The organism is Sorangium sp. So ce590 (assembly GCF_051521365.1).
Classification (GTDB): domain Bacteria; phylum Myxococcota_A; class Polyangia; order Polyangiales; family Polyangiaceae; genus Sorangium.
Genome location: NZ_CP150346.1, coordinates 4,987,908 through 5,045,578 on the forward strand (window position 1 = coordinate 4,987,908; position 57,671 = coordinate 5,045,578).

A 57,671-nucleotide genomic window follows, 5' to 3' on the forward strand; every position below is an offset into this window, starting at 1 on the left:
GGCGAGCCGCGTCTCGATCCGCGCGGCGAACCACGCCGACAGGCCGAGCGCCGCCGCGAGCGCGGCCGCCGAGAGCGCGCCCGAGAGCGCGAGCGCGGCCGATGGCAGCGGCTCGGGCGAGAGCCACGTGGGCGCGATGGCGAGGACCGCGAGGTGCAGCACGCGGCTCAGGTGCAGGGCGAGCTCAGCGAGCCAGGGCACGGCGTGACCTTAGCCCAGCGCCCGGCGCGGACCAAACGGCGGCGGAGCGGCGTCGCTGCTGCGAGGCCGCGGCGGCGGCGCGCTCACGGCAGGATCATCTCGACCTCGACGGCGACGCGCGTCCCGGGCGGCGGCACGCCGATCCCGAGCGGGATCAGCCGGAGGCACTGCGCTGCGTCGGGGCGCTCCATCCCTCGCACCTCGCTGATGCCGCGGGCGATCTCCTTCCCGGACTCGTCGAAGGTCATGTTGAAGAGGTATTTGGCGCGCGCCGGCGTTGGGCTCTTGCTGAGCGAAGGCTCCCAGCACTGCTTCACGAAGAGCGGCCGCCGCGCTTCGAGGGCCCTGATGGCGTCCGCCTGGACGCGCTTGTAGAGCGCGCCCGGCTGCTCCGGCGGGGCCGCGGCCGGCGCCGGGCGAGGCCGTGAGGGAGACGGCGCGTCCGCCGCCGGTACCGGTGGCGCCCTCATGGAGGCTGCCGCAGCCTCCACGCTGGCCGGAGGGGCCCCGGCGGAGGGCGCCGGGCGCTGGAGACCCAGGTAGAGACCCACCGCGATGAAGAGGCTGCCGAGCAGGATCGCCGCGGGGGTCATCAGCTCCTTCTGCATGGTGGAAATCGCGGGGCAGGCGCCGCGCAGGCCGTGGTGCGCGAGGCTGGGCTCCCAGCCCGGACCTTACTCCATGGTGACGACAGCGGAGGTGTACGAATAATCGTTGTTGGTCCAGAAGGGGCTCTCCGAGCTCCCGCAGAGACCGACGTTGTGCTGGCCGGGGGGCAGCAAGAGCACCGCGCTCAGCCCCATGCTGATGCTGGTGTTCGCCGGGACGCGGAGCGCATAGACGCCGGTCCCGGTCCGCTGGATATCGCCGAGCGGCACGAGCTGCTGGGAACAGATCCAGAGAAAGAGCCGATCCGCAGGGGACGCCGCGGCGCCGAGCGCCTTGTTCGACACGACGAAGACGCGCTGCCCCAGGTCGGTCACGTTCACGGTGGCAGGTGCAGCCAGGAACTGAAGCGTTGACCGGGGGTCGGCGCCCACGCCGGAGACGGAGGTGCTCGAGAGCACGCCGGGAGGCCCCTGTGCGCCGGCCGCCCCGGGCTCACCGGGCGACCCCGGCTCACCGGGCGGCCCCGGCTCACCGGGCGGCCCCGGCTCACCAGGCGGCCCCACAGGCCCGATCGGACCTTGCGCGCCCTGCAGACCCACGGGATCGCCGACCCACACGCCGCTGCTGTCGATGACGAGGCGGCCGCCGACAGCGATGGAGTTCGGCGTGATGTCGCCGGCGACGTTGCTGGCCTGGAGCGCGTACGGAACGCTCGCGATCCTGGCGCGCGGGCGCATCTCGGGGTCTTCCCCCACGGTGATCCCCAGGTAGCGTGCCGTGCCGTTGAAGACCGGCTTGTCGACGGGCGCGAGATCGCCGAGGTCGGCCGAGAAGTACCCGTGGTCGAACGTGATGGAGTGGACCTCGCTCCAGATGGGCACGGTGGCGTCGAGCGCATCGTAGAAAGCGAACACCACCTCGAGCGTGTCGTCGATGGGCTGGCCTGCCGCATCGAACAGGCGCCCCTGATGGGTGATCGTGATCGGGACCGCCGCAGCGGCGGTCCCGCTCAGCGCGGTCGCCGCCGCGAGGACCAGCGGGTTGATCGTTCGTGCCTTCATCGCGAGCTCCCGTCGTTCGCCCTCGCGAGCCGGCGCCGGGGAGCGCCGGGGCGCCCATCGAATGTCGCGTGCGGAACGATCGCGGCCGAAGGCGCCGAAAATCCTCGATCGCAGCGCGATCTCTGCCCTGATCTCGCGAAGAAGCAGCGCCTTCGATGCCGGCGGTCATGCGACGGTTGCGATCGCGCTCGCGGTCGCTCCGCCTTCGTCCGAACCGGCCACCCGGCGTCGCCATCGCCTGGGCCGCGCCGCCTCGGATCGGGCGTCCGCAACGGGCGTGCGCCCGGCGCTGCGGGGGCGCGCCCGTCGCGGGTGCGCCCCAGCTCCGTGCGTCGGCGATCCCGCCTGGGATCGACGACGCTCCGCTACTCGAGGTCGTGCGGCTCGACTTTCACCTCGGTCAGCCTCGGGATGGCCGCGGCGACCGCCTCCCCGATCTCCTCGTGCGTCCCGACGACGCCGATCACGAGATCGTCCTCCGAGATCCGGCGCCGCACGGCGGCGTTCGCGTCCGCGAGCGTGACCTCCTCGACCCGCTTCAGGTAGGTCTCGTGGTACCCCGCTGGCAGGTCGTACAGGATCTCCTCGAGCCTCTGGTGCACGCGCTTCCTCGCGGTGTCGATCTCGAACGCGTGGGAGCGGACGAGGTAGCGCTTCACGAACGTGAGCTCGTCCTCGGTGATCCCGTCGCGCCGCAGCGCCTCGAGCAGCCCGAGCTGCAGGGAGAGGCACGCGGCGGCGTCCTGCGCCGCGGGCGCGGTCCACATGGTGAAGGCGTCGCGGTGCCGATCGAAGCCCGCCCGCGACGAGGCGCCGTAGGACCAGCCACGCTTCGCGCGCACCTCCTGCATCAGCCGCGACGAGAAGGTGCCCCCGAAGACGGTGTTCGCGACCAGGAGCGCCATGTGATCCGGGTCGTGGGCGTCGGTGCCGAGCCCGCCGATGACCATCTGCGTCTGCGTCCGCTCGGACTTGTCGACGAACACGAGGCACCGCCCCGGCCTTGGGCTCGGCTCCGTCACCGGATCGGCGATCGCCTCGCCCTCGGCCAGGCCGGACAGGAGGCGCTCCGCGACCCGGTGCGCCTCGCTGGGCTCGATGTCGCCCGAGATGGCCACGATCGCGTTGCGCCGGGTGTAGTGCCGCGCATAGAAGGCCGCGACGTCGTCGCGCGTGATCTCCCGCAGCGTCGGGATGGTGCCCGCGATGCGGCGGCCGTAGGGGTGCCCCGCGAACAGCGTGCGCCGGAAGGCGCGGCTGCAGAGTGAGCGATCGCTGTCGCGCGCCTCGATGAGCTCGGCCTCGGCCTCGCGCAGGAGCCGCGCGAGCTCGGGCGGCGAGAACGTCGGGCGCGCGAGGAGCGTGGCCCCGAGCTCGATGAACCGATCGAGCGAGCGCTTGATCACCTCGAAGTGGACCGTCGTCGCGCTCGTCGCCACGTCGGCGCCGAACTCCCCGCCGAGCGCGTCGATCGTCTCCTCGATCTCGTTCGCGCTGTGGCCCTCCGCCCCGCGGCGGAGCATGCGCGCCGTGATCCGGGCGAGCCCCTCGCGCCCGACCGGGTCGTGCGCCGCGCCGGAGCCGAACGCGACAACGATGCTGACGATGGGGAGCGCGTGGCTCGTCTCCACGAGCACCGCCCCGTCGCGAGGCAGAACGCGCCCGGCCGACGCTCCCCTGCCCTGTCCCTCGGCGCCCCACGCGAGGCCGCTCTTCACGCTCTGGCTCACGATGCCTCCTCGCTCTCCGCGTCCGCCTCGTCCCCGTCGTCGTCGGTGCTCGATCCGTCCGGGATCACGTGGACCACGGTCCGCGCCGAGCTCACGAGGTAGCGCCGCGCCACGCGCAGGAGGTCCCCCACGGTGGCCCGCCGGTAGGCGGCGAGCCGCTCGAACAGGGCCGCGGGATCGCCGAGCACCGTCTCGTAGAAGCCGATCTGCTCGGCCTTGCCGGCGACCGTCTCGAGCCCTTGCAGGATCGAGAGCTCGATGCGCGCCTTCGCCCGGTCGAGCTCCGCCTCGCTGACCGGGGCGCGGCTCACCGCCTCCAGGAGCGGATCGAGGGCCGCGAGCAGCGCCTCGCCGGTGTGGGCGCCGCGGGCGCAGAGATAGATGTCGTACAGCGCGGGGTCGCGGAACGAGCCGACCCAGCCGCGGATCTCGCTCGCGATCTCCTGCTCCTGCACGAGCGCGCGGTGCACGCGCGACGACCGCCCGGCGAAGAGGATCTCGTTCAGCAGCACGAGGGGCGCGTGGTCGAAGTCCCCGAGCGCCGGCGAGCGGTAGCCCATCGCGATCTTGTGCGTGGCGGTCGGCTTCGCCACCTCGGCGCGGCGCTCCGCGACCTGCGGCGGCTCGGGGCACACGTCCTCCACCGGGAGCTTCGACGGCTCCTGCGTGCCGTAGTGGTCCTGCACTACCCGCAGCGCCTGCTCGAGCGCGACGTCGCCGACGACGACCAGCGCCGCGTTGTTGGGGGCGTAGTACGTCCGGTAGAACTCGAGGCAGTCCTCGGTCGTGAAGCCCTTGATGTCCTCCATCCAGCCGATGGTCGGCCACCCGTAGGCGTGCTCGCTGAACGCCTCTTTATAGAGCAGCTCGCTCACCGCCCCGTCGACGTCGTCCTCGACCCGCTGCCGCCGCTCGTTGGCGACGACCTCTTTCTCGCTCGACACCTGGGGGTCGCGGAGGACGAGCCGCGCCATGCGCTCCGCCTCGAGGCGGAGGGTGAGCTCGAGCGCGTCCTTCGGCAGGTTCGTGTGGTAGTAGGTCCAGTCGAGGAACGTCGCCGCGTTCGTCTCGGCGCCGGCCTCCTCGAGCATCCGGTCGAACGAGCCGTGGGCGACGCTCTCCGTCTCGCCGAACATGAGGTGCTCGAACAGGTGAGCGATGCCCGTCTTGCCCACGCGCTCGTGGCGCGAGCCGACGCCGAACCAGGTCTGCAGACAGACCACGGGCGCCGTGGCGTCGGCGAGCACGAGCACCTTGAGCCCGTTGCCCAGGACGAAGCGCTCGACGCGCATCGCGGGACCGAACGCGATGGTGGCGTCATGGCGCAGCCGGGCGAGCGGCGGGCGGTCGCGGTTCAGCTCGTCGAGCATGTCGGCGAGCGGATCCAGTCGAGGGAGCGCGTTGGCGCCGGGGACCGAGTAGGCAAGCGTCTCCTGCATGGCAGACGCAGCCCATACCACGCTCAGCGCCGCGGCGCTGCGTGGCATAGGACGTCGCTCGGATCTCGTGTCGACTGGTGGCACTCCCACAGGGCGTCGTGGCAGGAGACGACGAGGACCCCCGCGTCGTACGCCTCCCTGAGAGACGAGCCTGCCCGCTGCGCGAGCAGGTTCGACGGGGTACGCTCGGTGCACCCCTTGCCCATGTCGACCTCGATCTTCCTGTTCCCCTTGGCCGGCTTCACGGGGCTCGGCGGGGTCTTGCCTTTGTCCGCGGTGCGCACCGCCGTGGCGAGCTTCGGCAGGATCCGCTCGAGGTAGGCCTTGTCCACGAGGGGATCGGTCGGCTGCGGCGACACCATGGCGAGCGTGTACTGGATCGCCATCATCTGCTGCTCGGCCGGGGCGCTCGGCTGGATCGGCCCGCTCGACCCGATCGGGACCGGCCGCGGCGGCATCTCTCGCTTCGCGGTCTCCGTGGCCGCGGGGGGCGCCGCGGCGCTCTGGGCCGGCGCGGCGCTCGGCGCGGCCGGCGGCGCGGAAGCTGAGGCGGACGCCCCCGGCGCCGGGGCGCGCGGCTCGTCGCACGCGACGACGGCGAGGCCGAGGGCAAGGGCGAGGACAGGGTGCGCCGCGCGGCGATCGCGCGGACGGACGGGGGCGGGCTGCATGGGCGGCTTATACGGGCGGGGCGCGCGCGCCGCCACGCCCGCGTGCCGCCAGCGCCCTGCCCCGCGCCTCAGTCGATCTTCAGGATGGCGAGGAACGCCTCCTGCGGGATCTCGACGCTCCCGACCATCTTCATCCGCTTCTTGCCCTCTTTCTGCTTCTCGAGGAGCTTGCGCTTCCGGCTGATGTCGCCGCCGTAGCACTTGGCGGTCACGTCCTTGCGCATCGCCTTCACGGTCGTCCGCGCGATGATCTTCGACCCGATCGCCGCCTGGATGGCGACCTCGTACTGCTGGCGCGGCACGATGTCCTTGAGCTTCACCGCGAGGTCCCGGCCCCGGGCGTAGGCCTTGTCCCGGTGCACGATGACGCTCAGGGCGTCGAGCGGGTCGCCGTTCACCATCATGTCGAGCTTGATGAGGTCGTCGGCGCGGTACCCGACGAGCTCGTAGTCCATCGACGCGTAGCCGCGCGACACGCTCTTCAGCTTGTCGTGGAAGTCGAAGAGCACCTCGCTGAGGGGCATGTCGTAGGTGATGATCACGCGGTCGGACGAGGCGTACTGGATCGACTTCTGCTCCCCGCGCCGCTCCTGGCACAGGGCGAGGACGGCGCCGACGTACGTCGACGGCACGTGGACGGTCATCCGGAAGATCGGCTCCTCGATGCGCTCGATGAGGTTCGGCGGCGGGAGCTTCGCCGGGTTCTCGATCGACTTCATCGAGCCGTCGCCCAGGAAGCAGTGATAGACGACGCTCGGCGCGGTCGTGATGAGGTCGAGGTTGTACTCGCGCTCGAGCCGCTCCTGGATGATCTCCATGTGGAGCAGGCCGAGGAAGCCGCACCGGAAGCCGAACCCGAGCGCCTCGGACGTGTCGGGCTCGAAGACGAACGCCGCGTCGTTCATGTGGAGCTTCGACAGGGCGTCGCGGAGGTCCTCGTACTGGGCCGAGTCCGTCGGGAAGATCCCGGCGAAGACCATCGGCTTGACCTCCTTGAAGCCGGGCAGCGGGACCGTCGCGGGGTGGACCGCGTCGGTCACCGTGTCGCCGATCTTTGTGTCGACGACGCTCTTGATGTTGCCGACGAGGAAGCCGACCTCCCCTGGCCCGAGCTCGGTGAGGGCGGTCGCGTGGGGCGTGAACACGCCCATCTCCGTGACCTCGTAGTCGCGGCCGGTCGCCATGAAGCGGACCTTCTGCCCCTTGCGGAGGACGCCGTCGACGACGCGCACCATGACCACCGCGCCGCGGTAGCTATCGTACCAGCTGTCGAAGATGAGGGCGCGGGGCGCCGCGTTCAGGTCGCCCTTCGGCGCGGGGACGCGCTCGACCACCGCCTCGAGGATCTCGGCGATGCCGATCCCCGTCTTGGCGCTGGCGGGGATGGCGCCGGAGCAGTCGAGGCCGATGACGTCCTCGATCTCGCGGGTCGTCCGCTCGATGTCGGCCGAGGGGAGGTCGATCTTGTTGAGGACCGGGAGGATCGCGAGGTTGTTGTCGAGGGCGAGGAAGACGTTGGCGAGGGTCTGCGCCTCGACGCCCTGGGTGGCATCGACGACGAGCAGCGCCCCCTCGCATGCCTGGAGGCTGCGCGAGACCTCGTAGTTGAAGTCGACGTGCCCGGGCGTATCGATGAGGTGGAACCGGTAGGTCTGCCCGTCCTTCGCTGCATAGTCGAGCCGGACGGTCTGGGCCTTGATCGTGATCCCCCGCTCGCGCTCGATGTCCATCTTGTCGAGGAACTGCTCCTTCTGCTCGCGGGCGGTGAGCGCCCCGGTCGCGTCGAGGATGCGGTCGGCGAGCGTGGACTTGCCGTGATCGATGTGGGCGATGATGGAGAAGTTGCGGATGAGCTTGGAGTCAACGGGCATAGCGAGCTTCAGGGCGCGGCGACCTGACCAGCGTTAGCGACCGCAGCGCGCGGCCTCGACCGAGATGCGAAGGAGCGGACCTGAGGCCCGTGCCCCTCCGGGAACCGAACCGCAGCACGCGGCGCTGCCGGCGCCGAGGGAAATGGTGGACCGCGGCGTGCCTGCTCCTAGCGCGAGCAGCGCCGCAAAGCTATCCGCCCGGACAGCGCGCGGCGTCCAGGCGCATACCCTCCCCCGGCCTCTCAAACCCGGAGGCGCTCCAGCCTGGGTCATTTCTTCGGGATCGGCGGCGGGGGGGCCGGCGTGCTCTCCAGGGACATCTGCCCTGGCAGCACGTGCTCGTAGTGCTTGAGGATCATGTCGATCCCTTCGCGGATGTAGACCGCGATCGGGACCTTGGTGCGTTCGTGCAGGATCTTCAGCCGCTCGGCCTGCTCCGGCGTGATGTAGATGGTCGTCGAGACTTTCTTCCGCGACATGTCACGCCCGGGAGGGTAAACCCGCCAGTCTCGATGGGTACGACTGACAAGACGTTACCCTAGATGCCGGTACGTATGATGTCAATCGGAATGGCGCCGTCGCTCGGCGGGGCGCGGTCATTCATCCCGCACGCGGGCATCCCGCCACGCGGGCATCCCGCACGCGGGCCGGCGGGGTCGTCTCCCGTGGGCTTCTTGATGTGCGCGCGGACGGCGGTCTAGACTGCCGCCGAAGCTGGTCCGCGTCGGGGTGGCTCGCCCGGCGCGTCGAGCTTTGTCCCGAAAGTCCCGGGCCCGCCGGAGGAATCTCTTGATGACGCGATTCCCGCTCACCTGGCCGTCGCCCAGGTGCTTGCTCGTGGCCCTGATGACCGCTGCCGTCGCCTCCTGCGCGTCCTCGACGCCGGCGCCTTCGAGCGCGAAGAGCTCCACCGGCGAGCGGGACACGGCGATCGTCCACGAGCCCTGCGACAAGGACTCCGCCTCTGCGCAGAAGGTCGATGTGAACGGCGATCGGATGCCCGACATCATCCACGTGAAGAAGGACGGCCGGGAGGTCTGCCGGGTCGTCGACCTGAACCTGGACGGCGCGATCGACGCCTTCATCTACTACGACGGCAACGGGGTCGAGCGCCGGCGCGAGTCGGACTTCGACCGCGACGGGCGCGCCGACGAGATCGCGCACTACGAGCGCGGCGCCGTCGTGCTGAAGGAGCGCGAGACAAACTTCGACGACAAGCTCGACACCTGGGACTACTACGAGGGATCGCGCCTCACGCGCCGCGAGCGCGACTCCGACGGCGATGGAATCATCGACCAGTGGTGGCAGTTCAACAACCCGAACGACCCGAGGTGCGCGGTCGTGTCCACCGATCAGAACGCCGACGGCAAGCCCGACCCGAACAGCGTGGTTGATCTCTGCGCCGAGTCGTACGGCGCGCCGAAGGCGGTCCCCCCGCCTCCGCCGGGCAGCGCGGAGACCCCGGCCGGCGCCGCCCCGGCGACGAGCGCGGCGCCCGCGGGCTCCGCGCCCGCCCCCGCCAACGCCGCGAGCCAGCCGGCCGGCAAGAAGGGACCGTGACATGAGGAGACAAGCGCTCATCGCGCTCGCCGCGCTCGGCTTGCTCGGCGCGGCGTGCGGCTCGGATCCGGGGTTCGAGGGCGCGAAGGCGCCGAAGGTGGAGGCCGCCCGCAACGCCGACGGCAGCATCGACGATCGCTCGATGTGCGACTGGAAGGGCAGAGAGGATCGCGAGGCGAGCGAGACCGCGGGGCCGGGCGCGATCCAGCCCAACGTGCGGCGCGTCTGGCAGATCGTGGGCACCGGCGAGGACCGCCACCGGACGCTCGTCTGCCGCGAGATCGACACAAACTTCGACGGGGTGAAGGACGTCGTCCGCAAGTACAACGACAAGGGCGAGAGCCTGCACGAGGAGTCCGACTCGAACTACGACGGCCGGATCGACACCTGGCTCACGTTCGCCGGCGGGAGGCTGGCCGAGGTGAGGATCGACTCCGATCGCGACGGCAACCCCGATGAGTGGAAGTACTACAGCGGCGGCAAGCTCGCGCGCATCAAGCGGGACACGAACCGCGACGGCAAGCCGGACGTCTGGGAGATCTACCGCATGGGCCGGCTCGAGCGGATGGGCGTGGACATCGACGCCGACGAGCGGGTCGATCGGTGGGACCACGACAACGAGGTGAAGCGCCGCGTCGAGGAAGACGAGCGCAAGAAGGAAGAGGAGGCCGCTGCAGCGGCCGCGAAGAAGGCCGCGGAGGATCAGTCCGCCGCGGACAAGGCGAACGAGGCCGCGGGCGGCAGCGGCAGCGCGGATCCCCCCTAAGGACAAGAAATAGCGCGCGCCTCCTCCGACCGAGTGGAGGTCGATCTCGCCCGCCCGGCCCCGCCGGCGTGCTGCTCGCCCCGGTGCTCCTGCCGCCGCAGGCGCTCGCCGCGGCGGACATGCGGGCGCGCCGGCCTCGACGTCGGCCTCGGGCCTGAGAACAGCGCGGCACCAACGTTGGTCGACGCGGCGCGAGGGGCGTGCTTATCAGAGCCGCCGGCCGGCAGCGCAGCGTCGGCATAGGTCCCGAGCACACCATGGAAGAACGTCTGCAGAAGATCATCGCGCGCGCCGGCGTGGCCTCACGCAGGTCGGCCGAGGAGCTCATCCTCGCCGGGCGGGTACGCGTGAACGGCCACGTCGTGACCGAGCTCGGCTTGAAGGCCGACCGGCAGAAGGACCGGATCGAGGTCGATGGCAAGCGCCTCGTCTCCGAGGCGCCGGTCTACGTGGCCCTGCACAAGCCGCGGAACGTCGTCTCGACCTTGCGCGATCCCGAGGGGCGCCCGACGGTCGCCGACTACGTGCGCGGCACGGGCGCGCGGCTCTACCCCGTGGGTCGGCTCGATTTCGCGACCAGCGGGATCCTGCTCATGACGAATGACGGCGACTTCGCCAACGCGCTGCTCCATCCGCGCGGCGGTGTGCCGAAGACGTACGTGCTGAAGGTCCAGGGGACCATGAGCGACGACGACCTCACGCCGTGGCGCGAGGGCATCCGCCTGGAGGACGGCGTCACGCTGCCGGCCGAAGCGCGGCTGCTCCGCCGCGAGGGCGACAAGACGTGGATCGAGGTGACGCTCCGCGAGGGCCGCAACCAGCAGATCCGGCGCATGGGCGAGGCGAGCGGTTGGCCCGTGATGCGCCTGGCCCGGACGACGTTCGCCGGCGTGACCTCGGAAGGGCTCCGGCCCGGAGAGTGGCGCGCCTTGAAGGTGGACGAGCTCATCCACATCCGCGAGTCGTTCGGCGTGCCCAAGCGCATCCGTGGCGCGATGATGGGCGCGTCGTCCGGACCGGTCGACCATCGCCGCACAGCGGGCTTGGCCCGGTCGAGCGCGAAGGCGTCGCCTCGACCTGTGCCGGAGGCCGGCGGCCCGGCCGCGCGCAGCCGCGGGCCCGCGCAGCCGCGGGCTCGCACGAGGACCAACGCCGACGTCCCGAGCGCATCCGGCCCGGCCCCCGCTGGGCCGAGGGCTCGCTCAAGGACCAGCGCCACCGCGCCGACGGCGCCCGGCCCGGGCCCCGCTGGGCCGAGGGCTCGCTCAAGGACCAGCGCCACCGCGCCGACGGCGCCCGGCCCGGGCCCCGCTGGGCCGAGGGCTCGCTCCAGGACCAGCGCCACCGCGCCGACGGCGCCCGGCCCGGGCCCCGCTGGGCCGAGGGCTCGCTCGAGGACCAGCGCCCCCGCGCCGACGGCGCCCGGCCCGGCCCCCGCTAGATCTGCGCGAAACGCCCGCTCCGAAACGAAGCCTCGAGCAGCTGAGACACGCGCGCCTCGAGCTCGCGGGCGCGGGCGTCGTTGATGCCGGCAAGCGCCTGCTTGATCTCGCCGAGCGCCTTCAGCTGACTGAACAGCTGCACGTCACCGAGCGCGGCGCCGCCCGTGAGGATCTGCCGGATGCGGTCGATCTCCGCGGCGAGCGCCTCCACCCCGACGCCGAGCGCGCCGACGCGGCGGCGATCCGGGTGCTCGCGGAAGAACGCCTCCAGCACCGGCTGCACGATGCCCTCGAGGATCGCCGCCTGATCCTGGTTGTTCCAGATGTGTTTGAGCACGAAGAAGTCGCTCGCGTCCGTGGTCGGACGGCCGTCGAGGTAGGCGCTGGCGGCGAAGAGCTTGAGCATCTTCACGACCCGGCGGTCCGAGAGCGATATCCCCTCGGCGCGGATCTGGAACACCAGCCCCTTGTAGGCCGAGAGGAACGCGTCGCCGAAGTTCATCCGCGCGCCGAACCCCCGGCCGAGCTCGGCGAGCTCGCGCGCCGCGACGAGTGGGCGGAGCGGCTCGCCGGCCATGTGCCGGATCTCCTGCTGGATGCCGCGCTGGAGCAGCTCGCTGAAGTGGTAGGCGTCGAGGTTGTCGGACTGCACGCGCAGGAGGAAGCGGTCGAAGATCGCTGTCAGCGTCTCGTCGCCCGGCACCTCGTTCGAGGCCGCAAAGACGCTGATGAGCGGGCAGCGGATCACCTGCCCGCCGCTCGAGAACTTGCGCTCGTTCAGCAGCGTGAGCAGCGCGTTCAGGATGGCGCTGTTCGACTTGAAGACCTCGTCGAGGAAGACGATCTCCGCCTCGGGGAGCATTCCCGACGTGTTCCGGCGGTAGACGCCCTCGCGGAAAGCGCCGATGTCGACCGGACCGAAGATCTCGTTCGGCTCGGTGAAGCGCGTGAGCAGGTACTCGAAGTACTGGGCCTGCATCAGCTCGGCGAGCGTGCGGATGAGCGCGCTCTTCGCGGTCCCAGGCGGGCCGAGGAGCACGCAGTGCTCCCCCGCGACGACCGCGATCATGAGCAGGCGGATGATCTCGTCCTTGCCCAGGAACTGCCGCTCGAGGCTGTGGGCAAGCAGGCGCAGGCGCTCGTGGAGCGGAGCGGACATGAGGCGAATCCTCGTATCACAGGCCCGCCGCCCGGCGCATCGTCGCCGTAGCGCCCCGTGCGTTCCCGCGGCGCCCGCGCGCCGGGCAGTGGAACAAAAACACAGAGGCCGGTGGGTCGCACCGGCCTCGCTGGCTGCTCGCTGTCGCAGAGCCTATGTCGTGGAGCGGGAGACGGGATTTGAACCCGCGACGTCAACCTTGGCAAGGTTGCACTCTACCACTGAGTTACTCCCGCAGATGTCAATCGCCTGATTCAGGAAATCATCATCTGATGGCGCTTGTCAGAGAATTCCTGATTCGCGCCGGGTCATCACCGGAGGGCGTCTCCGTCGATGCGTGGCGGATGAGTACCAATCGGCGTGACCAGAGTCAAGCTCTCAAGAACAAAACCTTAAAACTTCCGTCGCCGGCAGGTTGCACGGCCGCTCTGGTCGAGTATTGTGTGGCCATTGCGAGCGAGGGGGCTCGCCAAGCAGCACCGCGCACGGTGCCGCTCACAAAAGCCTTCGCGTTCGCGACAGCGGCACCGTGTGGCGTGCTCTTACATCATAAGGGTGCCCGCCGCTCGGCGCGCTCTTGGTTGGCCTGGGTCGACCAGGCAGGTCCTTTGGACTTGGGGGGAGCATGAACGAACAGACTGCTTTGCGAGTGGACGTTGCGGAGACGCCGGCACCGGTCCTTCAGAAGGAGTACCGGTCCGGAGTCCACGCCAAGCGACAGGACGATGATGGAGGGTGGGGGCTCGTCCTGATCGGTCTCGACGCCCCGCCGCGGATCGTGAGCCTCATGGACGGCGCCGTGATCGGCAGCGCCGCGCGCGACGGGCGCATCGAGGGGAGCGGGATCGCGCCGGAGCACGCCAAGATCAGCGTCCGCTCGGACGGTTGTTACATCGAGGACATGGATACCCACGACGGCACGTGGGTGAACGGCGTCCGCGCCCGGCGCATCGGCGTGATGCACGGCGACGTGGTGCGCCTGGGCCAGCAGCTCGCGATCTTCGTGGAGCGGCACCTCGCGCTGTACGACGGCGCGCCGTCGCGGCTCGGGCCGCTCGTGTTCGGCTCGAAGCAGCGCAAGGACTGGATCGACCCGGTGATGAAGCTGGTGCAGTCGGGCTCCAGCGTCTGCATCGAGGGCGCGCCCGGGGTCGGCAAGCGCACGCTGGCCCGCCTCGCGGCCGCGGTGCGGGAGGGCCTGGGGGAGACCCTGGTCGTCGATGGCGGCGCCGAGACCAAGCCGGTCATCCCGCCGGGCGCGCGGCCGATGACGTGGCTCGTGCTCGACGCCGATCGCCTGCCGCGCCCGCAGCAGCTGGAGATCGCGCACTCGGTCGGCCGCTCGAACGGCGTCAGCATCATCGCGACGACGGGGCAGCCGCTCGATCGGGCGGCCGGCGACGGGCGCGTGGCGCCGTGGTTCGCGTCGCTCTTCTCCGGCAAGCGGATCACGATCCCGACGCTCGAGATGCGGCGCGAGGACGTGCCGCTCATCGTGCGCGACATCGCGGAGCGCAACGCGATCGGCCTCGATCGCTTCACCCCGCAGCTCCTGGAGGCGCTCGTCCGCGCCGGCTGGCCGGGCGGCGTGCCGCAGCTCGAGTCCGCCATCGTGACGGCGGCCCAGGCCTCGCCGGACGGCCCGCTCTCCGTCACGCCGATCGCGGGCTCGCTCGCGCGCGGCCCGCGCGTGAAGCCGAACCTCCCGCCGGCGACGGATCCGTCGCTCGCGCGCGCCCGCCTCGAGGACGCGCTCGCCCGGGCCAACGGCTCCGTCGCGTCGGCTGCGCGCGCCCTGGGCATGTCGCGGCAGGCGATCTACCGCGAGGCCGACCGGCTCGGCCTCGACATCGCGCGCCGCAGGGTCCCGCGCGGCTGAGCTGATCGCCGCCCCATGCCTGGGAGCCTCGCGGCGCGCCAGCGCCGGCAGGGGCTCTCGGCGCGCCTCATGACGAAGCGCGGCGCGCGCCGGGCAGGCGCGTACCTTCAGCCGTAGAATCCGAGAGACGTGTGGCTGACGATCGATCCCTCCTCGGGGTCGATGCACTGCTCGTAGTTCAGCAGCTCTCCGCGCGACGACGGCGGGAGCGCGCGGAGCAACGTGTAGATGGGGCCGAGGCCGCAGACGCGACGGGTGCCGAGGTCCTCTGCGACGTCGGCGAAGAAGCTCGGCGGATCGACCGACGTTGCGCGCTCGATCGAGGCGAGATCGCGATCGCGCAGCGTCATCCGCTGGCGTTCGCCGAGCGGCGCGGGGTCGCCGAAGCGCGGACCGACGTGGGCGAGGTCTGCCCCTGCGATCACGAGGACGCGGCCGGGGCGCCTCGCCAGGGCGTCGCGGAGCGACGTCAGGAACGACTCGGCGCCGTCGTCCTGCGCGGGGTCGCGGCGCCGCGCCTGGCACTCCGAGAGGCCGCAGAGGATGGGCACGATCGACGCCGCGCGGTCGCCGAGGAGGTGCCGGACGAACACGGCCTGGAACTCGATCGAGTGCTCGTTCTTGTGCAGGTACTGATCCTCGTGCACGTCGAAGCGGCTCGCGGCCGCGAGCTCCGCGATCATCTCGCGATCCGGATCGAGCGGGCCGAACGGCGTCGCGAACGTCTTCTCGCAGACGGCATACGGGCGCCGCATCGGGGCGTGCGACGTCCCGAGCAGAACGAAGGTGTCGACCTGCTCCAGCTCCGGCGCCGCCAGCGCCTGTTCCAGCGCGGCGTAGGCGTGCCCGTAGCCCGCCGCGGCGCGCCAGAGGTCCATGTGCGGCGCGCAGAGCCCGACCATGCGCTTCGGCGCGCCCTGCGCCACGGCCGCGCGCGTCCGCGGCCGCGCAACCCGGAGACACTGGCGCTCGATGAAATCGGCGAGCCGCAGCCGATCACCGTGGTACGCGCCGCCCGCGTGGGCAGCCATCCGGATCGGCGACGCGTCGAACGACCGCACGACCGTCCGCCGGCGCGCGTGGAACCGCGGGCTGTCGAGCATCCACGCGCGTTCCAGCTCGTCGGCCAGCTGCGCCACGTGGGCGGCATCCACCTGCTGCCCCGTCGACCGGGAGACGTCGCGCGCGATCTCGTCGACCGAGCGCCGCCCGTCGAAGCGCGCGAGCACCGCGGAGCTCGCGGCGGGCACGACGACGGCGGACGGCGCGATGCCCTCTGTGTCGCGCAGCATCAGCGCGCGCCCGTGGCGCTCATCCTGGATGACGATGACCTCCAGAGCGCGGAGCTTCGGGCGCAGAGACGACATCCATCGCGAGGATAGCGCGTGCGCGCCCGCCGCCCAGCTGCAGCCTCGCGCGCCCTGCCGCGGCGCCGACGGCCCCCCTCGGTCGCAGGGGGCGGCTCGCTCCGGAACGGACCGCCCTGGTGCCACGCGTCAGAGCTCCCATCAGGATCGCGGATTGCCGCTTCGCGGCGGAGCCGCGTGGCACTAGGCTCGTTCCGCGGAGCCCGCCCCGCCCCCGCCTCGCGCCGGCCGCCGTCGTGCGCGTGGGCGCACGAGAGCTTGCCCTGACGACGAATGCGCCGCACCGCGACCCCTGAGCCGCACGCCCGTGAAGCCGATCTGCTCGCCGAGCTCACGGCCGTGTACCGCGAGGCGGAGGAGGTCTTCCACGGCTGGACCTGCCAGGCCTCGACCGAGTGCTGCCGGTTCGGCGTCACGGGTCGCGAGCCGTATGTGACGTCCATCGAGCTCGCCGCCGTCCGGCGCGCGATCGCGGCCCGCGGCGGCCCGCGGGCGCTGCAGGGAATCGTGCGAGCCAGCGGGGCCGGTGCGCCCGAGCAGACCTCGTCCGCCGACGAGCCGAGCCGCCGGCGCGCGCTGCCGCAAGCCTCGGAGCGGCGGTGTCCGATGCTCACCGACGCTGGCCGCTGCGCGATCTACGCCGCGAGGCCGCTCGGGTGCCGCACGTTCTTCTGCGATCGCGCCACCGCCGGATCCCCCGTGCGCCACAACGACGTGACCCGGCTCGTCCGGAAGGTGCAGGAGGTCGCGGCGCGGCACGAGCCGGGCGGCGACCTCGGCCGTCCGCTCACCCGCGCGCTCGCTGACGCCGGCCCGGGCGTCGGGGGTGGACCGCCCAGGACGAGCGGCGCGGCGCGCGCTCGCCGCGGTCGCTGACGCGCCGGCTCAGGTCCGCTCGACGGCCATCACGCCGGGGATCCGCTGCAGGTGCCGGATGACGCTCTTCAGCTGCGCGAGGTCGGAGCAGAGGAAGGTGAACGTGTTCATCGCCCGGCCATCGTCGCCCGCCCGACAGGTCGCCTCGCTGATGTTGATGCCCTGCTCGTGGAACGTATGGCCCACTGTCGCGAGGATGCCCGGCCGGTTCGCCGTCATCACCTTGATCTGCACCGGGCGGTTGATCTTCGCGCGCGAGTCCCACGAGATCTCCACGCGTCGCTCGGGGTCCGTGTCGAACGCCTTGGCGCAGTTGCGGCGGTGGACCGTGATGCCGCGGCCGCGCGTGATGAACCCGACGATCTCGTCGCCGGGGAGCGGGTTACAGCACTTCGTGTAGCGAACGAGGACATCGTCGATACCGTTCAGGCGGATGCCGTGGCTGTCGCGCCCCGTGACCTTGCGGACGAGCGACTCGATGCGCCCCTCCTTGATCGACTCGGGCGGCGACGTCGGGGTGCCCTTCTCGTTCTCCTTGGGGGTGGGCGCGAGGAACTCGCACACCGCGCGGACGCTCACCTTGCCGTAACCGACCGCGATGAACAGCTCGTCGGCCGAGGAGACGCCGAACCGCTCCATGACCTTGCGCAGCTCGGCCTCGTTCTTGGTGAGGCGGCTCAGGCTCATGCTCCGCTGGTGCATCTCCTTCTCGAGGAGCTCGCGGCCGAGCTTGAGCGACTTCTCTCGCTGCTCCGTGCGCAGGTAGTTGCGGATCTTGGAGCGCGCGCGGCTGGTCGAGACGTAGTCGAGCCAGTCCTTCGACGGGTGCTGGCTCGGGTTGGTCATCACCTCGACGACGTCGCCGTTCCGGAGCTTCGAGCGGAGCGGGACGATGGCGCCGTTGACCCGCGCCCCCGAGCAGTGATCGCCGACCTTCGTGTGGATCGCGTAGGCGAAGTCGATCGGCGTCGAGCCGCGGGGGAAGACGCGCACGTCCCCCTTCGGCGTGAAGACGTACACCTCGTCCTGGAACAGGTCGACCTTGACGCTCTCCAGGAACTCGGCCGGGTCCTTGAGCTCCTTCTGGAACTCCATCAGCTGGCGGAGCCAGCCGAACCGCGCGGCGTCCTTCGGGTCGATGCCGCCGGAGTTGTTCTCCTTGTACTTCCAGTGCGCGGCGATGCCCTGCTCCGCCACGCGGTGCATCTCGTGGGTGCGGATCTGGATCTCGATCCGCTCGCGCCCAGGTCCGATGACCGTCGTGTGCAGCGACTGGTACATGTTCGGCTTGGGCAGCGCGACGTAATCCTTGAAGCGGCCGGGGACCGGGGTCCACTGCGAGTGGATGACGCCGAGCGTCGCGTAGCAGTCGGCGACCGACTCGACGAGCACGCGGAACGCGATGACGTCGTAGACCTGATCGAAATCGCACTGCTGCGCCTGCATCTTGCGCCAGATCGAGTAGAGGTGCTTCGCGCGGCCGGTGACGTCGACCGCGAAGCCCTGCTCCGCGAGCTTGCCCGCGAGCACCTTCGAGACCTCGTGGATGTACTTGTCGCGATCCTTCGCGGTCGTCTTGACCTTCTGCGAGAGGTCCCCCCAGGCCTCCGGCTCGACGTACCTGAACGACAGGTCCTCGAGCTCGCTCTTGAAGCGCGCGATGCCGAGGCGGTTCGCGAGCGGGGCGTAGATCTCCATCGTCTCCCGGGCGATCCGGTCCTGCGCCTCGGGTTTCATGAACTCGAGGGTTCGCATGTTGTCGAGGCGGTCGCACAGCTTCACGAGGAGCACGCGAATGTCGCGCGCCATCGCCACGAGCATCTTGCGGAAGTTCTCGGCTTGCCGGTCTTCCTTGGAGGCGAAGTTGATCTTCGAGAGCTTCGTCACGCCGTCGACGAGGAACGCCACCTCCTGGCCGAAGCTGTTCTCGATGTCGGTGGTCGTCGCGAGGGTGTCCTCGACGACGTCGTGCAAGAGCCCGGCGCAGACGCTCGCCGTGTCCAGCTTGAGCTCGGTGATGATCGCGGCGACGCTCGCCGGGTGGGAGAAATACGGGTCGCCGCTCTTGCGGGTCTGCCCCCTGTGAGCGTCAGAGCTGTAGGCGTAAGCCCGGGCGATGAGATCGACGTCTGCGGCGGGCTGATAGGTCCGAACGCGATCGACAAGCTCCGTCAACGTCAGCATGAAGAGTTCGGCGGGCGCAATGCGCCCCCTCCCTTTCGCACGCTAACACCGCGATCTAGACCCCGCAATTGTGTCACCATGCGCGTGCCCGGCGCCGTGCTGCGCGCCGCCGATCCATTCTCGTTTCTCGTTCTCGTGTTGGTTGCCTCAGCCGCGTCCGTCGGCTCGGTCGCGCCGGCTGCGCCGCTCGCCTCCACCACATCGGTTGCGTCGGCTGTTCGTCGCGTCCATCACGTCCGCCACGTCCATCACGTTCGTTGCATCGATTGCATCCGTTTTCATGGATTACATGGAGCCGATCACCGCCTACGTCCACTTCCCGTGGTGCCTCAAGAAGTGTCCCTACTGCGACTTCGTCTCTTTCGCGAAAGCGCGGGAGGCGATCGACCATCGCGGCTATGCCGACGCCGTGCTGGCCGAGCTCCGGAAGCGAGCGGATGCGCTGGGCGAACGCGAGTTGCGGAGCGTGTTCTTCGGCGGCGGGACGCCGTCCCTGTGGGAGCCGGAGGAGATGGGCAGGGTGCTGTCCGCCATCACCGCGGCCGCCGGCCGGCTCTCGCCAGACATCGAGGTGACCGTCGAGTGCAATCCGACCTCGCTCGATGAGCAGCGGGCCCGAGCGTTCCGAGCGATCGGAGTCAACCGACTGAGCGTCGGCGTTCAGGGGCTCGACGTGGAGCGCCTCCGGTTCCTCGGGCGCCTGCACGACCCAGACGGCGGCCTCGGCGCGCTCTCAGCGGCGCTCCGGTCCGGGATGCCGCGCGTGAGCGGCGACCTCATCTATGGTGTCGCGGTGGGAACGGCCGACGAAGCACGAGAGCAACGCCCCGAGCACGCCGCCGCCGAGGCGCGCGCGGTGGCCTCGACGGGGGTGACCCACATCTCGGCGTACAGCCTCACCGTCGAGCCCGGCACCTCGTTCGGAGAGCTGGCGCGGCGCGGGCGCCTGCCGCTCGCCGGAGACGATGGGGTGGCGGACACGTTCTTCGCGATCGACGAGGCGCTCGAGGCAGCGGGGCTCGTCCACTACGAGATCTCGAACTACGCGAAGCCGGGCCACGAGGCGCGCCATAACCTCGGCTACTGGCAAGGCATCGATTACGTCGGGCTCGGGTGCGCCGCCTACGGGACCGTGTCGCGCCCGGATCCGCGCTGGGGCCTGCGCTCGACGGGCGCGGAGGGCAGCGGCGAGGCGCTCGCGGTCCGGTACCGGAACGTCGTGAGCCCGGACCGGTACATGGCCGTGATGGCCGAGGGCGGCGCGGCGATCCCCGTGGAGAGCGACGAACGGCTCGACCCAGAGACGCGCCTGTCCGAGCGGATCATGCTCGGGCTCAGGCTGCGCGATGGGTTCGATCTGGAGGCCGCCGCAGCGGCGCTCGGCGTGGCGGCATGGCCCACCGCGCGACGGCGGGCCGCGGAGCGGCTCGAGCGCGCCGGCCGCCTCGATGTGGCCGGCGGGCGGCTCAGCGTCCCGCGGGCCGCCTGGGTCTTCACCGACGGCATCGCGGCCGACCTGTTCTGACGCCACGCCGCGATCGCGGGCGCGCGATGCGGGATGCGCTCGCGGTGGACGTCGGGCGCAGACCGCGCTCCGATGCTCGTCCCATGAGCGCCCTGCCGACGATCGAGGACATCCGTCGCGCCGCCGCGCGCCTCGCGCCGCACGCCCACGTGACCCCCGTCATGACCAGCCGGACGATCGACGGCATCGCGGGAGCGCGCGTCTTCTTCAAGTGCGAGAACCTCCAGCGGATCGGGGCGTTCAAGTTCCGCGGGGCGTGCAACGCGGTCCTGTCCCTCCCGGACGAGGAGGCACGGCGCGGCGTCGCGACCCACTCGTCGGGCAACCACGCCGCCGCGCTCGCGCTCGCCGCCCGCATCCGCGGCATCGCCGCGCACATCGTCATGCCCTCGAGCGCGCCCGCCGTGAAGCGCGCGGCCGTGGAGGGCTACGGCGCCCGGATCGTGACCTGCGCCCCCACGCTCCGGTCGCGCGAGGAGGCGCTCGCCAGCGTGCTGTCCGAGACGGACGCCATCCTGGTTCACCCGTACAACGACGCGCGCGTCATCGCCGGCCAGGGCACGGCCGCGCTGGAGCTCGCGAGCCAGGTGGAGGACCTCGACGTCGTGGTCGCGCCCGTCGGCGGCGGCGGGCTGCTCTCGGGCACCGCCATCGCGATCAGCTCGCTGCCCCACGCGCGCACGATCGGCGCCGAGCCCGAGGCGGCGGACGACGCGGCGCGATCGCTGCGCGAGGGGACCCTCCTTCCCTCGAACGACCCGACCACGATCGCGGACGGCCTCCGCACCTCGCTCGGCGAGCTCACCTTCGCGGTCCTGCGCGAGCGCGGGGTCGAGATCGTCACCGTGGGCGAAGAGGACATCGTCAAAGCGATGCGCGTCGTCTGGGAGCGGATGAAGATCCTCATCGAGCCGAGCTCGGCGGTCCCTGTCGCGGCGGTCCTGCTGCGCAAGATCCACGGAGCGCGGATCGGCGTCATCCTGAGCGGGGGAAACGTCGACCTGAGCAGGCTCCCGTTCGTCTGAGCGCGATCGCGCACGCGGCGCCGCGCGGGCGCACCGGCGCTCCCCGGGAGCCCGCGCCGACCGGCGGCGACCCTGTCAATTCGCCCTGGACAGCGCGCCGAAGAGGCGCCGGGCGCGCTCGGCTCAGCGGAGGTTCCGCGTCACGTGGAGCTGGTGCAGGCTCACCGCCAGGTCGACCTGGCGGCGCAGATCCGAGGCGATCCAGGGCTTCGTGATGATCCGGAACATCGCGCTCTCCCGGGAGATCTTCTGGATCTGCTCCACGTCGGTCGGCGCGCAGACGAGCACCGGCACGTAGCTCAGCCCCTGCCGGCGCAGCTCGCGCAGCAGCGCGAGCCCGCTGAAATGAGGCATGCGGTAGTCCGCGACGACCACGGAGGGCGGCTCCTTCACCGCCGCTGCCAGCGCGCGGCGCGGATCGCCGAAGGTGCGGACCTGGTAGCCGGAGCGGAGCGCCCGCTCCATGAGGTCCAGGTTGCTCTCCTCGTCGTCGACGGCGTAGAGGAGAGTTCCTTGGCCCCGACCACTCGAAGGTGGCGGCATGCTGCCGGAATGCGGGGCATTGCCCATCAAGCGCGAGGGTATCAGACCTCGTCCTCCCGCACCACGCGCTCAAGCCGAAGTAATCTCGGTTGCATGAATCACCCCCAGCGCACGACGGCGAAGCACGCTGCGCCTCGGGGCGGCAGGGGTGGGCGCCTCTGAGCCCCGGTCAGGCCCCACCCTCGCTGCCGCGGCCGGCCTGAGGCCGCGCGAGCGATCAACCTGAGCCGGCAGCAGCGTTCACGATCCACTCCGGCGGCGTTCGGCTGTAAGAGATGAAGAGATGTCCGCTCGCGATGGATTGCTCGAGGTCGGCGCGCTCGTGGACGGCCGGTATCAGGTGCTCGGCCATCTCGGCAGCGGCGGTCATAGCGTCGTCTACGACGCCCGCCAGATCGTGACCACCCAGCGCGTGGCGCTCAAGCTGCTGCGGCCCGAGGCGCTGCGGCGCTCGCGCGAGTCCGGCTCGCAGGAGGCGCGCTTCGAGCGGGAGATGCAGGTCATCGCCCAGATGAGCCACCCGAACATCGTCCGGCTCCTCGACGCCGGGCGCCTGCCCGAGGGCGAGCTCTACCTGGCGCTGGAGTACGTCGACGGCGAGACGCTGACCGCGCGCTGCCAGCGCACGAAGGGGATCGAGCCGAACGAGGCGAAGCGGCTGATGCTCCAGGTGCTCGACGCCATCGGCTTCGCGCACGAGCGCGGCGTCGTGCACCGCGACCTCAAGCCGCACAACATCATGGTCGCCGGCACAGGCAAGCGGACGCTCGTCAAGGTGCTCGACTTCGGAATCGCCGCGCTCATCGGCGAGGCGCGCTCCGCCGACTACCGCGCGCTCACGCCCACCGGCGAGTTCAACGGGACCCCGGCCTACATGGCCCCGGAGCAGCTCGTGCAGGCCACCCCGACCACGGCGGCGGACATCTACGCATGGGGGCTCACCTTTCTCGAGTGCCTGATCGGCGCGCCCGTGATGCACGAGGCGACGGTCGCCGAGGTCATCTTCCGCCAGCTGAGCCCCGAGCCGGTGCCCATCCCCCGCGCGCTCCGCGGCCACCCCCTCGGCGCGCTGCTCGAGCACGCGACCGCCAAGTCGCCGGCGCACCGCTTCCGGTCCGCCCGCGACGCCTACGAGCAGCTGGAGGGCTGCGACGTGTCGACGATCCCGTGGCCGCTGCCGCGCGACAAGGAGCGCGGCGGCTCGCTGGAGCAGCGGTCGATCGCGACGCGCGCGGTGCACCCGGCCGAGGCGGACCAGGAGACGCAGCTCGTGCCCTCCGAGCCCGAGCCGCCGCCGGGCACGCAGCGCAGGTCTCCCGAGCAGCAGCGGCAGGACGAGCGGCTCGGCGCAGCGCCGACGCTCGCGATCCCGGGCCGCAGCTTCGCGCCCGCCGAGCCGCCGGCGAGGCCGATCCGCAACGCGTCGATCCAGCTCGACACCGCCGAGAGCCCGCAGACGGCTCCGAAGCTCAGTTTCCGCCCGAGCGTCCCGCCCGGGACGCGCCCGGTGACCCTCACCGGCCGCGGCGAGCGCCGCCAGCTCACCGTGCTGGTCTGCGGGCTCGCGAGCGCCGAGCGCATCGCGGACACGGTCGACAGCGAGGCGTTCCACGAGCTCGTGCAGATGTACCAGGCCGCGTGCGCGCAGGTGATCGGGGCGCAGGAGGGGGTGTTCCTCCGCTCGCCCGGCGAGGAGACGGTCGCCTACTTCGGTCATCCGGTGGCGAAGGAGGACGACGCCCTCCGCGCCGTGCAGGCCGCGCTCGATCTTGTCGAGCACATGTCGCACCTGAACGCGCGGGAGCTCGTGTCCGTGCCCCTGTCGGTGCAGGTCGGCGTGCACACCGGGATCGTCGTCGTGGCGGACAGCGACGCCGTGCCATCGCTCGCCGGCCCGACCCTGAACGCCGCGACGCAGCTGAAGGCCCACGCCGAGCCGGGCACGGTGCTCGTCAGCCGCGCCACGCAGAAGCTCATCGAGGGCTATTACTACGTGGACGCGCTCGGCGAGATCAGCCCGAAGGGCGCGCGCCAGCCGCTCGAGGTCTTCGCGGTGCACGGGCGCACCACCGCGCGGGACCGGCTCGACGCGAGGATGCACCAGGGGCTCACCCCGCTCGTCGGGCGGGACAGCGAGCTCGACGAGCTCGCCGCCCGGTGGACGCGGGCCGCAGGCGGCGCCGGGCAGGTCGTGCTGATGACGGGCGAGGCCGGCATCGGCAAATCGCGGAGCGTGCGGGCCTTCCGCGACCGGCTGGCGGGGACGCCGCACCTCTGGCTCGAGGCGCGCTGCTCGCCGCAGCTCCAGAACAGCGCGTTCTATCCGGTGATCGAGCTGCTCAACGCGCTGCTCGCGGGCGACCGCGACCGCGCGAGCACGCTGAGCGGCTCGGCCGCGGTGCCGAGCGAGCGCGGCGAGGCGCTGGAGCAGGGCGGAGGCCGACTCGCCCGGCTGGAGCAGCTGCTCGCCGAGGCGGAGGCGGGGCCGCTCGCCGTGCCGCTGCTCGCCGCGCTGCTGTCGATCCCGACCGAGGGGCGCCACGCCGCGCCGGCGCTCACCCCGCAGCGCCAGCGGCAGGAGACCATCGCCTCGCTCCTGCAGCTCTTCCTCGGGCTCGCCGATCGGCAGCCGCTCGTGCTCACGACCGAGGACCTGCACTGGGCCGATCCGTCGACCCTGGAGCTGCTCGGCCGGCTGATCGACGAAGGGAGGCCGTCGCCGCTGCTGCTGCTCCTGACCGCGCGCCCCACGTTCGCGCCGCCGTGGCCGCTGCGATCGCACTTCACCCAGATCCACCTCGCCCCGCTCAGCGCCGAGCGGATGCAGGCGCTCATCCAGCAGCTGGCCGGCGCCTACGCCACGAGCGGCGCGTCGGCCATCCAGGCCCCGCTTCCGGACGAGGTGCTCCGGACGCTCGCCGAGCGCAGCGACGGCGTCCCGCTGTTCGCCGAGGAGCTCACGCGCATGATCCTCGAGTCGGCCTCCGCCAGGGCGGCCGCAGGCGAGTCGGCCAGCACGCCGAGCGCCTCGCGCGGGTGGATGGGCACGCTCGAGATCCCGACCACCCTCCAGCACTCGCTGACGTCGCGCCTCGACCGCCTCGGCCCGGCGAAGGAGGTCGCACAGCTCGGCGCGGTGTTCGGCCGATCGTTCGGCTACGAGGCGCTCGAGCTCTGCGCGGGCGGCGCGGGCGGCGAGCCGCTCCTCGTGGCGTCGAGCCCGGCGCCGCTGCGCGAGGCGCTCGCGCAGCTCGTCGACGCCGAGCTGCTCTTCCAGCGGGGGCGCCCCCCGCGCGCGACGTACACGTTCAAGCACGCGCTGGTGCAGGACGCGGCCTACCAGTCGCTGCTCCGCAGCACCCGGCAGGTGTACCACGCGCGCATCGCCGCCGTCCTCGCCGAGCGCTTCCCCGGGACGCCGCCCGAGCTGCTCGCGCACCACTACACCGAGGCCGCGCTGCTCGGCCCCGCCATCGCCGCCTGGCAGCGCGCGGGGGAGGCCTCGCTCATCTCGTCCGCGCACGCCGAGGCGATAAGCCACCTCCGCCGCGGGCTCGAGCTCCTCAAGCAGCTGCCTGAGACGAAGGAGCGGACGCGCGACGAGATCACGCTGCAGACGACGCTCGGCGTCCCGCTGATGATCACGCGCGGCTACGCCGCCCCGGAGGTCGAGGCGGCGTACGCGCGCGCGCACGCGCTCTGCCGCGAGGCGGGCTCCTCGCCGCAGCTCTTCCCCGCGCTGTGGGGGCTCTGGATCTTCTTCCACGTCCGCGGCGATTACGCGCTGGCGGAGCAGCACGGCGAGCAGCTGCTCGCGCTCGCCGAGAGCACCGGCGACCCCGGCATCTCGCTGGGCGCTCACCAGGCGCTCGGCGCGACGCGCTTCCTCCGGGGGCACCTCCACGAGGCCCGCGAGCACTTCAACAAGGTGCTCGCGATGTACGACCCCGCGCGTCACCTGCCGCTCGCCTTCCTCTTCGGGCATGACGCCGCGGCGTTCTCGCTGTCGCACCTCGCCTGGATCACGTTCCACCTCGGCGAGCCGGAGCGGGCCAAGGCCTCGATCGACGAGGCGATCGCGCTGTGCGAGGAGCTGAACCAGCCCGTGAGCCGCGGCTTCGTCGAGCACTTCGCCGCCGTGCTGTGCTGCCTGCTCGGCGATCTCGCCGGCGCGGAGGCGCACGCGCTCGTGCTCGGCAAGCTCTCCGAGGAGGTGGGCATGCCCCACTGGGCGGCGCTCAGCCAGATCGATCTCGGCTGGGCGACGGCGGCGCGCGCCGCGCAGGGGCCGGCCGGCGAGGCGGCGCGCGCGCGCTACGCGGAGGGCGCCTCGCGCATCCGCGGCGGACTGACGATGCTGATGGGCGTCGGCAGCCGCGTGTCGCTGACCTACTGGCGATCGGCGCTCATCGAGGCGGAGCTCGGCGCGGGCAACGTCGACGAGGCGAGCGCGCTGCTCGACGACACGCTGGCCTTCGTCGACAAGAGCGACGAGCGCTACTTCGAGGCCGAGCTCTACCGGCTCGCGGGCGAGATCGCGCTCGCTCGCGGCACACCGACCGCCGCGGAGGCGCGGGCGCGCGCCGAGGCCGCCTTCCGGAAGGGGCGCGAGATCGCCGAGCGGCAGGGCGCGCTCGGCCTGGTGACCCCGATCTTCGAGCGCCGCGGAGCGCGAGCCGATGCGGCGGGAGCTCGCTGAAGGAACCGTGAAGGGCAGCGCGCGCGGGGCGGCGCGACGCGGCGGCGGGAGATCCGGCAGGAGCGCCGTCGCGCGGCGCTAGAGATCTCCGTGGCTCGGCGGCGGCACCCGCCACGCGACGATCTCGGCGTGCTGCTCGCGGCTGAAGGGCCGCTCGAGGAGCCGCGGGCAGCACTGCCGCGAGCGGAACAGCTCGAGGATGTAGCTCATGCGCTCGTTCAGGGACGCCCAGTCCTCGGCGCCGCAGCCGTCCGTCGTCTGGTCGTGGGCGTCGTACTCGCGCAGGAGCTCGTAGAGCTCGCGATCCTCGATGGTCGCGAGCTCCGCGCAATGGAGCGGCAGGCCGGGCGGCGCGGGCAGGTCGTGGCCGAGCTCGAGGACCTCGTCCGGGAAGCGCATGGTCATCATCGCCTTCGTCGCGATCAGACGCCAGACCGCCTGCAGCTTCTCGATCTTGTCGAGGACCATGGACTGCAGCGCCTCGGGCAGGTACCGACCGCGCGGGCCGACCGTGTCGATCGTGCAGCGGACGGGCGCGTTGAGCGCCCGCGCGATGTACGTCTGGAGCCGCACCTGCTCGTGCAGCCCGACGCGCGCGTTGGCGAGGAGGATGAGCTCCGCCTTCTTGTCCTGATCCTCCGTGACCATCGCCTCGTGGTAGTGCTCCATGGCGCTGCGGAGCAGCCCCTGCCCCCCCTGCGGAGACGGCCCCAGCTGCAGCCCTTCCAGCAAGGCCGCGAGCTCGGCCTTCCCGGGTCGTGGGCAACCCCGATAGAGCTGGATCATGCGGGCGAACAGCGGCCCGAGCTCCCCGAACACCTTGAGGTTGCCGGCGGCGATGTCCGAGCTCAGCTCGCCGAGGATCCGCTCCGGCAGCTCCAGGAGCCCGATCCCTTGTCCCCACCAGGGCGCGATCAGCTCGATGGCGCTGATGCGCAGCGCGCTCCCTCGCTCGGGCTCACCCAGGCCGCGCCCCCTCAGGATGCGCGGCAGGAGCGCCTCCCGCTGTTCCTCGTCCGAGAGGATCAGCCACCGGAGCACCGACGGCACCTCCTCGTTGCGGATGAACGTCCCTGCAGTCTTGGAGGCCCACGTGGCGAAGGAGCACCAGTGGGCGTTGCCCCCGCCGAGCAGCTTCACGAGCTCGGCGGAGAGCTCGTGGTAGCACTGCGTGATGAGCAGGTTGCGCAGCACCGGCTGGCCCTCCAGCGCGATGATCGCGTGCACCTGGTCGAGCAGCGAAGGCAGCTCGGACGTCTCGGCAGGCATCCCCCTCGCAGCGCCCCGTGCCGAGCGTTCCACGACGCCGCTTCGCGTCGCGCGGGGCGCCGGAAGCGGCGCCTCCGCGGCCAACGAGGCCTCCGCGGCCAACGAGAAGGAGGGCCGATAGGCGGTGTCCTGGAAATGTGCGGCATGTTCGCTCGCTGTTACCGCGGACATCAGCGGCTTTGCAGGGGTCGTCATTCTCCCGTGCTATCTCCAATTGATGCCAGGTGTCCATACCTGTCCATAAGTCCATGGTGAGAAATGCGGGCTGGCACACCGGGTGAGGTTCCAGACGCTGAGTTCGTGCTGGGGAGTTGCTGAACGCGCGGCTCCTCTCGTGCTGGGTTGCGTTGGGTCGCGCGCCGCAGCGCAGCAACGTCCCAGCGTGGTAACGGCGCGCGCGCGGCCGTCGATCACGGAGATGGAGCGGGAGGCGAGGCGGGGGCGGTCGTCGCGAGGGGGGGTGCGCCGCTTTCACCGGGGCCGCCGCGGGGCCAGGTCGTGACGCTCACGCGGCGCTCGCGGGCGAAGGTCCGCGCGACCACGGCCCGCACGTCCGCCGGCTCGACCTCCTCGAGCGCGCGCAAGAGCCGCGGCAGGCTGCCCGGATCGAGCGCGGCGCGCAGCCGCAGATCCGTGATCGGCCGCGGGGACGCAGGCGGCGGCGCGACGGCGGCGCGGCGCGCGAGCACCTTCTCCAGATCGAGCTTGAGCAGCGCCTTCGCGAGCGACAGCTCCTTCCAGGTCGGGCCGGACGTCGCGAGCGACGCGAGCTCGGCGTCGAGGCGCTGCTCCAGCTCGGCGGCGTTGCGCGACGGAGCGGGCGTGAGCTCCACCGCCGCCACGCTCGCCTGCGCGCCGAGCGACAGCCGCCCCGTCACCGCGGACGCGAGCTGCCCCTCGGTCACGAGCGCCTTCGCGAGCCGCGCGACGCGCGGGCCGGTGAGGATCTCCATCGCCACACGGAGCGACGCCTCGTCCGCGCCTCCCTCCGGCGGCGCGATCCAGCCGTAGAGCAGCCGCGGCGCCGGCACCGCGTCCTCGATGACGATCCGCTCCTCGCGGGGGTGCGGCCCGATCGGCCGCTCCGGCTCCGCGACGACGCGCTGCAGCGAACGCGCGAGCGCCTGCTCGACCGCCGCGCGCGAGACGTCGCCCGAGAGCGAGATCGTCGCCTGGGCCGCGGCGCGCTCGCGCCGGAGCGACTCGGTGAGCAGGAGCTCGCTGGCCGCGCCCACGTCGGCGCGCGCCCCGAGCAGGGTGCCCTCGAGCGGGTGACCCGCGGGGAACAGCGCCTCCCCGAGCGAGAGCCATGACGGGCCGTACGGCGTCCGCTCGAGCGCGCGCCGCGAGGCCGCGCTGGCCTGCCTCCTGAGCTCGGCCACGCGCGCCGCGCTCGCCTCGCCGAGCAGCATCCTGAGCCGCGCCGCGACCAGGTCGACGCCGACCTCGAGATCCCGAGGCGGGACGGTGATCGCGACGCGCGCCTCGCTGGCCAGCGCCGGCCCCGCCGCGCCGGCGTCGCTCGCGGATCGCGCCGGGACCGCGACGGACGCGCTGATCGAGACGAGCGGCGCCGCGGGGTCCTCCCGCAGGTCGACCGCGATGCCGCTCGGGAGGCGAAAGCGCCGCACCTGCTCCAGGCCGAGCCCCGCGAGGAGGCCTATCTGCTTCTCGATCGCCGCCTCTCGGCCCTTGAGGGCGCGGCGCGCGCCCGGGCCCTCGGCGCCGTCGAACGGCGACGCCGGGACGAAGCGGCCGCTCCGGATGCCGAGCGGGTCGTCCTCGAAGGCAGGGCGAAAGCCGACGTCGCCGCCGATCATCACGATCGGGAGCTTCGCCTCCAGCGCCTGCGGATTGCCGAGGAGCGGCATCGGCGCCGGCGCCTGGCCGGGCGGGATGAAGAGCGGGAGCCGGTTCCGGCCGAGCGACACGGGGCGGGGCGGCAGCGACGCGCCGTCCAGCGCGAGCGCGCCGCTCGCGCCGCGCGGCGGCAACGCGGCGGACACGCTCGACAGGCCATCGCCCTCCTCCTCGTCGAGCTCCTCGTGGTCGAGGTACGCCGGGAAGAGGGCCATCGCGCGCGCGACGCGATCCGCGGGGAGCGAGATCAGGTGGTCGACGCGGCCCGGCGGGACGCGGTCGCGCAGGAGCTCGGGGTTGTGCTCGCGCAGCACGGCCGTCGAGATGCCCGCGGCGCGCGCGATGGTGCGGAGCCGCGTCCCCGGCGGCACCGCGACCTCGCCGAGGTCGAGCGACGCGAGCGGCGCGACGTCGGGCAGGTCGAGCCCGAAGCGCGCGCGGTTCGCCGCGACGATCCCGAACGCCACGATCTGCGGCACGTAGTCCGCGGTCTCCTTGGGGATGGCGCCGGCCTGCGCGAGCTCGGCGACGCCGATGGGCCCGCGGGTCTCGGGATCGCGCGCCGCCGCGACCTTCGACAGCGCGCGGAGGACGCCCTCATGGCCGACGTTGTACGCCGCCAGCGCGAGATCCCAGCGGCCGAAGCGCTCGTACAGGTCGCGCAGGTGCGCGGTCGCGGCGTCGGTGGCGCGCGTGAGGCTCATGCGCGCGTCGATCCACTCGGACTGCTCCAGGCCGTAGGCCTCGCCCGTCCTCGGCATGAACTGCCAGAGCCCCGCCGCGCCGGCCGGCGAGACCGCCCGCGGATCGAAGCCGCTCTCCACCGCCGCGACCCAGAGGAGATCCTCCGGGAGGCCCGCCTCGCGGAGCGAGCGCTCGACGATCTCGCGGTACGCGCCGGCGCGCCGGAAGCGGCGCTGGAAGACGGCGCGCCCCTCGGCCGACTGGGCGAAGAAGCGGACGAACCGCATCGTGCGGCGCGTGAGGGGGACGTCCAGATCCGGCATCGCCAGCGTGGCCAGGGCCGCGCCGTCGGGGTGCTCGAGATCCTCGTCCGTCGCGGGCTGGAACTCGCGCACGAGCAGCGCCGTGACGACGGGCGGCGCGTCCCCGGCAGGCGGAGCGCACGCCAGCGCCGGCGCGACATCGGCCGGCGCCCGATCGAGCAGGCCGGGATCACGGAAGGCGCGGTACGCCGCCGAGAAGGACGCGCGCACCGAGGGCGCCTGGCCGACCGCCGCGCCAGAGAGGCAGATCAGCGCGCCGAGCCCGGTCCACAGAGCGGCTCGCCGTGCCCAGCTCATCACCGCCGATCTTGCGCCGAAACCGTCCGCGGGCGCTACGGCAAAGCGCGGAGACGGCGGCGGCGATGTGCGCTGCTCGACGGCGCGCCCCTCCCCGGGCGCGCCGCCCCTCCCCCGCCCCTCCCCCGCCCCTCCCCCGCCCCTCCCCCGCCCCTCCCCCGCCCCTCCCCCGCCCCTCCCCCGCCCCTCCCCCGCCCCTCCCCGCCCGACCCGTCGCTCCCTGCGGCGCGCCTCGCGCCCGCTCCGCGGCCGCTCATTCGCCGGCCGGCCATCCCTGCGGCAGCACTAGCCACCTGCGTCCGGGCGAGCTAGCACGCGTCGACGATGCGCTCGTCTCAAGCCGCCCGTCCTGCAGAGAAGACCTCTCGGCTGGGCGAGGTGCTCGACTTCATGAAGCTCCTGTGGGCCGTCGATCACGGCCTGCAGTCGACGTCGAAGCGCATGGAGGCGAAGATGGGCGTGACGGGTCCGCAGCGGCTCGTCATCCGCATCGTGGGACGCTACCCCGGGATCTCCGCCGGACGGCTCGCCGAGATCATGCAGCTGCACCCGAGCACCCTCACGGGCGTGCTCAAGCGGCTGCAGCAACGCGGCATCATCGAGCGCCGGGTCGATCCGAAGGACGGCCGCCGCGCGCTCCTCGGCCTCACCGCGCGCGGACGCGAGCTCGACAGCCTCCGCACCGGCACGGTGGAGTCGGCCGTGCGGCAGGCCCTCAAGACGATGCCCCGGCGCAAGCTCGAGGCCGCGCAGGATGTGCTCTCGGCCGTCGCCGAGGCGCTGCAGCCGCAGCGGGCCGACGAGTAGCGTCGCCGGCCGGATCAGCGCGCGCGGCGCGCGTTTCAGCCCGGGCAGCGCGGATCGGCGAGCGCCTGGCAGCCGCGACGCGCCGGCGCCGCGTCGCGCGGAGCGAACGGTGCTTCGCGCCGGAGAGCGCAACGCGATCAACGCGAAGCGCACGGCTCCGCCGCGACCGGCCGACCCCGCGGACATCGAACGGAGGAGCAGCGGTCGTCCCGCACGGCAACCCGCTTCCCGCCGTCCCCGAGGCGGCGGGAGGCGCCGCGCCGGACCCGCGAACCGAGGCCTTCGACGCGGCCTCCGCCCGGCGCGCGCCGCGCCGAGGGCCTCTCATCAGCACGACGAGGGAACAATGAAGCACTGGGTTCTTGGCGCGATCAGCGCGGCGGTCCTCGCCGCAGCGTGGGGCTGCGGCTCCGGCGGAGGAAACGGCGGAGCCGACGCGGGAGGCGGCGGCGCAGGGACGGGGGGCGGCGGAGCAGCGACAGGCGGCGGAGGGAGCGGGAGCCAGGCCGCGGCCTGCACGATCACGGCCCGAGGCCTGGAGGTGAGCGGCGGCCGCGGGACCACGCCATCGATCGCATGGACCGGGTCGGGCTTCGCCATCGCCTGGCAGGAGTGCGGCGCCGACGAGGGCGACATCCACCTCGCGGTGGTCGACGCGGACGGCAACAGGCTGAGAGAAGAGGTGATCGAGGCAGGTCCGGGCGTCTCCAGCCACCCGAGCGTCCTCCGCGACGGAGAGGGCTTGCTCGTCCTCTGGCAGGCCGAGGACGGCACGGGCAGCATCGTGCGCGGCCGCCGCGCGACGCTGGAGGGCGTCCCCGACGGCGCCGCCTTCGAGCTGGTCCAGAGCGGCGCGGCCGAGTCCTGGCCCATCGCCGCCGCGGGCCAGGACGGGCTCGTCCTCGCGTGGATGGATGGGAGCGGGTCGCTGCTCGGCTTCCTCGACAGGGGCGCGCTGGGCAACGCGACGCCGCTGGACCAGGCGCAGTTCCCCGCGGTCGCGACCGACGGCGACAGGACGGCCCTGGCCTGGACGCAGGGCGACACGCTCGGCTTCGCCAGGCCGGGCCGGGGGAGCGCGCCGCTCGATCGGATCGCCCACCAGGGCGTCGATGCGAAGCTGACGCGCGTCGCGCTCGGCGGGGACGACGCCTTCGTCGCCTGGGAAGACACCCGCACGGGCACCGAGCAGATCCGCGCGGTCCGGATCTCCGCGCAGAACGAGGTGTCCCCCGAGGCCCTCGTCTCGCGGACCGAAGGCAGCGCGAACTGGCCGGCCCTCGCGTGGACCGGGCGCAACCTGGCCGTCGCGTACTACCAGTTCCGCGACGGCCCCCCGGCCGTCTTCGTGGCGCTGCTGAACCGCGATCTCTCGCCCGCCGGGGTCGACGTCAAGGCGAGCGGCGACGCGCCCGCCCGGTACCCTGCGCTGGCCTGGACGGGCCAGGAGCTCGCCATCGCCTACGCGGAGCAAGACCAGGGCATCCGCCTCTCGCGCGCCAGCTGCAAATAACCGGCGCCGCGCTCGCTCGCGCGCTCCCCGCCGCGTCGCCGCCGCAGGCCGATCGCCCGCGGCGGCGCCGCGGCAGGGGCGCCCGCGGCAGCGCAGGACGGCCGCCCGCGTCGGCCCGGATCGAACCCTGCAACCGCTCCCGGGGTGGCCGTTCTCCCCTGCGCCGTTGCGATCCTAATCTGCACAGCCGTGCTCGGCGCCTACGCCGTGCGCGTCGCGCGCCACGGCCGACCCGCGATGCCGCGGCTCGGCGCGTCCCCGGGGAGCGCGCTGCTCCCGGGCCCCGTGGTCGAGGCCTTCTACTGGTCGTTCCACGCCCCCGCGCGCGCGCTCGTGCGCCTCGGCGTCTCGCCGGACACCCTCACCTACCTCTCGCTCGCCCTGTCGCTCGCCTGCGCCCCGCTGCTCGCGATCGGCCGCTTCCGGGCCGGCGCCGCGCTGCTCATCGCCGGCGCCGTCCTCGACGCGCTCGACGGCATGGTGGCGCGCGAGGGCGGCAAGGCGTCGCGGGCCGGCGCCGTGCTCGACTCGTGCCTCGACCGCGTGTCCGACGCCGCGCCGCTCATCGGCCTCGCCGTCTTCTACCGCGGGCACGCCGTCGCGCTCGCGATCCCGCTCGTCGCCATGGTCGCCTCGTCGCTCGTGAGCTACGCGCGCGCCAAGGCCGACGTCTACCGGATCGCGCTGCCCAACGGGCTGATGCGCCGGCACGAGCGGCTCGCCTACCTCGTCGCGGCGCTCGTCTTCGGCCCGGCCGTTCCGGCCACGCCGCTGACCGGCGCGCATCCCTTCCCGATCACGCTCGCCTGCCTCGCCCTGGTCGCGGGCGTCGGGCTCGCCGCCGGCCTGCGGCTCATGCAGCGGACGCGCGCCGCCCTGGCGGCCGCCGACGCGGCGGAGCTGCCCGGGCCGAGGACGACCGCGCGCCCCGAGGGGGAGCGCCGGCGCCTGCTCGACAGCGGCAAGGCCACGAGCGCGCCGCTCTGATCATGCTCAGGCACGCGCGCGCGCTCTGGGGCCCCCTCTGGTGGCTGCCGGCGCTGCCGTGGGTCGCCTACGCCGCGCTCCTCGCGCGGCGCGGCGCCGCGCGCTGGGACCACCTCGCGGTGGCCGCCCTCGTCGCGACGAGCGCCTACGCGAGCGCGCGCTCGCGGCGGTTCTTCGTGAACGCCCTGCCCTTCTTCCTGCTGTTCCTCGCGTACGACGCCATGAAGCAGCTCGGCGGCAGGCTCGTCGCGCCGGACGACATCCTCGGCTGCGAGCTGCGCTCGGCCGAGCTCGCGCTCTTCGGCGTGGAGATCGGCGGACAGCGGCTCACGCCGGGCGATCTGCTCGCCCGGCTGGAGCGCCCCGCGCTCGATCTGCTCTGCGCCGTCCCGTACGGCGGCTACGTGCTCGTGATGGTGGGGCACTGGCTCCACCTCTACCGGAGCGACGCGCTCGCGGCGCGCCGGTTCGCCTGGCTCGCGTTCACCACGCACCTCCTCGGCATCGTCACGTACCGCCTGCTGCCGGCCGCGCCGCCCTGGTACGTGCGGGCCCACGGGTGCGCGATCGATCCGGCCGCCCAGAGCTCCCCCGCCGCGCTCGTGCGCGTCGACGCGATGCTCGGGATCACCTACTTCCGCGACCTGTACAGCCGCGGCGCGACCGTCTACGGCGCGCTGCCGTCGCTCCACGTCACCTACCCGCTCTACGGGCTGCTCGTGACCTTCCGCGCGGCGAGCGCGCCGTCCCTGGTCGTCCAGCTCGCCTACGCCGTGACCATGCTGTTCGCGGCGCTCTACCTCGACCACCACTGGCTGATCGACGCGCTGCTCGGCTACGCCTACGTCGCGCTCGCGTGGGCGATCATCCTCTGGACCTTGCCCGACCGGGGCGGCCCGGATCAGGCGAGATGTGCCTTGCCGCCGCTCGCCGAGACGTCGGGCTCCCAGAGGAGCTCCGGCGTGCCGAGGAGCGCGGCCGCCCAGCGGCTCCAGACGAAGAGCGCGTCGCTCAGGCGGTTCAGGTAGCCGACCGCCAGCGGATCGGCGTTGCCCCCCTGCGCGAGGCGCACGCAGCAGCGCTCGGCCCGGCGGCACACCGTCCGCGCCACGTGGAGATCCGTGTTGAGCCGCGAGCCGCCCGGGAGGACGAACGAGCGCAGCGGCGCCAGATCGGCCTGGCAGCGGTCCATCTCGGCCTCGAGGAGCTCGATCTCCGCCTGCGTCACGCGGGGCTGCTTCGGGTGCACGTCCTCCGGGAGCGTCGCGAGGATCGAGCCGAGGTTGAAGAGCTCGTGCTGGACGCGGAGCAGCGTGCGCCCGAGGTCCTGGAGCCGCTCGGCGCTCCCGGCGGGCGCGCCCGGGAGGAGCTCGATCAGCGTCTGCCGCGAGGCCCCGATCAGCGCGTTGAGCTCGTCGACCGTGCCGTAGGTCTCGATCCGCGCGTCGTCCTTCGGGACGCGCTGCCCGCCGACGAGCCGGGTCAGCCCGCCGTCCCCCTGCCGCGTGTAGACGCGGTTGATCGTGATCTTTGGCACGCTGAAGACGCGCCCCGCCTTGTCCTCGGCCTCTGCCCGGGGGGCACCCGTCCCGCGCGGTTCGTCGTTGCTCACGGGGATTTCACGTAGAGCGTGCGCGCGCGACGGTCAAGGAACCCCGCCGGAGGGGCGGCATTGACGATCGTCCGGGTGGAGTGGAACAGTCCTTTCCCTATGCGCTCCCCCGGACCGTCGCTCCGTCGTCCGTTTTCCCTCGCCCTCGTCCTCCTCGCCGCGCTCCCCCTCGCGGCCGGCTGCGCCGCCGAGACCGCCGCGCGACCCGCGCCCCAGCCCGCCGTCACGGCGGAGATGGCGCGCATCGCGGAGAGCCAGCGGCACTACGACGAGGCGAGCCGCGCGCTGTCGGACAAGCGGTACCCCGAGGCCCGCGCGCTGCTCGACAAGGCGAGCGGCCTCGGCGTCGACTCGCACCGGTTCCAGATCGGCGAGCTGCGCGAGAAGCTCGACCGGCGCGAGGCGAAGCTCCGGGCCAGCGAGGCCGCCGAGCTGCTCGATCGGCAGGACTGCGAGGGCGCGTTCGCCAGGCTGTCGGCGCGGATCGACGAGCTGAAGAGCGAGGCGTTCACGCAGGAGGCCCGGAAGCTCGTGGCCTCGCAGGCCGTGGCGTGCGCCAGCGGGAAGGTCGACGCGGCGACGACCGCCGGCAAGTTCGCGGACGCGCGCGCGTTCGTCGCGGCGCCGCCGACCAGGACGGTCCTCGGCGACGAGGCGGCCGATCGGCTCGCGGCGGAGCTCGACGCCACGATCACCGAGGCCCTCTACGGACAGATCGAGGCCGACATCACGGCCGGGCGCTGGGCGAGCGGGGTCGAGAAGCTCGACGCCGCCGTCGGGCGGGGGGACGCCTCCGAGGAACAGGGGCGCGCGGTGCTCGCGCGCGTCCGCGCGGCCGCGGCGCCGCGGCTGACCGAGCTCGCCGGCAAGGCGGTCGGCGCGCGGGACGCGGCCGCCACGCTGGAGCAGCTCGACGCGACCCTCGCGCTCCTGCGCTGGGACGCGCTCGCGCCCGACACGACCGATCTGCAAGGGATCAGCGCGGCCGACTTGCCGGGGAGCAGCGCGCTGCCCGAGCCGCTCGCGCGGAAGCGCGCGGCCCTGGCAGCGTGGGTCGAGGCGACGCAGGTCCGGATGAAGCCGATGAAGAAGCCCTCGATGCGCTGGTCCCACGGCACGGTCGCGGTCGCGCCCGCCGCCGACATCGACGGCGAGCCGAAGCGCAGCCTCCCGCCCTCGACCCCCGTCTGGATCCTCGGCCAGACAAAGGAGCGCGCCCTGGTGACCGCGGTCGACCCCGGCACGGCCGTGCTCACGGCGGCGCTCGAGGTCGCGATCGGGTGGGTGCCGCTGCCGCGCCTCGCCCCGGAGCCGACCGACGACTGGCTGCCGCCGAACGATCAGCTGAAGGGCGAGCGCGTGTGGGGACCGCTCCGGGAGAAGCAGCCCACCTTCGAGCTCGGCGTCGTGAGCGACGTCCAGGGCGCCGACATCCTCGTCCGGCGGCTCGCGGACGACGTGGAGGTCGAGCTGTCGCGCAAGCAGCTCCGCAGCGCGCGCCTCGCCCCGGGCACGAAGGTGCTCGCCCTCTGCAAATCCGAGAACGAGATGGCGACGATCATCGACGTGCCGCCCGCCGGCCGCGTCGCGCGCATCGAGTGCGCAGGGGGCATGCAGAAGGAGGAGCCGCTCGCCTCGCTCCGGTCAAGGCCCGATCTCCTGCCCCGCAGCCGCTAGAAAATCCGCCTCCGTCCGTCCGTCGTTGACTCGTAGCGCCACGCACCTAAGTCTCCCTATCTCTGAGGAGCCACGATGCCTACGACCTATAGCGACCTCATCTCCGACGTCCGCAAGTCCATCCGCGAGCTCTCGCTGAGCGAGCTCAAGCGCCGCCTCGACGACAAGGCCCCGATCGTGCTCCTGGATGTGCGCGAGAAGGAGGAGTACCGCGCCGGCTACATCCCGGGCGCGATCTCGATCCCGCGCGGCTTCCTCGAGATGCAGGTGGAGCAGAAGCTGCCGGACAAGGCGGCGCACATCGTGGCCTATTGCGCCGGCGGCACGCGCTCGGCGCTCGCCGCGAAGACGCTCCAGGAGCTCGGCTACACCAACGTGGAGAGCGCCAACCCGGGCTTCGTCCGCTGGAAGGACCTGAGCTACCCGGTCGAGCTGCCGCCCAACCTCACGGAGGCGCAGCGCGACAGGTACTCCCGCCACCTGCTCCTGCCCGAGGTCGGCGAGGCGGGGCAGGCCAAGCTGCTCGCCGCCAAGGTCCTCCTCCTCGGCGCCGGCGGCCTCGGCAGCCCGGCCGCCCTGTACCTGGCCGCCGCCGGCGTCGGGACGATCGGCCTCGTCGACGCCGACGTTGTCGACAACTCGAACCTCCAGCGGCAGATCCTCCACGCGACCTCGCGGGTGGGCATGCCCAAGGTCGACAGCGCCGAGGCGGCGATCCGCGACCTGAACCCCGACGTGAAGGTCGTGAAGTTCCAGGAGCGCGTCGACAGCTCCAACGTCGACCGCATCTTCGACCAGTTCGACATCGTCCTCGACGGGTGCGACAACTTCCCGACCCGCTACCTCGTGAACGACGCCTCGGTCTTCAAGAAGAAGCCGGTCGTGCACGGCTCGATCTTCCGCTTCGAGGGCCAGGTGACGACGTTCCTGCCGGGCGTCGGCCCCTGCTACCGGTGCCTCTATCCCGAGCCGCCGCCCCCGCACCTCGCGCCGAGCTGCCAGGAGGCGGGCGTGCTCGGGATCCTCCCTGGGCTCGTCGGCATGATCCAGGCGACCGAGGTGGTGAAGCTGATCCTCGGCCAGGGGACGCCCCTCATCGGCCGGCTCCTCACGTACGACTCGCTGCGGATGAAGTTCGGCGAGCTCAAGCTGCGCCGCGACAAGACCTGCCCGGCGTGCGGCGAGTCGCCGACCATCACGAGCTACATCGACTACGAAGGCTTCTGCATGATCGGCTGATCGGCGCGCTCTGGGCGGCGCGGGCGGCACGACGACCGAGCGCCCCGCGCCGCCCGCGCCGCCGCGCCGTCCGGCGAGGCCCTCCGCGATGTCACGAGGGGTACTGGACCACGGTGCTCTTCTCGGGCCGCTCGATGCGCTCCACGCGGCTCGTCACGACCTGCCGCTCCTGCCCATCGGGGTCCATCTGGGTGAAGTAGATGGGGGCGCCGACGCGCGCGTTCTGCGGCTCCGGGATCACGATCCCGTTCGGGTTGATCCGGACCGCGCCCTGGAGCTTCAGGTGCAGCGCGAGGTGGGCCGACCTGAACTTCCGCGCGGCCCGATCGCGCACGGCGACGCAGATCTCGTCGCGGACGTGATACTCGGTGTTGCGGGTGATGAAGACCCGGTGCCTGCGGCGGTCGTTGCCCGTGTAGCTCATGGTCGCTCCTTCGCGCCCTTCGGCGCGACGCGCATCCTGGCAAGGCGCGACGCACGTGGCCAAATTCGTCGCCGCCGCGCGGCCCCGGCGTCCCGCACACAATCGCGTGCCGCAGCAACTTTGTGCGGATCTCCGCGCGCTTCTGGGAATGCCGAGCGCGTCGGTGCCACGATCGCGATCTCAATGCCGCACAGCGAGCGTCTCCCCGGTCCCGGTCTGGCGAAGGTCAGGCGACCGCCTCTTTTCCAGCGGCGGCGCGTCGAGCTCGTGACCTGCTCGGCGGGGCGCCTCCACGCGCTGTTCGACGACGCCGACGTGGTGAGCGAGGGGAGCACCCGGAACGAGGGGGGCGCGCTCGTGTACTACGGGTCGACCAGCGTGCTCGTCGCGCTGCCGCCGGACGTGCCGCTCGCGGCGCCGCTCGACCGGGCGCTCGCGCTCGACCCTCACCTCCGGCTGCGGGCGCTCCGTGTCGCGCAGCGCGAGGCGGCCGCGCGCGCGGGGGGCCCGCTCGGGCCGCTGCACGCCGAGATCCGCTGCGGGCTCGCGCCGCGCGCGGCGGCGGTCGTGTTCGCGTTGACCGTGGACGTCATGGCGCGCGTGCTGGTCACCACCGACAGGACGGCGCACGCGTGATCGCCATGCCAAGCAAAGCTGCCCCCCTCGCACCGCTCGCCGTCGCGCCGCCGCGGCGAGCGCTCGCGATGTCCGCTGTGTCCCCTCTTGACGCGCGTGTCCACGTGGAGAACGGGAGCACTCCGGCGCGAGGCGGGGTACGCTCCCCGCGGCGCGCTCAGCCTCTGCCGATCCTCGGCGCGGAGCCCGCGACGCTGCGATGAGCAAGAAGGACCTTTCCGCCTCCGGCGATTCCGACAAGGTGATCCACGTCGTGTTCGGCCCCGGCGGGGGGCGGGTGTCGGAGCCCCCGCCCGCCCCGCGGACCGGCGAGCCGGAGGCGCCGCAGCCTGCGCCGGGCGCGCGCGAGCCGGTCACCGACATGTTCACCGGCACGGAGGTCGGGCGGCTGCTCGGCATCTCGCCCGGGCGACTGCGCTCGCTCGATCGCGCCGGCATCGCGTCGCCGAGCGGCCGCCGGCAAGGGCGGCGCGCGTACACCTTCTCGGATCTGATCGCCCTGCGCGCCGCGCGCGATCTCATCGCCCGCAAGGTGCGCCTGCGCGACGTCGCGCGGGCGATCGGCAACATCCGCGCCGCGCTCCCCAAGGTGACGCGCCCCCTCGCCGAGCTCCGCGTCGCCTTCGACGGCAAGGCGGTCGTGGTCCGGGGCGCGTCGGGCGCGTTCGAGCCGCTCACCGGGCAGATGGTGCTCGACTTCGAGGTGAAGGAGCTGCGCGACGACGTCGTGCGCGTGCTCCGCCCGAAGGTCGGCAGGGATCGCGCGCGCACGGCCTACGATCTCTACATGCAGGCCAGCCAGCTCGACGAGGATCCGGCGACGATGGACGAGGCCGAGGCGCTCTACCGCCGCGCGCTCGAGATCGATCCCTGGCTGGCCATCGCGTACACGAACCTCGGCAACATCTGCTTCCGGCGCAACGCCGAGGAGCAGGCCGAGGCGCTCTACATGAAGGCGCTCGAGCTCGACGCGGCCCAGCCGGAGGCGCAGTACAACCTCGGCTACGTCATGCTGGAGCGCGGCCGCGCGCCCGAGGCGATCCGGTACTTCCGCGGCGCGATCGAGAGCGATCCGCGCTTCGCGGACGCCTATTACAACCTCGCGATGGCGTACGAGCAGATCGGCGATCCGACGAAGGCGCGCCCGTGCTGGCGGAGGTACCTGGAGATCGAGCCGACCGGCACGTGGGCCGAGATCGCGCGCCGGCACCTCTGAGCCGCGCGCCGCGGGTTGGACCTGGAGGCCCTCTTTTCCGGCATACTGCGGGCCTCATGGATCAGCAGGGCGCACCGCTCGGCGCGGCAAACCACCCCCCTGGCGGCTATCCGCCGGGAGGAGGCCCACCGGGCGGCCACGGCCCTCCTCCCGGCGGCCACGGTCCTCCGGGCGGCCACGGTCCCCCCGGCGGCCACGGTCCTCCGGGCGGCTACGGCCCTCCTCCCGGCGGCTACGGTGGTCCGCCTCCGCACGCGTTCGGCGCCTCTCCGGGGGGCTTCGGCGGCGCGCCGCTCAGGCCTCCGCCGAGGCGGTCGAACCTCGGGCTGATCCTCGGCATCGGCTGCGGAGCTGTCTTCCTGCTCTGCATCCTCGCCGGCGCGGTGGTCATCTATTTCTCCACGGGCGTCACCGCCCGCGAGATCGCCAGGCTGCCTGAGCCGCTGCCCACGGCCCCGACCGCCGACCGCCCCGTCGACGCGGCCGCGGAGCGAGGCGTGCACCGCGCCGAGATCCGCGATCTCCGGACCTTCGCCGCGCGCGCCGGCAAGCTCCAGCATTTCGTCGGCGAGATCCACAACACCGGGACGGTCGCCATCGGCTCCCCGAGCGCGAAGGTGACGCTCTACGACGCCGGCAACGTCGCCCTCCTGAGCGGCGACTGCGCGACCCAGGTGCGCCTCTTGCCGCCGGGCGAGAAGGTCCCGTGCGCGTTCGCGTCGCAGCGTCCCCCCGGGCTCGCCGCGTTCAAGGCCGAGATCGCCCCCGCGGCCCCGTCGTTCCGGGGGAAGCTGGCCAAGCTCAGCATCGCGGACACGAAGTTCACGCCGACGCGCGGGCAGAGCCCGTACCAGGTGGCGGGCAGGATCACGAACGAGTCCACCTTCACGGCCCGGTCCGTGCTCGCGATCGTCTCGCTTTACGGCGCCGACGGGAAGATCGTCAGCGTCGGTCAGATCGCCGTGGCGGGCGGCGATCTCGCCCCGTCGGCGAGCGGCGACTTCGCGGCGAGCATCGTGGATGTCGCCGACGCGCCCGCGACGTGGCAGGTCTTGGCGGTCGGATACAGCGAGTGAGCGCGAGCGGCTGTCGCGGCGCGCTCCAACCGATGGAGAGGTGAATGAGATGAGCGACGTGGGATCGGCCCGGCGGGCCAAGGACGAGCTCAAGGCCAAGATCGCCGGCGAGCCGTGGTGTGTTGGCGTCGGGGTAGAGCGAGAGGACGGGGTCGGCTTCATCGTCCGCGTCAGCGTCCGGTCGGGAGGGGCTGCGGCAGCGCGCGCGGCCATCCCGGAGCGGATCGGCGGCGTGCTGATCAAGGTGATCGAGAACGACCCCTGAGCACGGCCGATCCGCGCTCTCCGTATCGCCAGGCCGCGCAAAACGTGTAAGCTGCGCGCCTCGTGAACGAGCGCAATCTCTCCCGCCGACTTTCCACGAGCATCGTTGATGCGCTGAAGGCTCACGGACACATCCTGGTGGCCAGGGGCGGCGCGACCGCGCTCGCGCGCGAGCTCGAGGACAAGATGTCCGCGGACATCGCGGCTATCGCTCCCCGGCTCGATCCGTACGCCCTCGTCGACGGAGAGGTCACGACCACGTTTGGCACCGACGAGCTCGACGACCGGGTCGAGGAGCTCGTCGCGAGCCTCACGAGCACGCTGATGGAGTCCGAGCACGTCGAGGACATCTTCACCGAGGACAACGTGATCAAGCGCGACGTCTTCCGGGTGATGCGCGACGCGCTGCTCGGTCCGCGGCCCGAGCTCGGCATCGAGGACGACGGTCCGGTGCAGGTGCGGCTGGACACGCTCGGGTACGTCGCCTCGACCGTCGGCAAGCGCGCGCCGGTGGAGGTCTTGCGCGAGTCGCTGACGCGCGCGGCCCAGAGCGCCGGCGGCAAGCTGACGGCCTACGATGCCGAGCTCCGCGAGGCGACGTTCTCGCTGGAGAGCAGCGACCCCGACGCCCGGCTCGAGATCGAGGAGGCCGTGGCCGACGAGCTCTCCGATCTCGTCGAGGCGAGGGTGGTGACGCTCCCGATGATGGAGCGCCGCTTCGAGCTGCAGCGCAGGATCGACCCCGGAGCGCGCGGCGGCCTGCGCCAGCGGATCGACGCCATCGCCTCGAGGATGCTGCGCGAGGGCGGCTGCGCCGCGTCGTGGGAGCTCGCGGGCGACCGCGTCCTCAGGCTCAAGCTCACCCCGCTGTCCGAGCAGGACGCGCTCGAGGTCGACAGCCACATGACGGAGCTCACGCACGAGATCGGGGCGCTGCTCGGCGAGCCGCTCGACGAGCTCGGCGCGACGGGCCCCTCGGCCATCGCTCCGCTGCGCGGCGATGCCCCCGCCTCGCGGCGCCGCGAGCCTCCGCCGCAGCCGGCGGGCGCGGAGGACGACGACCTCGAGGACGAGGATCTCGACGACGAGGGCCTCGACGACGAGGACGAGGGCCTCGACGACGAGGACGAAGGCCTCGACGACGAGGACGTCGAGGACGAGGCGGACGACGATGACGCCCTCGAGGACGAGGATCTCGAGGGCGAGGCGGACGAGGACGAGGCGCCCTCGAAGGGGCTCGCCGCGCGCGGGAAGCCTCGCAAGCCGGCCGAGCCCGAGGTGGAGCGGCCCGCGTCGAGCAAGCCCAAGGCCGCGGCGGTCCGGGCCGCGAAGAAGGAGCCGGCCAAGAAGGCTGCCGCCGCGACGAATGGCGCCGCGACGAAGAAGGCGCCCGCCTCGGCGGAGAGGGCCGCGACGGGGAAGACCGCGGCGAGCGCCGCGAAGAAGGCGGCGAAGGCTCCGGCGAAGAAGGCCGCGCCCGCTTCCACGAAGAAGCCGGCGAAGGCTCCGGCGAAGAAGGCCGCGGCGAAGAAGCGCTGATCGCGCTCAGCGGGCCCGGTGGTTCCGGTAGACAAGGATCACCGGCACGCCATCGAGCCCGGCGACGTGATCCGGGCTCGTGGTCCCGAACGCGACCCACGCCTGGTACGCCTGCCCGAGCATGTGCTTCTCGTGGTGGTAGAGGGCGAAGTCCGCGTCCGCGACCGCCCCCACCCCGCGGATGTCCTTTCGCAGCCGCCCGTCGCGCAGCAGCATGTCCCACGCCTGGCCGGCGGTGTCGTGGATGTACACCGTCCCCCGGGGCGGGACGTGCTCGTTGAGGTAGTCCACGACCGCGCCCGTCGTGTAGCCCCAGAAGGAGCGGTTCAGCCCGAGGCTCGCCCCGCCGGGCGCGCCGCCGACCAGCGGCGTGTAGCTCGAGAGCGCCCACGGATGCGCGTGCAGCGTCTCGGCGATGGGCGCCGCGATCACCGCCGCCCCGAGCAGCGCCGGGACGAGCGGCCCGCGCGCCGCACGCGCGAGCGCGGCCCCCTGCGCCCCGCGCGCGGCGACGCCGGACGGCGCGCCGGCGCCGCGCCGGGCGAGGAGCAGCGCGCGGAGCCCGACGCGCGCGCGCCTCACCGCGGCGGAGAACGCGGCCCCGGCGAACAGGGCGATGAACGGGTAGGCCGTCATCCAGTGCTTCGTGCCGCCGAAGATCGGCGTGCTCGGGGAGAGCCACGCGCCGTAGACGGCGGCGATGGCGAGGAACCAGAGGAGCGCCGTGCCGCCGGGGTCGTGCGACGGCGGCCGGAGCCGCGCGGCGAGCGCGCGCGCCGCGGCGAGCGCGGGCCTCCCGCTGGCCGGGGCGAGCCGCGCCGCCGCGCGCGCGAGCGGGTAGAGCAGGCGCTCGCGCGCGGCCGCGCACAGCCCCGCGACGAAGAGGCAGAGCGTCACGACGGGCACCGTCGCCGCCGTCATCACGGGCGCGTAGGCCCTCGGCATCGGCGGCGTCCAGTAGTTCCGGCCGAGGAACTCCATGTTGTAGTAATCGTGGTTCAGGTGGAACGACGCGTACTCGCGCAGGCGCGGGAGCGGTTCGCGCCAGATCCACGGCCAGAGCGCGTAGAAGACGAGGGGGCCGATCGTCGCCATCGCGGCGAGCGCGGCGACCGATCGCCGGGCCCCTCGCGGTGGCTCCGGCGCCGCGGCGGGGGCGTTCGCCGGCGCGGCCTCCGCCTCCAGCGCGGCCTCCGCCCTCGACGGGTGCGCGACGATCCGCTCCCTGAGCTCCAGGGCGACGGCGTGCGTGACGCAGACGATCGGCAAAAACCACGAGTTGTGCTTCGTGTCGAGCGCGAGGCCGAAGGTGATGCCGGTGAGCACGGGCCACAGCGCGCCGCCTTCCCGCAGCGAGCGCCAGTACGCATACGCGCACAGGGCCCAGACGGTCACGATCGGCGCGTCGAAGCACGCGAGGTGCGCGTGGTAGAAGTACCGCGGCAGCATCGCGAAGAGCACGGCCGCGGACGCGCCGGCGAGCCGATCGCGCGCCTGCGTGCCCCAGAGGTACACGAGCGCGACGCCTGCGCCCGAGAGGACCATCGCGGGGAAGCGGTAGCTCGTCCCCTCCATGTCGAAGAGCCCGAGCCGCTTCTGCAGGAGCAGGTTCGACAGCGCGAAGAGCGACTTGATGAGTCCGGGGTGCTCGTGGTTCACCGACCACGCCGCGTCGACGATCGCCGGATCGAGCGCGGCGCGCGGCGCCTCGATCAGCGCCTGGAACCACGCGCCGTAGCGGCTCGCGGCGTGGAAGTAGAACCCCTCGTCGCGCGCGTAGCCGAGATCGCCCGCGGTCGCGAGCAGGAGGGCGACGTACGCCGCCGCGAACGCGAGCGCGATCAGGCCGTCGGCGGGCGCGAGGGGCGTCGTTCGCTTCATCGGGTGTCTGCCTCGAAGCAGTAGTGGCGGTGCGTGTAGTCCGCGGACCGCACGGCGAGCTCCACCTCGGCGCTGGCCGCGCCCGCGTGGGCGCCGAGCGGGAACTCGAACGCCGCCCACCCGTCGCCGTCGGCGTGCGTCGCCTCGCCCACGGTCTCGCCGTTCACGCGCACCGACAGCGTGACCGGCGCGCCGCGCCGGTCGCGCTCGATGATCCAGTACATGCCCGCGTGCCCCCGGATCACCGAGCCGAGCGGGACGTCGCGGAAGCGCGTCACGATCTCGCCGTCCCTCGGCGGGTGCGACCAGATGCACCGGCGAGGGCGGAACTCCTCGTCCGCGATCACCGTGACCCCCACGTTGAAGAACGGGCCGCCGGGGCACTCGAAGCGCTCGGCGGGGAACGTCGGGTGGCCGCCGAGGCCCCCGGCGGCCACCCGCGCGCGCGGATTCCAGCGGCACGCGGCCGGCGGATCCGTCACGCGCACGTCGGCCGACGCCGGCGCGACGTGATCGACGAAGTCGTAGACGACGCGCGCGGGCGCCGGGTTCACGAGGCGCCGGAGCACGAAGCGGCCGTGCTCCTGCCGCGCCTCCTCGCGGAAGCCCGCGAGCTCCTCGGCGCGCTGCCCGAGGACGCTGATCTCGACGGCGGCCGCGTAGCGGCTCTCGTCGGGCCGGGCCGCGTCGCGCAGCGGCATCAGCTCGTCCCCGAGCGCGCGGCGCGCCGCCGGATCCGCCCACGCGGGCGCCACGACCACGAGGTCCCCGGGCTGCTTCATCGCCGCGAGGGGCGCCTTCACCTCGCGCCACGCGTCGAACGCCGGAGCCCTCTCGCTGAAGTGGACGTGCATCGCGAGCTCGCCGAGGCCGAGCGCGGGGAGGCCGACGAGCGCGAGCAGGCCCAGGGCGCGGAGCCGCCCGCGCGCGCTCTTCGATCTGCGCGCGGGCGGGGTCGTCTGGTGCGGTTGCGCTGGGGTCATGGGGCCCTCCAGGCGAGCCGTGGGTTGCTGTCGACGGCCTTCGCCACTGGGCTACGGGCGGGGCAATCTCAGGAGTCGCTGCTCGGCGTCCAGGGCGATGACGGCGTCCCGGAAGCTCCCCTTGAGTCGCCCGAGCGCGAGGAGGAATCCGTTCCAGTCTTCCTCGGCGACGTGGGCTCCGAGCTCCATCATCGGATACATCAGCTCCTCCCGCGCCGCGTGCCAGCCGAACTCCTGGATGCACGAGAGGCGCGCATGCGCCACCTCCCACCTGGCGGCGGCCGCTCCACCGGCCTCGAGGAGGTCCGCCGCTCGAAACAGGACGTCCGTGTCGATCTCGTCCAGCAGGTCCAGTACGCGTCGCGTCCACATGCGCGCCGGGGCTCCGCTGGCGAGCACGCGGCGCACCAGGCTCGCGTACGTCATGGCCCTGCGGCCGTCCGCGGCCCCCGCGAACGTCGCGAGCGTCAAGGAGCGGCGCTGCGCGGTGGTGTCCGGCGCGCTGTCCAGCGCGTGGTAGGCGGCGACAGCCCGGGTCGCGGTATCCAGCCGCTCCGCCTCGAGCATGGCGTCGCTGTCGTATGCGCGCGGAACGAGGGACTCATGGGTCTCGAGGTCAGCCATGTACGCTACCTGAGAGAACTCCTCCTCGTGTTCCTGGACGCCACGGCGAGCGAGGAACATCGGCAAATCCTTGCGATGCAGGTATTTGCACGTCGTCTGTTCCGGCCGATCGATGATCGAGCCCCACGTGAGGCAGAAGCCGGCGCCCGGCCCCAGCGTGAGCCCCTGGGCCGGGTTGTGGATGCAGTTACGGCACGAGAACAGATCGGAGCTCATGCCTTCACAAAGTAGTGCCGCGCGTGAGGACGCGCCCACTCCGAGAGCTCTTTGCGAGCGATCCGGGAGACATCGAAGCGCCAGTGCACGAGCGCCTCCCGGCGCTTGACCGCGCGCGGGAGCGCCCGGGCCGCGAGCTCGCGGGCAGCTGGATCGGGCGCGGACCTGAGCTCCTCGCGCAGGGTGCCGACCAGGGCGTCGTGGGAGACGACGCCGTGACCGTCGTCGTAGATCTTGGGTTGAATCAACTGCCAGAGCTGAGGCCCGAAGTCGACGATGGTGGCCGGGTCGATGCTCAGGGAGGTGAACCGCGTGCGCTTGCCGCGAGCATGGACGATGTGCTCCGCGTAGGTCGACTCGTCGGCGAGGTTCGGCGGCGTGATGCCGTCGGCCTGGTCGCGGCGGTAGTAGGGCGTCACGGGCTCCTCATGTCGCGCGAGTATCCGTAGACTTTCGCTCGATCGTCAAGGGCAGGGCGATGCCGGCAGCGCTCCGCCCGGCATGGACGTCAGCGCGGAGGACGGGACGACCTGCTACATCTCGATCGCGTAGACGACGCTGCCGAGCGGCATGCGCTGCATGCGCTCCTCGATCACCCCGCGGAGCCCCTTCCAGGCCCCTTCCTGCTCGACGTAGGTGTCGCGGAGGCGCAGCGCGCCGGCCTTGTCGCCGCGCGCCTTGATGCCGAGCACCGTCCTCGCGAGCGCCTCGGCCGCGGCGGGCAGCTTGTCGGCCTGGATCGAGAAGCACCCCTTGTCCGTGCCGTTCGCCGCCACCTCGCCGCGGTGGAAGCCGAGCGCGCCCGCGTCGAGCAGGCTGCCGAGCTGGATCGCGGCGAGCTGGCCGTAGGGCCGCGGCTCGCCGCCCGCCGTGTGCATGCCCTGCCCCACCTGCCCGAGCGCCCAGATCACGTCCCTCGCCTCGGACATGCGGGCGAGCGCCGGGTCGAGGACGCCCTGCTGCACGAGCCAGCCGGTGAAGAAGAGCGCGCCTGTCTGGGCCTTGAGCTCCTCGAGCATCGACGCGAGCGGCCCGCCGTAGATCTCGCTGTCGGTCTTGCCCTTCACCTTGTAGCCCTGCGCCGGGCCCAGGTTGTGGGCCGCCTCGTGCAGCACCGTGCCGAGCGTCGCGACGGGGCGCTCGAGCGAGACGCTCTCCATCGTGGTCTTGCAGAACAGCGACGCGGTCGCCTCCCGCAGCGCGGCGCGGCTGTCGTCGTCGTGCAGGAGGTTCACCATCGCCACGGTGCGGCCGCGGCCCTCGGTGGCGACCCGCCCCCAGTTGGGCAGGCTCTGCCCCGCGGTCCCGCCGGTCGCGGCGCGCGAATCGCCGCCGTTCACCAGGACGTCGATGAAGTCGGGCAGGTGGAACGCGACCTTGCGCGCCTTGTACGGCGCGCCTGCGAGCTTCGCGAAGGCCGCCTCCATGTCGGCCTTCACCGGGTCGAGCTTCTTCTGCCAGGTGAGCGACTCCTGGTTGATGCGCGCGAAGCTCACGTGGAAGCCCGCCTTGCGGCTGCACGGCTCCCAGTACGTCTCGTCCGGCCCCACGCGCAGGTACCACGCCGAGTTCTCGGCGTTCATCTTCGCCCAGGGCTCGTCGGCGAGCTCCCAGCCGTTGTCGAGGAACGCCTGCGACGCCGCGAGCAGGTACGCCTTGAAGGCGGCCTCGCCGGGGCTCTGGATCGCCTCCGCCGCGGCCTTGAGCTCCCGGCTCACCGCCTCCATCTCGGGCTTGTAGGCCTCGCTGTACGGCACGGCCTTGAGCGCGCCGCCCTGCTCGACGACCACGGTGAAGGGGGAGAGGAGCGCCTGCTGGTCCCGCCGCGCCTCGAGCGCGGCGCAGAACGTCTTGTCCTGCTGGAGGCGCGCCGGGTAGACGCCTGTCACGCGGGGCGGCTTGCCGGGCAGCGCGCTGCAGCTCGGCTCGTTGCGGCTCCTGGGCTGCTCGCACCAGGGCCCCTGGTTGCGCCAGAAGAGCGCCCGGCTCGCCGGATCGTCGGGCGGGCTCTTGTCGGCCATGCCGGCGGAGCCGAGCTGCTTCGCGTGGATCTGCTCGATGAGCTCGGCCACCTTGAGCAGGTGGCCGACGATGGCCCGGTCCTCGGCGGACGCGCCGCGGAAGTCGGACCGGAGGAGCGAAGGGCGGCCGGCCGCGAGCTCCGCGAGGACGGCGTCGCGGCGGCGCTTCTCGGCCTCATCGAGCCCGGCGCGCGGGTGGCCTTCGGCCTTGATCCTTGTCATGGCCGCGTAGGCCGAGGTGAACTCCGGGGTGAACGCCCCGGAGGCGACCCAGGCGGGGGCCGTCGTGTGGTGCCAGAGCCCGGAGACCTCGTCCGGCTCGACCGCGCCCGAGCTGTTCCGGTCGGCGATCCAGAAGAGCGGCAGATCGAGCTCGACGGCGATGCGGTTGAAGTCGAGCCGGGGGATCTCGTCGAAGCGCGGCGCCGGGGGCGCGGCCTGGGCGGCGGTGGGCGCCGGGGCTGCCTGGGGCGGCTCTGCCGGCGGAGGGGCGTGCGGCTGCACGCACGCGGCGCCCGCGGCGAGGGCGACGAGGGCGGCGAGGCCGGCGAGCGAGGCGCGGGACGGGGTGATCGGGAGGGGGATCTTCATGGCTGGATCTCCGAGGTGGCCCTCGACCTGCGAGGCGCGCGGGAAGCCGGGAGGCCAGCGAGAGCCCGTGGGCGCGCCGCGAGAGCGACCGGCGTCCTGGTCGCGCCGCGGAAGCAGCTCCCCGCCCGCTCGGCCGCCGGACTGCCGGGGCGGGCGGAGCGTAGATCAACGGCGCGCGGCGAGGGCGTGTTTCTGCGCCGGTCAGCGGTCGTGTCCCAGGGCCGCGAGCGGCCTCATGCGGCGGGACGGAGGCTCGCCGTCCTCGACGCCCGTTGCCCGAAGATGCCGGCCAGGAGCTCCCCCCCGCCGTAGTAACAAAGGTAGCCGGCCAGGGCGAACTTGAGCAGCACCGCCGACGCGGGCAGCGAGAGCAGGACGAGGCTGGCGAGCATCGACCCAGCGCCCACGGCGAAGAGCCACCTCGACTCCACCATTCCCTTGAGCACGACCGACGCCGCGACGCGCAACGCGCCCGAGATGAACGCCCAGATGCCGACGAGGATCACGAAGACCTCGACCATATAGCCGCGACGGAGCACCACGAGGCCGAGCAGGAGGCTCGCCACGCCGCGCACGAGGGAGAGGAGACGGCGGACGGTCGGCTCGCGCGACGCGCCGAAGAGCGACAGGGCGCCATCGACGAGCGCGTACGCGGCGAAGGCCGAGACGAGCACGCGCCACCCCGCGGACGAGCCCTGACCGACCGAGATCGTCAGGACGCCGGCGCCCACCGAGATCGCGAGGACGCCTTGAGCGATGAGGACCCACCGGGAGCGCTCCGGCCGGGTCGGCTTCGGGAAGAGCGTCCTCGCCGCGGACATGGCCGCGGTCACCGGGTTCTTCGGCGCCGCGGGCGCGCGGCCGGGCCCTGCCTCCGGGAGCACGACGGGCATCTCGCGCTCGATGGCGTGACCGTCCTTCCACTCGAGATAGCGCACGTGTCCGTCCGGAGAGATGCGAAGGAACGAGTTGCGGGGGCCTGTCCATGAGCCGCTGTTGAAGTACCAGTCGCCGATGCGACCTGGCTTGTGGGTGTGCCCGAGCACCGTCACGTCGTATTCGCCCTTGTCGAGCTCTGCTCGGACCCCGACCACGTGCTCGCCGAGCCGGTCCGGGTTCTGCGCCGGCGTCAGCTCCGAGGTGGGGCGCACCTCCTTCGTTGCGCCCTGGCTACGGTGAACCGTCGCCAGGGAGCGCTTCCAGATCGTCAACATCGAGTCGCCGAACTGCTCGAGGACATCCTCGACGCTCTCGCCGCTCGTGAGGAGGGGAGAGCCGTTCTGGTCCTCGAAGACGCCGGCGAAGATGGAGAGCATGCGGCCGAAGCCCGGGTCGTCCCCGGCGTTGAACGGATCGGTCTCGTGCCCGTGGCAGAAGCGGAACCGTCTGTCCCCGAGCTCCCGGACGAAGGGCGCGCGCATGCACGCGAAGAAGGGGTGATGGAGGAAGTCCGTGTCGATGAAGTGCGCGAGGTCGATGTCGTGGTTGCCGGGCACGTAGACGAGCCTCAGCGTGGCGAGCTGATCGAGGAGCGCCCGCCGCTTCACGAGCAGGAGGCTGAGGTTCATCTGCCAGAGCTCGAAGAAGTCGCCGAGGACGAAGAGCTCGCCTCCCTCGCTGCCCACGTGGTCGAGGAATGCGCGCAGCTGCGGCGTCTTCTTGCCCGAGTCGAAGTTGTCGCGCGCGCCGCCGTCACCGATGTGCAGGTCGCTGATGACGAAGATGTCCCTGGCTGCGCCGTCCATCGCCTTGCTCCAGGGCCGAGCGATCCCGCGATGAGACAGCCGCGCCCCTGCGCCGCATGCGTCGCAAACTGCGTGCCGCGACGGTGCGCAGGAGCGCGAGCTCGGGTCGAGCAGGCGAGCAGCCGTGGGTGGGTCTCGGCAAACCGCATGCGGCCGCTCGCCGACCGTCCACCGCGCCGGGCTGCGCTCCCGAGCAAGCCGGGCTCGTGTGACCGGCTCGCCCCCCCCTCGGCGTGCGCGCGCCGGTCGCCAGGGCGGCCGGCGCATGGATCGAGAGCGACGGCACGCATGGCTGACCGCCGTAGCCCTGGCTCGCGGGAGGTGTCATCGCGGGTCTTCGTGCCTCCTTACGTCCGGGGTGTCCGCTTCGTGTGGTGTGTGGTTGGCATCGATCGATGTCCCGCGTATTCTCAGCGTCCGCTACAATCGTCCAAGCTCAGGCGCGCCATGATACAACCTGCATCGATCCGAAAATTTGCGACGTCGACTCTTCTTGCAACAGGGATCGCCGGCTGCGATGACCCGGCAATGATAATCTGCAGCCCCGGGAAAACGTTCTGGATCTGCACCTACGAAGCGCAAGTTTCGACGTGCGATTGCTTGGAGGAGGTATCGGATTTGCAGTGTTCGACCGACCCGGAGTCGGCCAATGACTTGATAGAACCGCTGATTCAAGAGAGGCCGGACATCGAAAGCTATCGGCTGATAGAGTGCGAAGATCTGGGCATATACGTTCTGTAGACCCCATCCTCGCTTGGTGCGCGCCGTCGCCGTAGATTCGCGACGCGATGCGAGAGCAAGAGCGGTCTGCGGCGAAGGGTGGCTGGGCCCAGCAGCGAGCGGAGGAAACGGCGGTCGACGCCGAGGTCGTCGCCCGCGTGCACGTCGCCCGCAGGCGCGCGGCGGCGAGGCCGCGTGCCGCCGATGCCTCCGCCGGGCCCGAGTCGTCGACAAGGCGCCGGAAGCCATGCGTCGACCGCGCGAGCGTCGACGAGGCGGCACAATCATCCCTTCCCACCTTCTCGCCTTCATGTAACATAACTCTTCGTCCGAGAGGTCACGGTCGACTTCTTCGACAAGGCATAGATAGGTACCGTCGAGGCGAAGGGGGTGCCTACGGGTCGTGAACGGTTACGTTGAGGAAAATCGGTTCGTGTTTGCTACCCTCCGCGACGGTAAAGGAAGGAGGGAGATCTGATGGCCACCCGCATGGATCGCACCGAACGCACGGCCCTCGTCGCGGGCGGTGACGAGCTCGCGCGCACCCACGACACGGACGACCTGCTGGGTGCGTGAGCTGGTCGGACCGATGGTCGATCCGGCGCAGCTCGCGGCCGAGCTCCTCGCAGAACTCCGCGCGCATGGGCGCGGGGCGCTCGCGGACACGCTCACATCGCTCCTTCGCGATGCCTCGATCGACCGCGATCCATGCGAGATCATGGCGCGCTGGCTCGAAGAGCTCGCCGGGCCGATGATCGACTCGGGGCCGCTCGCCGCCGCCCTGGTCGCGGCGCTCCGCAACGAGAAGCGCGGAGAGCTCGCGGACCGGGTGGAACCGGTGCTGAGCGCGAGACGATGATCGCCTGTCATCCGTCGCGGCGAGGGAGGGTCGACGCGTTGAGGCGACCAGCATCGCCGGCGCATAACCACGGGCCGGTGGCGAGCGTTTGCCGTGCTGCGGTGTCTTGATGGCTGCGTCGTCGATATCCCGCTCGGTCGCGGTCTCTCGACCCCTGAAGGGCGCTGCCGATCCGTTCTCGTATTTTGACAAGAGGTGATGGCCCGCGCGGGCCCTATGCCTGGCAGCAGAAGGTCGACGGCTCGGCCGGCAGGATCTCCCCGACCGGCTCACCGCCGCTCGGCGCGCACGAGCCGGGATCGACGGCGACGACCTCCGCCGACTTGCTGCCGAGGGCGACGCCGGGCGGCGTGACCCCGCAGAACGGCGTCGTCGAGCTCACGACGGCTGACACGAGCGTCTCCGTGCACGCGGCGTCGCTGAAGACCGAGGCCATGATCGTGCACGACGCGCCCTCCGGCTCCCCGCAGCCGCACTCGGAGCAGCTGCGGGGGTCGTCGGCGCCGCCGAAGAAGACGTGCCTGTCGAGATAAGGCTCCCCGCACGTGACGTCGCCCTCGTGGAAGATGCACGTCAGGAAGCCGCCGGGCGGCGGGACCCCGGGCTGCCCGGGCGACGGCATGCAGGTGCTCCGGTCGTCCGGGCACTCCGTGTAGGAGCCGGGCAGGCAGGCGAGCGCCCGGGTCTGCCACGGATCGAGGCGAGCCGGCGGCGGCGGCTCGTCCACCCGGGGCGTGCAGGCGGCGGTCACCAGCACGGTCGGCGCCTCGACCGAGAGCGACTGCACGCACGGCTGCCCGCCGCAGTCCTGGCCCGCGGGGATCGCGTTCGCGGCGGTGCAGGCGCCGTCCCAGCCGTCGGGCGCCGAGAAGGCGCTCTCGACGCTGCCGGGGACGTCCGCGGGACACGCTGCGGATGAGCGAACGACGGCGAGGCCCACAGTCTCGAGCGCTCCGCTCTGGACGCTGGCAGCCGGGGAGACGCCTACCTCTACTGCGGGAAGTCAGCCAGGGAAGCGAACCGCCAAGACGCCAAGGGCGCCAAGAAACCAGGGAAATAGGGGGGAATACCGGGACGGCCCCCTTCCCCCTCTCTTCTTGGCGGCCTTGGCGCCATGGCGGTTTTTCTGCTGATCCGGGGCAACTTCCCGCCGTAGTGCTACGGCGCTTGACGGCGATTGCGTGCCCGTTGGACACGGAGAGACAACCTCCTGCGCGAGCCCCGCACCCTTCTTCCGGGCCCGCTCCTGGCATGTGTCGCTTCGCGGGCCCCAGCAGGCGCTGGAGCCTCGATGTTGTGGAACATGGAGAGAAGCGATTTCGTTGCAAGTCAGCTCCTGGCGCGCTCCGCGCTGGGCTCTTCCGAGACCGCCGGGCGGCTCGGCGGCGCCGTCACACGGGAAGTCCGGAGGCGCCCCTCGCCGCGGCGGCTCCAGAGCTTGCAGCGCAGCGGTGCGCTTGCCGCGGGCAGCGATGGAGTGGGAAGAAAGGAACGGGTCGCACATGAAAGCCAGCAGCAAACTGCAAGCCCAGCTCCTCGCCGCGGTCCTGGCGCTCATGCCTGGTGCAAGCTCCGCGCAGAGCTCGCAGGGGTGGGATAAAGGCTTTTTCCATGAGGGTGAGCTCAACGTAGCTTGTTCGCAAGATCCACTCTACGCCCATGCCGCACAAGGTCGCGTGCTCTGGGCTGCCAAACATCATCCGGTCATGGTGGCTCAGTTTTACTCCTTTATTTCGATCGGAAGCACCGACTACAGCGCGCATTTCGGCGACCTCGAGAGCGCCGTGGCGGAGGCCGTGAGGGGATGGCTGAAATTGCCGAGCGGAGTGGACCTCCCCCGGCCACAATACATCCTCTGGGCTCATGTGAACGGGGGGGCAATATGGCGCGGACCCACGAGCCCCAGCTCACCGGCCGATAAGCCGTCGGACGTACATATCCGGGCACTTTGTAGGCCGCCCTCGTAGAACGAGACGTCGATGCGGCACCTTCGCGCTGACGGGTACCTGTCCATCGCCTAGACGTTCGCGTGACGGCGCCGAGCGTCGTCACGCTGGACGAAGACGCGACGTCCGCGCCGCCCACGCCCGCGGCCGGCGCGTTGCCCGCAACCTCCGCGTGTCCGCACGCGACGCCGCGTCGTGGCGCTCGAGACCGCGAGGTCATTCACCTGGAACGAGGTGGAGCACACCCGCCGTCAACGCCGGCATGCGGGTTGCCTGCTCGTCCACGCCGACCGCCGCTGATCCCCTCCAGCACGTCGCCGCCGAAAGGAAACCACCGATGCGCTCCGTCAGCAAGGCCGTCGTCCTAGCGGCACCTGTAACATTTCTCATCTCGCTGGGCGGCTGTGATGCTGGCGATACCGGGGCGAGCGAGCTCACCCGGGCTGAGATCCCCGGGTCGATCGCGAACCAGCTCGATCTGGGTCAGGCATACGACGCGGACCGCGCGTCGTGGGGCAACATCGCGTGCGTGAAGGGTCTGGAGCAGACCGTGACCTCGCAGCACGCCCAGCTCGAGTACACGCGCGACATCTCCTACGACAAGGCGCTGCAGACGATCGCGGGCGAGATCAGCCTCGGCGTCGGGTTTCCCACGGTGAAGGTCGAGGGCAAGGCGGAGTACGCCAACACCAACTCCGCGACCGAGTACCGCGAGACGCACACCCTGTCGTTCAAGTATCTCACCAAGCGCAAGCTCACCCTCGGCAGCCTGGAGCTCAGCGAGAGTGGACGGCGCTACTCGACAAGCGCCCAGCACCTCCTGCACGAGCGCTGCAAGAACGAGTTCGTGAACGAGATCAACGTCGGCCTCACCTTCCTGGCGACCATGAGCATCGAGTTCAAGAACAAGGAGGACAAGGAGCGGTTCGCCGGGAGCCTGAAGGTCGACGTCCTGGCCGGCACGGTGCAGGTCGAAGGCTCGCTCGCGATCGCGGACGAGAAGGAGAAGAAGAGCGTGCGCGTCACCCTCAGCGCTCTCCAGGACGGCGGTGACGCGCGCCAGCTCGCGTCGATCCTCCGCCCCGAGGTCGCAAGCTGCGACGCGAGCAACCTCGCGCCGTGCGTCGAGGGCTTCCGCCACCTCATCAGCTACGGGACGCAGCTGCCGCAGCAGATCGCGCAGATGCCGGCAACCCTGAAGATCATCTCCTATCACACGGCGAGCTACGCCGATTCCGGGCTGGACGGGCTCGTCGCGGGGAACACGCCGGAGGTCGCGGACCTGACGCTGGCGGCCCGCGAGCGCATCGAGGATCTCCTGCGTCGAGCGCGCAAGGATCATGCGCGCGCATCGAGCCTGCTCGGCTACGGCGAGCTGCTCTCACCGGAGCAGCACGCGAAGGTCGCGGAGGTGCAGCAGGCCGCCTTCGAGAACCGGCGAGAGCTCACCAAGGCGCTGATCTACTGCTTCGAGAACCCGTACATGACGAAGAACGGCAGCCAGATGACGCACCCGTGCTCGGACTACGCCAGCAACGTCGAGAGGGGTCTCAGGCCGATCGACAGGACCCTCCTGGAGATCAAGGGGGCGCCCAGCAACGCCGGCGTCCTGTGCGAGGCGGCCCGCCTGCACGCGCTGCGCACGGGCGCCCTCACGCAGCGACAGTACGACGTCTACCAGCGCATCAACTACGCGCCGGAGTACGCGGTCTCCCACGACCGCAGCTCCGAGATCATCGGATGGGGCGAATGTGAAAACCTCGTCGAGCAGCTCTGACGAAGCAACTCCGCACGGAATGATGTCATGAAACCTATCGGAAGACTCCAGCTGGCAGCTCTCTTCGGCGCGGCATCTGTCCTCCAGGCGAGCACCGGACTCGCCCAGATGCAGACAGACTGGGATGAAGTAAAGCTCTATGAGAATGAAATCGACGTGCGCTGCAGCGAGGACTCGCTCGGCGCCACGGAGGCGATTGGCCGGGTGCAGTGGTCGATCAAGTACTTCCCGGCGATGATTGCGCAATACTACTCGTTCGTGACAATGGGCACGCGTAA

General features: G+C 72.0%; 44 protein-coding genes, 1 tRNA gene and 1 pseudogene (2 of these 46 cut by a window edge). 22 read left to right on the forward strand and 24 right to left on the reverse strand.

What is annotated here, in order from left to right:
• The 8 genes from WMF28_RS18805 to WMF28_RS18840 all read right to left on the reverse strand — a co-directional run.
• Nucleotides 1-201, reverse strand: the start of a protein-coding gene (locus WMF28_RS18805) for a tetratricopeptide repeat protein (RefSeq protein WP_437603620.1). It extends 1,173 nt beyond the left edge of the window; only the first 201 of its 1,374 coding nucleotides appear in the window; its start codon is at nt 199-201; its stop codon lies beyond the left edge, outside the window.
• Nucleotides 202-284: 83 nt separating this feature from the next.
• A complete protein-coding gene (locus WMF28_RS18810; RefSeq protein ID WP_437603621.1) occupies nt 285-809 on the reverse strand; it encodes a hypothetical protein in 525 nt (174 codons plus the stop codon).
• A 66-nt stretch (nt 810-875) separates the two neighbouring features.
• Nucleotides 876-1,871, reverse strand: coding sequence for a collagen-like protein (locus WMF28_RS18815; protein ID WP_437603622.1), 996 nt, complete (start codon nt 1,869-1,871; stop codon nt 876-878).
• A 365-nt stretch (nt 1,872-2,236) separates the two neighbouring features.
• The gene (locus WMF28_RS18820) at nt 2,237-3,601 is read right to left on the reverse strand and encodes a M16 family metallopeptidase (RefSeq protein ID WP_437603623.1); all 1,365 of its coding nucleotides are present in this window, start codon (nt 3,599-3,601) and stop codon (nt 2,237-2,239) included.
• Nucleotides 3,598-5,040: a M16 family metallopeptidase gene (locus WMF28_RS18825; RefSeq protein WP_437603624.1), complete on the reverse strand. Its 1,443-nt coding sequence runs from the start codon at nt 5,038-5,040 to the stop codon at nt 3,598-3,600. Before WMF28_RS18825 ends, WMF28_RS18820 begins: the two co-directional genes overlap by 4 nt.
• 23 nt (nt 5,041-5,063) lie before the next feature.
• Entirely contained in the window at nt 5,064-5,711 is a 648-nt protein-coding gene (locus WMF28_RS18830; protein WP_437603625.1) for a hypothetical protein, read from the reverse strand.
• 68 nt (nt 5,712-5,779) lie between these two features.
• Nucleotides 5,780-7,582: a translation elongation factor 4 gene (gene lepA, locus WMF28_RS18835; RefSeq protein ID WP_437603626.1), complete on the reverse strand. Its 1,803-nt coding sequence runs from the start codon at nt 7,580-7,582 to the stop codon at nt 5,780-5,782.
• 269 nt (nt 7,583-7,851) lie between these two features.
• Entirely contained in the window at nt 7,852-8,061 is a 210-nt protein-coding gene (locus WMF28_RS18840) for a ribbon-helix-helix domain-containing protein (protein ID WP_437493169.1), read from the reverse strand.
• 313 nt (nt 8,062-8,374) lie between these two features.
• Between WMF28_RS18840 and WMF28_RS18845 the strand changes: the two genes are divergently transcribed.
• The 3 genes from WMF28_RS18845 (at nt 8,375) to WMF28_RS18855 (ending at nt 11,434) form a co-directional block, all read left to right on the forward strand.
• Nucleotides 8,375-9,142, forward strand: a complete 768-nt coding sequence (locus tag WMF28_RS18845; RefSeq protein ID WP_437603627.1) for a hypothetical protein — start codon at nt 8,375-8,377, stop codon at nt 9,140-9,142.
• Between the two features lies 1 nt (nt 9,143).
• Entirely contained in the window at nt 9,144-9,908 is a 765-nt protein-coding gene (locus WMF28_RS18850; RefSeq protein WP_437603628.1) for a hypothetical protein, read from the forward strand.
• A gap of 257 nt (nt 9,909-10,165) precedes the next feature.
• Nucleotides 10,166-11,434, forward strand: a complete 1,269-nt coding sequence (locus tag WMF28_RS18855; RefSeq protein WP_437603629.1) for a pseudouridine synthase — start codon at nt 10,166-10,168, stop codon at nt 11,432-11,434.
• Here the strand turns inward: WMF28_RS18855 and WMF28_RS18860 are convergent.
• Nucleotides 11,346-12,509: an AAA family ATPase gene (locus tag WMF28_RS18860; protein ID WP_437603630.1), complete on the reverse strand. Its 1,164-nt coding sequence runs from the start codon at nt 12,507-12,509 to the stop codon at nt 11,346-11,348. The genes WMF28_RS18855 and WMF28_RS18860 overlap by 89 nt on opposite strands.
• A gap of 161 nt (nt 12,510-12,670) precedes the next feature.
• Nucleotides 12,671-12,745: transfer RNA gene (locus tag WMF28_RS18865), tRNA-Gly, on the reverse strand.
• Nucleotides 12,746-13,158: 413 nt separating this feature from the next.
• Between WMF28_RS18865 and WMF28_RS18870 the strand changes: the two genes are divergently transcribed.
• On the forward strand, nt 13,159-14,388 hold the full coding sequence (locus tag WMF28_RS18870) for an FHA domain-containing protein (RefSeq protein WP_437581274.1): 1,230 nt from the start codon (nt 13,159-13,161) through the stop codon (nt 14,386-14,388).
• 107 nt (nt 14,389-14,495) lie between these two features.
• Here WMF28_RS18870 and amrB read toward each other — a convergent pair whose 3' ends face one another.
• On the reverse strand, nt 14,496-15,755 hold the full coding sequence (gene amrB, locus WMF28_RS18875) for an AmmeMemoRadiSam system protein B (RefSeq protein ID WP_437603631.1): 1,260 nt from the start codon (nt 15,753-15,755) through the stop codon (nt 14,496-14,498).
• Nucleotides 15,756-16,028: 273 nt separating this feature from the next.
• Here amrB and WMF28_RS18880 point away from each other — a divergent pair, with 273 nt between their 5' ends.
• On the forward strand, nt 16,029-16,631 hold the full coding sequence (locus WMF28_RS18880) for a YkgJ family cysteine cluster protein (RefSeq protein WP_437603632.1): 603 nt from the start codon (nt 16,029-16,031) through the stop codon (nt 16,629-16,631).
• A gap of 9 nt (nt 16,632-16,640) precedes the next feature.
• On the opposite strand, the gene WMF28_RS18885 is transcribed toward WMF28_RS18880, so the two are convergent.
• On the reverse strand, nt 16,641-18,815 hold the full coding sequence (locus tag WMF28_RS18885) for a RelA/SpoT family protein (RefSeq protein WP_437603633.1): 2,175 nt from the start codon (nt 18,813-18,815) through the stop codon (nt 16,641-16,643).
• A 280-nt stretch (nt 18,816-19,095) separates the two neighbouring features.
• Between WMF28_RS18885 and hemW the strand changes: the two genes are divergently transcribed.
• Both hemW and WMF28_RS18895 read left to right on the forward strand, forming a co-directional pair.
• Nucleotides 19,096-20,340 carry a radical SAM family heme chaperone HemW gene (gene hemW / locus WMF28_RS18890; protein ID WP_437603634.1) on the forward strand — a complete coding sequence of 415 codons (1,245 nt, stop codon included), beginning with the start codon at nt 19,096-19,098 and terminating at the stop codon, nt 20,338-20,340.
• Nucleotides 20,341-20,423: 83 nt separating this feature from the next.
• Nucleotides 20,424-21,365, forward strand: a complete 942-nt coding sequence (locus WMF28_RS18895) for a pyridoxal-phosphate dependent enzyme (protein ID WP_437603635.1) — start codon at nt 20,424-20,426, stop codon at nt 21,363-21,365.
• Nucleotides 21,366-21,488: 123 nt separating this feature from the next.
• Here WMF28_RS18895 and WMF28_RS18900 read toward each other — a convergent pair whose 3' ends face one another.
• Complete coding sequence (locus tag WMF28_RS18900; RefSeq protein WP_437603636.1) at nt 21,489-21,908, reverse strand: response regulator; 420 nt, start codon at nt 21,906-21,908, stop codon at nt 21,489-21,491.
• Between the two features lie 283 nt (nt 21,909-22,191).
• Here WMF28_RS18900 and WMF28_RS18905 point away from each other — a divergent pair, with 283 nt between their 5' ends.
• Nucleotides 22,192-26,607, forward strand: a complete 4,416-nt coding sequence (locus tag WMF28_RS18905; protein WP_437603637.1) for a protein kinase domain-containing protein — start codon at nt 22,192-22,194, stop codon at nt 26,605-26,607.
• A 78-nt stretch (nt 26,608-26,685) separates the two neighbouring features.
• Here the strand turns inward: WMF28_RS18905 and WMF28_RS18910 are convergent, their stop codons facing one another.
• Nucleotides 26,686-27,876, reverse strand: coding sequence for a hypothetical protein (locus tag WMF28_RS18910; RefSeq protein ID WP_437603638.1), 1,191 nt, complete (start codon nt 27,874-27,876; stop codon nt 26,686-26,688).
• A gap of 410 nt (nt 27,877-28,286) precedes the next feature.
• On the reverse strand, nt 28,287-31,040 hold the full coding sequence (locus WMF28_RS18915; RefSeq protein WP_437603639.1) for a transglycosylase SLT domain-containing protein: 2,754 nt from the start codon (nt 31,038-31,040) through the stop codon (nt 28,287-28,289).
• A 324-nt stretch (nt 31,041-31,364) separates the two neighbouring features.
• Between WMF28_RS18915 and WMF28_RS18920 the strand changes: the two genes are divergently transcribed.
• The 4 genes and pseudogenes from WMF28_RS18920 to WMF28_RS18935 form a co-directional block, all read left to right on the forward strand.
• Entirely contained in the window at nt 31,365-31,847 is a 483-nt protein-coding gene (locus tag WMF28_RS18920; protein ID WP_437603640.1) for a MarR family winged helix-turn-helix transcriptional regulator, read from the forward strand.
• 346 nt (nt 31,848-32,193) lie between these two features.
• Nucleotides 32,194-33,360, forward strand: coding sequence for a hypothetical protein (locus WMF28_RS18925; RefSeq protein ID WP_437603641.1), 1,167 nt, complete (start codon nt 32,194-32,196; stop codon nt 33,358-33,360).
• Between the two features lie 189 nt (nt 33,361-33,549).
• A complete protein-coding gene (locus WMF28_RS18930) occupies nt 33,550-34,347 on the forward strand; it encodes a CDP-alcohol phosphatidyltransferase family protein (RefSeq protein ID WP_437603642.1) in 798 nt (265 codons plus the stop codon).
• Between the two features lie 221 nt (nt 34,348-34,568).
• Nucleotides 34,569-35,201: pseudogene (locus WMF28_RS18935) on the forward strand (phosphatase PAP2 family protein); the annotation flags it as partial.
• Nucleotides 35,202-35,248: 47 nt separating this feature from the next.
• On the opposite strand, the gene WMF28_RS18940 reads toward WMF28_RS18935, so the two are convergent.
• Entirely contained in the window at nt 35,249-35,959 is a 711-nt protein-coding gene (locus WMF28_RS18940) for a cob(I)yrinic acid a,c-diamide adenosyltransferase (protein WP_437603643.1), read from the reverse strand.
• Nucleotides 35,960-36,058: 99 nt separating this feature from the next.
• Between WMF28_RS18940 and WMF28_RS18945 the strand changes: the two genes are divergently transcribed.
• A complete protein-coding gene (locus WMF28_RS18945) occupies nt 36,059-37,636 on the forward strand; it encodes a hypothetical protein (RefSeq protein ID WP_437603644.1) in 1,578 nt (525 codons plus the stop codon).
• 75 nt (nt 37,637-37,711) lie between these two features.
• Nucleotides 37,712-38,875 (forward strand): molybdopterin-synthase adenylyltransferase MoeB, encoded by a 1,164-nt coding sequence (gene moeB / locus WMF28_RS18950; RefSeq protein WP_437603645.1) that lies wholly within the window; start codon nt 37,712-37,714, stop codon nt 38,873-38,875.
• A gap of 91 nt (nt 38,876-38,966) precedes the next feature.
• Here moeB and WMF28_RS18955 read toward each other — a convergent pair whose 3' ends face one another.
• On the reverse strand, nt 38,967-39,299 hold the full coding sequence (locus WMF28_RS18955) for a hypothetical protein (RefSeq protein WP_437603646.1): 333 nt from the start codon (nt 39,297-39,299) through the stop codon (nt 38,967-38,969).
• A gap of 267 nt (nt 39,300-39,566) precedes the next feature.
• Between WMF28_RS18955 and WMF28_RS18960 the strand changes: the two genes are divergently transcribed.
• The 5 genes from WMF28_RS18960 (at nt 39,567) to WMF28_RS18980 (ending at nt 44,030) form a co-directional block, all read left to right on the forward strand.
• The gene (locus WMF28_RS18960) at nt 39,567-39,935 is read left to right on the forward strand and encodes a hypothetical protein (protein WP_437603647.1); all 369 of its coding nucleotides are present in this window, start codon (nt 39,567-39,569) and stop codon (nt 39,933-39,935) included.
• Between the two features lie 199 nt (nt 39,936-40,134).
• Nucleotides 40,135-41,151, forward strand: a complete 1,017-nt coding sequence (locus WMF28_RS18965) for a tetratricopeptide repeat protein (protein ID WP_437603648.1) — start codon at nt 40,135-40,137, stop codon at nt 41,149-41,151.
• Nucleotides 41,152-41,207: 56 nt separating this feature from the next.
• Nucleotides 41,208-42,227, forward strand: a complete 1,020-nt coding sequence (locus WMF28_RS18970) for a hypothetical protein (RefSeq protein ID WP_437603649.1) — start codon at nt 41,208-41,210, stop codon at nt 42,225-42,227.
• 49 nt (nt 42,228-42,276) lie between these two features.
• On the forward strand, nt 42,277-42,492 hold the full coding sequence (locus WMF28_RS18975) for a hypothetical protein (protein WP_437603650.1): 216 nt from the start codon (nt 42,277-42,279) through the stop codon (nt 42,490-42,492).
• 62 nt (nt 42,493-42,554) lie between these two features.
• Nucleotides 42,555-44,030 (forward strand): hypothetical protein, encoded by a 1,476-nt coding sequence (locus WMF28_RS18980; protein WP_437603651.1) that lies wholly within the window; start codon nt 42,555-42,557, stop codon nt 44,028-44,030.
• Nucleotides 44,031-44,036: 6 nt separating this feature from the next.
• On the opposite strand, the gene WMF28_RS18985 is transcribed toward WMF28_RS18980, so the two are convergent.
• From WMF28_RS18985 to WMF28_RS19010, 6 genes are all read right to left on the reverse strand, one after another.
• The gene (locus WMF28_RS18985) at nt 44,037-45,911 is read right to left on the reverse strand and encodes an ArnT family glycosyltransferase (protein ID WP_437603652.1); all 1,875 of its coding nucleotides are present in this window, start codon (nt 45,909-45,911) and stop codon (nt 44,037-44,039) included.
• A complete protein-coding gene (locus tag WMF28_RS18990; RefSeq protein ID WP_437603653.1) occupies nt 45,908-46,894 on the reverse strand; it encodes a hypothetical protein in 987 nt (328 codons plus the stop codon). Before WMF28_RS18990 ends, WMF28_RS18985 begins: the two co-directional genes overlap by 4 nt.
• 51 nt (nt 46,895-46,945) lie before the next feature.
• Nucleotides 46,946-47,734, reverse strand: a complete 789-nt coding sequence (locus WMF28_RS18995) for a hypothetical protein (RefSeq protein WP_437603654.1) — start codon at nt 47,732-47,734, stop codon at nt 46,946-46,948.
• Nucleotides 47,731-48,153, reverse strand: a complete 423-nt coding sequence (locus tag WMF28_RS19000; protein ID WP_437603655.1) for a hypothetical protein — start codon at nt 48,151-48,153, stop codon at nt 47,731-47,733. Before WMF28_RS19000 ends, WMF28_RS18995 begins: the two co-directional genes overlap by 4 nt.
• A 114-nt stretch (nt 48,154-48,267) precedes the next feature.
• Nucleotides 48,268-50,346: a hypothetical protein gene (locus WMF28_RS19005; protein ID WP_437603656.1), complete on the reverse strand. Its 2,079-nt coding sequence runs from the start codon at nt 50,344-50,346 to the stop codon at nt 48,268-48,270.
• 233 nt (nt 50,347-50,579) lie between these two features.
• Entirely contained in the window at nt 50,580-52,091 is a 1,512-nt protein-coding gene (locus tag WMF28_RS19010; RefSeq protein WP_437603657.1) for a metallophosphoesterase, read from the reverse strand.
• Nucleotides 52,092-53,400: 1,309 nt separating this feature from the next.
• Here WMF28_RS19010 and WMF28_RS19015 point away from each other — a divergent pair.
• On the forward strand, nt 53,401-53,670 hold the full coding sequence (locus WMF28_RS19015; protein ID WP_437603658.1) for a hypothetical protein: 270 nt from the start codon (nt 53,401-53,403) through the stop codon (nt 53,668-53,670).
• 214 nt (nt 53,671-53,884) lie between these two features.
• Here WMF28_RS19015 and WMF28_RS19020 read toward each other — a convergent pair whose 3' ends face one another.
• Nucleotides 53,885-54,610 (reverse strand): hypothetical protein, encoded by a 726-nt coding sequence (locus tag WMF28_RS19020; protein ID WP_437603659.1) that lies wholly within the window; start codon nt 54,608-54,610, stop codon nt 53,885-53,887.
• A gap of 1,556 nt (nt 54,611-56,166) precedes the next feature.
• On the opposite strand from WMF28_RS19020, the gene WMF28_RS19025 reads away from it, so the two are divergent.
• Nucleotides 56,167-57,393, forward strand: a complete 1,227-nt coding sequence (locus tag WMF28_RS19025) for a hypothetical protein (protein WP_437603660.1) — start codon at nt 56,167-56,169, stop codon at nt 57,391-57,393.
• A 27-nt stretch (nt 57,394-57,420) separates the two neighbouring features.
• On the forward strand, nt 57,421-57,671 hold the start of the coding sequence (locus tag WMF28_RS19030; protein WP_437603661.1) for a Hint domain-containing protein. 799 nt of this gene lie beyond the right edge of the window; the window shows 251 of its 1,050 coding nt (coding positions 1-251); it begins with the start codon at nt 57,421-57,423; the stop codon falls past the right edge of the window.

Bases quoted from the DNA above. Each gene is read 5' to 3' on its own strand.
- WMF28_RS18810 (WP_437603621.1), bottom strand. From the start codon at position 809: ATGCAGAAGGAGCTGATGACCCCCGCGGCGATCCTGCTCGGCAGCCTC.
- WMF28_RS18815 (WP_437603622.1), bottom strand. From the start codon at position 1,871: ATGAAGGCACGAACGATCAACCCGCTGGTCCTCGCGGCGGCGACCGCG.
- WMF28_RS18825 (WP_437603624.1), bottom strand. From the start codon at position 5,040: ATGCAGGAGACGCTTGCCTACTCGGTCCCCGGCGCCAACGCGCTCCCT.
- WMF28_RS18830 (WP_437603625.1), bottom strand. From the start codon at position 5,711: ATGCAGCCCGCCCCCGTCCGTCCGCGCGATCGCCGCGCGGCGCACCCT.
- lepA (WP_437603626.1), bottom strand. From the start codon at position 7,582: ATGCCCGTTGACTCCAAGCTCATCCGCAACTTCTCCATCATCGCCCAC.
- WMF28_RS18840 (WP_437493169.1), bottom strand. From the start codon at position 8,061: ATGTCGCGGAAGAAAGTCTCGACGACCATCTACATCACGCCGGAGCAG.
- WMF28_RS18845 (WP_437603627.1), top strand. From the start codon at position 8,375: ATGACGCGATTCCCGCTCACCTGGCCGTCGCCCAGGTGCTTGCTCGTG.
- WMF28_RS18850 (WP_437603628.1), top strand. From the start codon at position 9,144: ATGAGGAGACAAGCGCTCATCGCGCTCGCCGCGCTCGGCTTGCTCGGC.
- WMF28_RS18855 (WP_437603629.1), top strand. From the start codon at position 10,166: ATGGAAGAACGTCTGCAGAAGATCATCGCGCGCGCCGGCGTGGCCTCA.
- WMF28_RS18860 (WP_437603630.1), bottom strand. From the start codon at position 12,509: ATGTCCGCTCCGCTCCACGAGCGCCTGCGCCTGCTTGCCCACAGCCTC.
- amrB (WP_437603631.1), bottom strand. From the start codon at position 15,755: ATGTCGTCTCTGCGCCCGAAGCTCCGCGCTCTGGAGGTCATCGTCATC.
- WMF28_RS18880 (WP_437603632.1), top strand. From the start codon at position 16,029: ATGCGCCGCACCGCGACCCCTGAGCCGCACGCCCGTGAAGCCGATCTG.
- WMF28_RS18885 (WP_437603633.1), bottom strand. From the start codon at position 18,815: ATGCTGACGTTGACGGAGCTTGTCGATCGCGTTCGGACCTATCAGCCC.
- hemW (WP_437603634.1), top strand. From the start codon at position 19,096: ATGGATTACATGGAGCCGATCACCGCCTACGTCCACTTCCCGTGGTGC.
- WMF28_RS18895 (WP_437603635.1), top strand. From the start codon at position 20,424: ATGAGCGCCCTGCCGACGATCGAGGACATCCGTCGCGCCGCCGCGCGC.
- WMF28_RS18900 (WP_437603636.1), bottom strand. From the start codon at position 21,908: ATGCCGCCACCTTCGAGTGGTCGGGGCCAAGGAACTCTCCTCTACGCC.
- WMF28_RS18905 (WP_437603637.1), top strand. From the start codon at position 22,192: ATGTCCGCTCGCGATGGATTGCTCGAGGTCGGCGCGCTCGTGGACGGC.
- WMF28_RS18910 (WP_437603638.1), bottom strand. From the start codon at position 27,876: ATGCCTGCCGAGACGTCCGAGCTGCCTTCGCTGCTCGACCAGGTGCAC.
- WMF28_RS18915 (WP_437603639.1), bottom strand. From the start codon at position 31,040: ATGAGCTGGGCACGGCGAGCCGCTCTGTGGACCGGGCTCGGCGCGCTG.
- WMF28_RS18920 (WP_437603640.1), top strand. From the start codon at position 31,365: ATGCGCTCGTCTCAAGCCGCCCGTCCTGCAGAGAAGACCTCTCGGCTG.
- WMF28_RS18925 (WP_437603641.1), top strand. From the start codon at position 32,194: ATGAAGCACTGGGTTCTTGGCGCGATCAGCGCGGCGGTCCTCGCCGCA.
- WMF28_RS18945 (WP_437603644.1), top strand. From the start codon at position 36,059: ATGCGCTCCCCCGGACCGTCGCTCCGTCGTCCGTTTTCCCTCGCCCTC.
- moeB (WP_437603645.1), top strand. From the start codon at position 37,712: ATGCCTACGACCTATAGCGACCTCATCTCCGACGTCCGCAAGTCCATC.
- WMF28_RS18955 (WP_437603646.1), bottom strand. From the start codon at position 39,299: ATGAGCTACACGGGCAACGACCGCCGCAGGCACCGGGTCTTCATCACC.
- WMF28_RS18965 (WP_437603648.1), top strand. From the start codon at position 40,135: ATGAGCAAGAAGGACCTTTCCGCCTCCGGCGATTCCGACAAGGTGATC.
- WMF28_RS18970 (WP_437603649.1), top strand. From the start codon at position 41,208: ATGGATCAGCAGGGCGCACCGCTCGGCGCGGCAAACCACCCCCCTGGC.
- WMF28_RS18975 (WP_437603650.1), top strand. From the start codon at position 42,277: ATGAGCGACGTGGGATCGGCCCGGCGGGCCAAGGACGAGCTCAAGGCC.
- WMF28_RS18985 (WP_437603652.1), bottom strand. From the start codon at position 45,911: ATGAAGCGAACGACGCCCCTCGCGCCCGCCGACGGCCTGATCGCGCTC.
- WMF28_RS18990 (WP_437603653.1), bottom strand. From the start codon at position 46,894: ATGACCCCAGCGCAACCGCACCAGACGACCCCGCCCGCGCGCAGATCG.
- WMF28_RS18995 (WP_437603654.1), bottom strand. From the start codon at position 47,734: ATGAGCTCCGATCTGTTCTCGTGCCGTAACTGCATCCACAACCCGGCC.
- WMF28_RS19005 (WP_437603656.1), bottom strand. From the start codon at position 50,346: ATGAAGATCCCCCTCCCGATCACCCCGTCCCGCGCCTCGCTCGCCGGC.
- WMF28_RS19010 (WP_437603657.1), bottom strand. From the start codon at position 52,091: ATGGACGGCGCAGCCAGGGACATCTTCGTCATCAGCGACCTGCACATC.
- WMF28_RS19015 (WP_437603658.1), top strand. From the start codon at position 53,401: ATGGTCGATCCGGCGCAGCTCGCGGCCGAGCTCCTCGCAGAACTCCGC.